Raw genomic sequence first — 57,671 nt, forward strand, 5'->3', positions numbered from 1 at the left:
TTGCCGCCAATCTTCGGGTTGATTGAGCCATCGCGGTTGCGCACCCAGCCGCCCTTCCACTTGTCCTGGTTTTCCCACTCTTTCGGATAACCGATCCCGGGTTTGGTCTCGACGTTGTTGAACCAGGCGTACTCCATACCTTCACGGCTGGTCCAGACGTTTTTGCAGGTCACCGAGCAGGTATGACAGCCGATACACTTGTCCAGATTCAGTACCATGCCGACTTGCGAACGAATTTTCATGTCAGCTCTCCTCACTCAATATCAGTCGGCAGGGGACGCGGCAGGTCATCGCCGTTGGGGCCGTCAAGCCAGTCCACCTTGTTCATCTTGCGCACCACAACGAATTCATCGCGGTTGCAGCCGACCGTGCCGTAATAGTTGAAGCCGTAAGCCAACTGGGCATAACCACCGATCATGTGGGTAGGCTTGAGCACCACCCGGGTAACCGAGTTGTGGTGCCCGCCACGGGTCTTGGTCGCTTCTGAGCCAGGCACGTTCACAATGCGCTCCTGGGCGTGATACATCATGATCATGCCCTCCTTGACGCGCTGGCTAACAACCGCACGCGCGGTCAGTGCGCCGTTGGCGTTGAAGCACTCAACCCAGTCGTTGTCCTCGATACCGACTTTCCGCGCGTCGATTTCAGAGAGCCAGACAATCGGTCCGCCGCGGCTGAGGGTGAGCATGATCAGGTTGTCGGTGTAGGTACTGTGGATGCCCCATTTCTGGTGCGGGGTAATCCAGTTCAGGCAAATCTCCGGGTTGCCATTGGACATTTTGTCTTTCACGTAGCCGGTGGAACGGGTGTTGACCGGCGGCCGATAGCTCTGCATACCTTCACCAAAGGCCAGCATCCAGGGGTGATCCTGGTAGAACTGCTGACGCCCCGTGATAGTGCGCCACGGGATCAGTTCGTGCACATTGGTGTAGCCCGCGTTGTAGCTGACATGCTCGTCTTCCAGGCCAGACCAGGTCGGGCTGGAGATGATCTTGCGCGGCTGCGCCTGAATGTCGCGGAAGCGGATAGCCTCATGCTGCTTGGGCAGCGCCAGATGGGTGTGGTCGCGGCCGGTAAACTCCGACAGCGCCGCCCAGGCCTTGACGGCAACATGGCCATTGGTTTCCGGTGCCAGCGACAGAATTACCTCTGCGGCGTCGATCGCGCTTTCGATCTTCGGCCGGCCCTCGCTGACCCCCTCGTCGCGCACGCGATAGTTCAGCTCGCCAAGGAAATCCACCTCGTGCTGGGTATTCCAGTTGATGCCCTTGCCGCCGTTGCCGAGCTTGTCGAGCAGCGGACCGAGGGAGGTGAACTTCTTGTAGATGTTGGGATAGTCGCGCTCGACCACCACCATATTCGGGCAGTTCTTGCCCGGTTGCGGAGCCTCGCCGGCGGTTTTCCAGTCAGTGCCACCAAACGGCTGAGCCAGCTCGCCGGGGGAGTCGTGCAACAGCGGTACGGTGACCAGATCCTGCTCAACCCCCAGCTGCCCTTCAGCCATAGCGGAGAACGCCTTGGCAATGCCCTTGTAAATCTCCCAGTCCGACCGCGCCTCCCAGGCAGGGTCGATAGCCGCAGACAGGGGATGGATGAAGGGGTGCATGTCCGAGGTATTCATGTCGTCCTTCTCGTACCAGGTCGCAGTCGGCAGCACGATGTCGGAATACACGCAGGTGGAGGACATGCGGAAGTCCAGCGTGGTTACCAGATCAAGCTTACCGATGGCACCGTCATCAACCCAGTCGGCCTCGGTCGGTTTGAAGCCGCCACGTTTGCCCAGATCTTCGTTGAGCACGCCGTTCTTGGTGCCCAGCAGATACTTGAGCATGTACTCGTGCCCCTTGCCGGAACTGCCCAGCAAGTTGGAACGCCAGATGAACATGTTGCGCGGGAAGTTGTCCGGGTTGTCCGGCTGCTCGCAGGCAAAGCGCAGGCTGCCATCTTTTAGCGATTGCAGTACGTAGTCGACCGGCGACATGCCTGCTGCCTCGGCATCGCGCGTGACCTGCAGCGGGTTGCGATTGAGCTGCGGCGCACTCGGCAGCCAGCCGGCACGTTCAGCGCGAATGTTGTAGTCGAGCATGTGCTCGGGGAACTGCGACTTATCGGCCAGCGGTGACAGCACCTCGTGGATGCTCATTTTCTCGTGGCGCCACTGCGAGCTGTGGTTGTAGAAGAAGCTGGTACCGTTCATCTGACGAGGCGGCCGGCTCCAGTCCAGGCCAAAGGCCAACGGCAGCCAGCCGCACTGCGGACGCAGTTTCTCCTGACCCACATAATGCGCCCAGCCGCCACCGGTCTGACCAACGCAGCCGCAGAGCATCAGCATGTTGATCAGGCCACGGTAGTTCATGTCCATGTGGTACCAGTGGTTCATCGCCGCGCCGACAATGATCATGGAACGCCCATGGGTCTTGTCGGCATTGGTGGCAAATTCGCGCGCCACCTGAATGGCCTTCTCACGGGCCACACCGGTGATCTGCTCTTGCCAGGCCGGCGTGCCAGGGGTGCTGGCATCGTCGTAGCTGGACGCCACGTTCTGACCACCCAGGCCGCGATCAATGGCCAGATTGGCGGCCATCAGATCGAACACGCTGGCGACCTTGGCAGCACTGCCGTCGGCCAGAGCAATACTGCGCACCGGCACGCGACGCAGTTGAATGTCATCACCCTCAACGGCGGTGAAGTACTCGTGGGTCTGACCGCCAAAATAGGGGAAGGCCACCTCTGCACTGTCACCGCCATCGATCAGGCTGAGCTTGAGGTCCACCTCGCGCCCGGCGCCGCCTTCTTTGGCCTCAATGTTCCACTTACCCTTCTCGCCCCAGCGATAGCCGATAGCGCCCTGCGGCGATACCAGCTCACCATCAGCATCCACCGCAATGGTTTTCCATTCGGGGTTGTTGTCCTGACCGAGATTGCCGGTCAGATCACTGGCCCGTAGAAAACGATCGGCACGATAGCTGCCCTCTTTCTCGTTGAGCAGCACCAGCATCGGCAGGTCGGTATAACGCTTGGCGTAATCGGTGAAGTAGGCGCTTGGCTGCTCCAGGTGAAATTCCTTGAAGATCACGTGAGCAAAGGCTTGTGCCAAGGCCGCGTCGGTGCCCTGCTTGGGGTTGAGCCACAGGTCGGTGAGCTTGGCCACCTCGGCGTAGTCCGGCGTAACGGCAACGGTCTTGGTGCCCTTGTAGCGCACCTCGGTAAAGAAGTGTGCATCCGGGGTGCGGGTCTGCGGAACGTTGGAGCCCCAGGCGATGATGTAGTTGGAGTTGTACCAGTCGGCCGACTCCGGCACGTCGGTCTGCTCGCCCCAGATTTGCGGCGAGGCCGGCGGCAGATCGCAGTACCAGTCATAAAAGCTCAGGCACACGCCTCCGATCAACGACAGGTAGCGGGCACCGGCCGCGTAGCTGACCATCGACATGGCCGGGATGGGCGAGAACCCAACCACCCGGTCCGGACCAAACTGCTTGACGGTGTAAACGTTGGCCGCAGCGATGATCTCGTTGACTTCCTGCCAGCTGGACCGCACAAAGCCGCCCAGACCACGCTTGCTCTTGTAGCTTTGCGCCTTGGCCGGATCGCTGACGATGCTCGCCCAGGCGTCCACCGGCGCCAGGTGCTGGCGTGCCTCCCGCCACAGCTTGAGCAAGGGTTTGCGTACCTTGGGGTACTTGAGCCGGTTGGCACTGTAGATGTACCAACTGTAGCTGGCACCCCGCGGGCAGCCACGCGGTTCGTGGTTGGGCAAATCGTTGCGGGTACGCGGGTAGTCGGTCTGCTGGGTCTCCCAGGTAATCAGGCCGTTCTTCACGTAGATTTTCCAGGAGCAAGACCCGGTGCAATTCACCCCGTGGGTGGAGCGTACGATCTTGTCGTACTGCCACCGTGCGCGATAGACGTTCTCCCAGTCACGTGACTCCTTGCGGGTCTCGCCATGACCGTCGGCGAACTCACCTTGCTTGCGATTAAAGAAGCGCAGCTGGTCGAGTATATGGCTCATAGTGTTTTCCTCTCAGGCTGGGCGCAGCCGGTGACCACGCCCTCAATTCATGGGTGCAACGCAATCTCAGCAGGGTGTCTCTGCACCTTTGCGCGAGTACCACCACCAGGTCACCAGGATGCAGCTGATGTAGTAGCCAACGAAGACATACAGGGCGACCTCCGGACCGCCAGTGACCGAGATCGAACTACCGAACGACTTGGGAATAAAGAAGGCACCGAAGGCCCCCACCGCCGAGGTGAAGCCCAGAACGGCAGCGGATTCCTTGCCCGCCTCACGCAATGCCTGGTCACGGCCTTCCGCGTCCAGATCTGCACTCCAGCGCTCATGCAGCGTGCGGAAAATCACCGGAATCATGCGGAAGGTGGAGCCGTTGCCGATGCCAGTGGTGACAAACAGCAGCATGAACATGCCGAGGAAGCCGTAAAAATTGCCGCCCTGACCCTCCTGCGGCAAGAAGGCGATGACGCCGAACACCGCAGCCACCATCACCACGAAGTTCCACAGGGTGACGCGGGCGCCACCGAGCTTGTCGGCAATCCAGCCGCCCAGCGGCCGCACCAGGGCACCAACTAGCGGGCCCAGGAAGGCAAACTTGAGCGCCGATACGCCGGGGAAGGACGTATTGATCAGCAGTGGAAAGGCGGCGGCAAAACCGATAAAGGAACCGAAGGTTGCCAGGTACAACCAGCACATCAGCCAGTTGTGCTTGCGCTTGAAAATCACCGCCTGCTCGCGGAACGAGGCGCTGGCAGAGCTCAGGTCATTCATGCCAAACCACGCGGCCAGCGTTGCCAGGGCAATCAGCGGCACCCAGACCAGGCCGGCGTTCTGCAGCCACAACTGGGAGCCATCAGCCAGCTCCTGGGGCTTACCGCCAACCGCGCCAAACAACCCGAACCCGATCACCAGCGGCACCAGAAACTGCATCGCCGAGACCCCAAGGTTACCCAGTCCGGCGTTCAACCCAAGCGCCGTACCCTGCTGCGCCTTGGGGTAGAAGAAGCTGATGTTGGACATGCTGGAAGCGAAGTTGCCACCACCAAAACCGCACAGCAGCGCAATGATCACGAACACGCTGTAGGGCGTTTCCGGGTTCTGCACAGCCACGCCCATCCACAGCGCCGGCGCCAGCAGCGACGCGGTGCTGATGGCGGTCCAGCGGCGGCCGCCAAAGACCGGCACCATAAAGGAGTACACCACGCGCAACATCGCGCCGGACAAGCCCGGCAGTGCCGCCAGCCAGAACAGCTCGTCGGTGGTAAAGCTGAAGCCGATGGCATTGAGGCGCACGATTACCGTGCTCCAGACCATCCACACGGCAAAGGCGAGAAACAGCGCCGGGATCGAAATCCACAGGTTGCGGGTGGCCACCCGCTTACCGACGCTGCCCCAGAACTGCGGGTCCTCAGGGCGCCAGTCGGCAATCACCGGGCCTGGGCGGGGCGGTTGCCCCAGGGTTGGATTATTGGCAGACATGGTGTGTCTCCTCACAAGGTCAGGAAAGGGGTTGGCTGGAACGGGCTGCGCTCTGGCCCAGCAGCGGGGTCTTGCGTACCTCGCTGAAGTACATCCAGATCAGCGATACCCAGACCACGCCGTACATCAACATGAAGCAGGAGCTGCGCACGCCAGTCAGATCCACCAGCGCGCCAAACAGGATCGGCAGAAGGAAGCCACCCAAACCGCCAGCCAGACCGACGATGCCGGACACCGCTCCCATGCGATCAGGGAATTCGTTGGAGATATATTTGAAGACCGAGGCCTTGCCGAAAGCCCAGGCGATGCCCATGACAAACATCAACGCGGTGAACACCCAGACGTTGAGCCCAAGGTGGAAGGAACGCGGTCCGTCGACGGTGGCAATGGTCATCTCGGTCTGCGGGTAGGACAGAAAGAACAGGCAAATCCAGCTGACCCACATCACCCACCAAGTCACACTGTGGGCGCCCCACTTGTCCGACATCCAGCCGCCTACCGCGCGCAGAACCCCGCCCGGCAGGGAGAAACAGGCTGCCAGCAGAGCGGCACTCTGCAGCGAGAAGCCGTATTCCTGCACGTAGTACTTGGTCATCCACAGGGCCAGTGCCACATAACCGCCGAAGACGATCGAGTAGTACTGGCAGTAGCGCCAGACCCGGGGGTCTTTCAGGGTTTGCAGCTGCTCACCAAGAGACACGCTGCTGGGCACCCGGTGCGCCTTGTTGTCGTAGCTGAGAAACCAGAACAGCAACGCGGTGACGAACATGATGGCCGAGTACACTTTGGGCACCATCTGCCAGCTGGCCGCAGCAATAATGCCGGGGGCGATAAACTTGGTCAGCGCAGAGCCGGCATTGCCCGCACCGAAGATCCCCATGGCCAGGCCCTGGCGGTCTTTCTCGAACCATTTGGCAACGTAGGCGATACCCACCGAGAAAGAGCCACCGGCCAGACCAACAAACAGCCCCAGCACCAGAAACTGCCAGTACTGAGTCGCTTCGCCGATCAGGTAAATCGGCAGCACACACACCAGCATCAGCACAAAAAACACGATACGTCCGCCGTAGCGGTCAGTCAGCATGCCCAGCGGCAGGCGCGTCAGCGAGCCGGTCAGCACCGGCGTGGACGCCAGCAGGCCAAACTGGGTTTCGTTCAGCGCCAGCAACTCCTTTATCGGCACCCCCAGTACCGCAAACATCATCCAGATCATGAAGCAGATGGTGAACGCGAAGGTGCTCATGCCGAGCACCAGCACTTGCTGCTTTTTCTGACTTGCCATGACTACCCCCTGCCGCTATCGATCTGCGTCTTAGACTACGGGCAGGTGCCGGCAAATGATTGATCCGCGTCAAGGATCGAGGCATGGCATAGCAGCTAGGCTGACGCCACATACCACTAAAGTGATAGTCCGGAATACAAGCAAAAACCCTTAAAAAACAAATAGATGAAAGCAATACAAGACACCGTATAGCGATATTGCTGCACCGTCGGAACTATTTGGAGGTAGTGCAATGCTGCAGTGGTTCAGAACCTCGCTGCCGGCTCGAGCCGGACTTGCAGTGATCCTGGTCGCGGCGTTGGCTTTTGCCAGCGCCTGCAGCGCTGTGATCATTGCCCTGATCAGCGAGGATGACGCCGCCGCCATGAACGTGGCCGGTTCACTGCGCATGACAACCTATCGTATTAACTGGCAGCTCGAGGCCGGTGCCGACGACGCAACCCTGGCGCAATTGGCGCAAGACATGCAGGCACGGCTGGATAATCGTGCCCTGCTTCACATGGTCGCGGTGGACAGCAGATCGCCGGCGGAGCAGGAGTTCCAGCAGATCCGCAACCACTGGCAGCAACAACTGCTGCCAGCTCTGCAACAGCGCAACCGCGAGGCTTTTGCCGAGGGCACCGAGCCTTTCATGCTGCGCATAGAGCGATTTGTCTCGCAGCTGCAACAGCAGAGCGAGCGACGCCAAGGCTGGCAACAGAGCATCCAGGGCGCAGCCCTGTTGATTACCGCCGTGGTGTTGCTGATCAGCATGTTTGGCCTGCACAGCAGTGTTCTCGAACCGATTCAGGACATTGTGCGCGCGGCCGAACGCTTTCGCGCCGGCGACCTGCAGGCCAGGGTCAGCTACCGCTCACCAGACGAGCTGGGCCAGCTGGCCCAGAGCTTCAATGCTATGGCCGACGCCATCGAGGAATCGCACCGCACCCTGGCCGACCGGGTAGCAGAAAAGACCCTCAGTCTCGAGCAGGCCAATGACGCCCTGGCGCTGCTGTATCGCAGCAGCAGCAGCGTTGCCAGTACGCCGCTCAATGCCGACCGCCTGGATGAACTGGTCGGCGACTTCCAGCAACGACTGCCGGGGCTTCGACTGAACCTGTGCCTGAAGGGCGATATCAAGCAGCCGGTCGAGCACTTGATCGCCATGCAAGGCGACGACAACCGGGAAATTTGCACTCGTAACAACTGCGCCACCTGCGAGCGTCACCAAAGTGCCAGTGGACTCACCTTTGCGATTCGCTCCCAGGGTCGCAGCCTGGGAGAACTCAGCGCCCATTATCTTGATGGACACGCACCGCGTTCCTGGGAGCGCGAGCTGATTCAGGCGCTGGCCGACCTGATCGGTACCGCGCTGTCGCTGGAGTGCCAGCGCGAGAAAGACAATCGTCTGCTGCTGTTTGACGAGCGCACCATCATCGCCCGCGAACTGCATGACTCCCTGGCCCAGGCCCTGTCCTACATGAAGATGCAGGTAAGCCGTCTGCAGACCCTGATCCGCCGAGAGAGCGACCCCGAGCAACTGGTACAGGTCAGCGAAGAGCTGCGCAAGGGGCTGAACAACGCCTACCGCCAACTACGTGAGCTGCTGACGACCTTCCGCTTGAAAATCCACGAGGGCGGACTGGAGCAGGCACTAGGTGAAACCACGCGCGAATTCGCCGACCGAGGACAGATGCAGGTGCAATTCGACAGCGCACCGCTGGCCTTCGCGCTGTCTGCCAGCGAACAGATTCACTTGCTGCAGATTACCCGCGAGGCCCTGTCCAACTGCGTTCGGCATGCGCGCGCCAGCCGCGCGACGGTACAACTGCGTCAGCGCGGCGATCGCATGACCCTGCTGATAGAAGACAACGGCGTAGGTATCACGCCCGGTTTCGACATTCGCCAACACCACGGCATGAACATCATGCAAGAGCGCGCCCGCAGCCTGAATGGCGAGCTGCACGTCAGCTCGTCCGACGGCCAGGGCACCCGCATCCAACTCAGCTTCTGCCCAGAATTTCTGCGCCAGCATCAAGAGGAGATCACACAATGAGTGCTTCCACACCCGCCACCCTGCTGCTGGTAGACGACCATCCAATGATGCGGCATGGCCTGCGCCAGCTGATCGAGCTGGAAAACGACTTGCTGGTGTGTGGCGATGCCGGCAATGGCGAAGACGCCTGCAGCGAGGCAGCGCGCTTGAACCCGGATCTGATCCTGCTGGACAACAACATGCCCGCCATGAATGGCCTGGAAACCCTGAAACGGCTGCGCGCCCAGGGTTATCAGGGGAAGGTACTGCTGTTCACCGTCTCAGACGCCGAAGAGGACGTGCGCGACGCCATGCGCCTAGGCGCCGACGGCTACCTGCTCAAGGACATGGAGCCGGAACAGCTGATTCATCGACTGCGCGAGGCACTGCTCGGAGAGCTGGTGGTCAGCCCGTCACTGGCTCGGGTGTTGGCCCAGGCCTTGCGCTCGCCGCGCTCGGCCAGCAGTGCCGACCTGACCGACCGCGAGCGCCAGGTGCTGAAAATGGTGGTCGGCGGGCTGAGCAACAAAATGATCGGCAACAAGCTCGGTATCACCGAAGGCACAGTCAAGGTTCACGTCAAACACCTGCTACACAAGCTGGGGCTGCGCTCACGGGTCGAAGCCGCCGTCTGGGCGCTCGAGAACGTGTCCTGAAGCCATGCCCGGCGCCCCGCCAAGCGGGACCGCGGGATCGCAGCCCGACTACCGAGGTCTTGCCATGGAAGGCGGCGCCTGAAACCCACCTGCCGCCACTGGCTTTGACACAGTCAGGGCATGGAGAAATATTCATGTCACACACTAACCGCCTGCCGCTGGTCTATGCCTGCTCGGGCTGTTCCAACCTGGCCCAGATGGCCAACAACCTGGCAGTACGCCTGGACCGCGAAGGTAAGGCGGAAATGTCCTGCATCGCCGGCGTCGGCGGCAATGTAAAACCACTGGTGCGCAAGGCCGTCAGTGGCCGGCCGATTTTGGCCATCGATGGTTGTCCGCTGCATTGCGTCACCGGCTGCCTGTCGCAGCACGGCGTCAGCCCCGCCGAACACCTGGTACTGACCGAGCACGGTCTGAAGAAGCGGTACGGCGAAGACGTCACCGCCGACACCCTAGAGCAGATGTATGTCGAGGTGGTTGAACTGATCACCCGTATCTAGGCTCTGTACGAAAAGTGCCTGTTCTACACCTGTTGCAGCAACTGACCCGCGCGCTGCAGACCACGCCACAGCCTGGGTGGCAGCTGCTCAGGGTCCAGGCTGTCGAGCAGGTTCTTCAGCCCCAACCCCATATCGGTATCGCCTTCGATGACCAGGCGACGACGGAAGAACAGCGTATCGGGATCTTCTTCGCGACTGGCCAGCAGCACAAACTCGCGCCAGTTGCCACGCACACACACATCAGCCCGGGCCTCAGACGCCACGCGTAAACGCTGGCCAACGCAGGTGACAAACCAGCTCAGCCGCAGGTCTTCCACTTCCAGCTGCAGCCAGTGCCCCTGCAACAGGCTAAAGTCACCCCGGGCCAACGGCTCGGCCAGTAGCCGTGCGGTGGCCAATTCGATCACCCGCCGCTGCAGCGCGAAGGGCACATGGCGCCCCAGCCGCAACAGCCGGTCGGCCAGCTCTACCGCCATCACCCGCTTCATGACGACACCTCCTGAACGTTGATCATGCCGGGCTGTCCGTACCAATAGCCATTACAGCCCTCACTGCTGGCCGGTGGCTGTGCGCCACCGCAGACCGCCGCGTAGCGCGCGATCACTAGCGCCATGTCCTCGGCCCGAGGACTCAGACGCAGACGGTCAACACCACCGGCCTGCAGTGCCGGGTAGTCGGGCAGCAGGTCACACACCTTCGCCGACATCGTCTGGATACCATTGAGGGTAAACAGCGGCTCGCCCTCCTGGCTCTCCATCAGCAGCCCTTCAGCGAAATTCTGGCAGCAGAACTGGCAATCGTCCTTGGGGCGGTTTTCGGCGCGTGCAGTGAAACAACGCGCCGAGTAGGCCAGTGGCATGTGCCCGTAGGCAAAGAGCTCCACTTCGGGCCGCGGCACCTGCAGATCATCCAGTTGCTGCAAACAGTCCTGCAACAGCCGTCCGGAACACTCTACCGGTGGCACCCAGCGCTGCATGCCGCATTGCTGCAATTCGCGCAGGCTGTGCGCGTTATAGAGATTAAGCGCCGGGCCGGCGACAAAGGGCTGCTGCCGCTCGGCGAGCAGTTGCACCGCCCCCATGTCGTTGGCCTCCACCATCAGCTCACCGTTGTCGCATAAACGCTTGAGCGCAGACAGCTCCGAGGCCGCCTCCACCAGCGCCAGCCCCGACAGCACCACCTCCACCTCGCGTTGCTGGCGCAGCTCGCGAGCCAGCCCCAGCCAGTCGTCCAGCGACAAGGCTCGCCGCTTGGAACACACGGTCTCGCCCAGATAGATGGTCTGCAACGGCTGCTCGATCATGTCGGCATAAAATTGCAGCAGATGTGACCGGCTCCAGTAGAACAGCACCGGCCCAAGCGTCAGCTTCATGGACACCTCACTGCCAGGATCGATGATAGGCACCCAGGGTGGTCTGGCTACCCTCGGAAAGCCGCGCAAGTGCCTGCTGCCAGGTGCCGGCCTGCTCACTGCCGTCGCGCCCGGCATGCAGATTATCCAATGCCTGACGCCAGACCCGGGTTACCTGCTGGACATAGGCAGGACTGCGCTGTCGCCCCTCGATCTTCACCGCGCAGACACCGATGCGCTGCAACTCGGGCAGCAGGTCCAGGGTGTTGAGGCTGGTCGGTTCCTCCAGCGCGTGATAACGCTGCCCGTCGACCACAAAGCGGCCCTTGCACAGCGTCGGGTAACCGGCGGGCTCGTCGCGTCGATAGCGGTCGATCAGCACGCCGCCGAGCCGCGAGCTGAGGCCGTCCTCTTCCTGCTGCCAGCGCACCGCCTTGGCGGGCGAGCAGACACCGCACAGGTTGGGCGATTCGCCGGTCACATAGGAGGATAGATGGCAGCGCCCCTCAGCCATGATGCACAGGCTGCCAAAGGCGAACACCTCCAGCGGTACACTGCTGCTCTGTGCCACTTGCCGCACCTGTGCCAGTGACAGCACCCGCGGCAATACGGCACGCCGGATGTTGTAGCGCTGCTGGTAAAACGCCAACGCCTGCGCGTTGGTCGCCGAGCCCTGTACCGAGAGGTGCAAGTTGAGGTCAGGATGTTGCTGAGTGGCGTAGGCCAGCACGCCGGGGTCTGCTGCAATCAGCGCATCCACGCCCAGATCGGCGGCACGATCAACCGCACGCTGCCAGCGCTCCCAGCCCTGCGGTTGGGCATAGGTGTTGACCGCGATATACAACTGGCGCCCGCGCTGGCGAATCAGTTGCAGAGCCTCGTCCAGCTGTCGGTCATCCAGGTTCAGGCCGTTGAAATGACGTGCATTGGTGTCATCCCGAAAGCCAACATAGATAGCGTCGGCCCCTTCGTTCACCGCCGCCTTGAGGGCAGGCAGTGAGCCCGCCGGACAGACCAGTTTCATTCTGTGCCCCTCGGTTGCAATCTGCCGGCAGACTACGGTCTGCCAAAGCCCGCCACCTTGATGCGCATCAATCAGCTAAGTAGCTCGCTGAACGGCAGAAACTCCACCGTCTCGCCCTCACGCAGCGTGCGATTGACCTCGACGATGATCAACCCTTCGGCCAGGCAGGCCCCGGTGAGCATGGCGGAGCCCTGACGCGTCACAGGGACGGCGCACAGCCCCCCTTCGGCGTAGCGCAAATTGGCGCGCAGGTATTGCCGCCGCCGATTGGCCTTACGCCACTCGAAGCCGGCGGTCACCGGCACGGTTTGCGGCAGTATCTGCGCTCGTCCCTGGGCACGCAGGATAAAGGGACGAGCGACCACCATGGCGGTCAACAGCGCCGCCATCGGGTTGCCGGGCAGTCCTAGCCAGGGAGTGCCGGCCACATAGCCGAAGGCAAAGGGCTTGCCCGGCTGAATCGCCAGTCGCCACAGATGCAACTGCCCCAGATCGCGGACCGCCTGCTTCAGGTGATCCTCCTCGCCAACCGAAACGCCACCGGAGGTCATGATCAGGTCCCATTCGGCGGCCACCACACTCAGGGCGTCACGGCTGGCCAACAGCTCGTCGGCCAGCACGCCGCCGTCATCTACCTCGCAGCCCCATCCCCGCAACAGCGCACTGAGACTGAAGTAGTTGGCATTGTATATTTGCCCCGGCGCAAGCTCCTCACCCGGATCGCGCAGCTCGTTGCCACTGCTCAACAGCGCCACGCGCAGGGGCCGATAAACCGGCACATTGGCAATACCAAGGCTGGCCAGCAGGCCGACGTCTTGCGGACGCAAACGCTGTCCGGCAGCCAGCAGCGGGTCACCGGCCGAGAACTCCTCACCACGCCGACGCACGTGGTTGCCCAGCGGAGCGCCCTCAAGCCAGACGCGATCCCCTTCAACCCGAGCCTGCTCCTGGGCAACAACGGTGTCGGCGCCGTGCGGCAATGGCGCACCGGTGAAGATACGACTGGCATGCCCGGCCCTGAGTCGTTGCCCTCGGGTATCGCCGGCGGCAACTCGCCCCGCCAGCGGCAACCAGCCTCCCTCCGCGGGCAGGTCGGCGGCACGCAAGGCATAACCGTCCATCGCGCTGTTGTCCCAGGCGGGCATTGGTCGAGGCGCGTGTGCCACCTCGGCCAGCACTCGACCGGCACAGTCATGGATCGATACCTGCTCGACCGCCGGCAGCGGCGGCGCCTGAGCCAACAGCGCGGCAATGGCCTGATCCACCGGCTGCAGCTGTCCGGTAGCGCAGTCGCAGGCGCTCATGACCGACTGCCACATTGCGGCACCGGTGTTACCACCGGCGTCAGGTGCGCCACAAAGTTGCAGGGGCGCGTACGGCTATCCAGTTGCTCACGCAAAATGCCCTGCCAGCCGGTACGGCAAGCGCCCGGGGACCCCGGCAGGCAGCACACCAGTGTGCCGTTGCTGATCCCGGCCAGGGCACGCGACTGCACTGTGGAGGTGCCGATCTCCTCTAGCGACAAGTGGCGGAACAGTTCACCAAAACCATCCACCTGTTTGTCCAGTAGCGGGGCAACTGCCTGCGGCGTGTTATCCCGCGCGGTAAACCCGGTGCCACCGGTCATCAACACGACCTGTACCTGAGCATCGGCGATCCACTGACACACCATGGCGCGGATTTGCCAGATATCATCGACCACCAGCGCCCGCGCCTGCAGGTGATGCCCTGCCGCCTGCAAGCCGGCAACCAAAGCGTCTCCTGACGCGTCATCAGCCAGGCTACGGGTATCGCTGATCGTTAGTACGGCCAGGTTGAGGGGAATGAATTCAGAGCGGGACAGATGTGCCATAGGGCTCTCCTGCAACGGGTAATTACCCTACAGCCTGCGCCCCTGCCCGGTCGTTGCCCATTCCCCCGTAGAGGTACACCGCAGGGGGTGCGACAGGCTGTCACCCACCGGTTACCGGTGGAAAGAACGCCACCTCGTCACCATCGCTGATCGCCGTTTGCAACGAACACAGCTCGCGGTTACGCGCGCACATCAGGTTGCGCGCCGCCAGCGCCGTCCACTCGCCACCGCGTTGCAACAGGTGGCGGCGCACGGCATCGAGATTGGTCATCTCAGGATTCCAGTCCAACTGTTCATGCTCGCGCCCAAAGCGCTCGCGCAGGCTGGCAAAGTAATGAACCTCAAGCATCGCTTTTTCTCCCGATAAATCACGTGATCCCAGGCTCTGTACAGAAAGTCACCGAGCACAGGCACTTTTCGTACAGAGCCTAGGGCCAGCAGGACGGCAGAGACTTGATCTGTGTCAGGGCCGTCCCGCGCTGCGCGACTAGACTGGTCGAAAGCTCGCGTACAGGCGCTCAAGCATGACCTATCTGCTGCTCAAGTTTGCCCACCTCAGCGCCGCTGCGTTTTTTATCGGCGGAGTTTTCTTCGAGGTTATGATCCTCAGCCGCGCGGCGCAGAGCCTTGATGATGCGCCACGCCAACAACTGTCCAAGGCACTGGGCCAGCGTGCCCGGCAAGTGATGCACTGGGTGGTACTGGTGCTGTACGGCGCCGGCCTGGCCCTGGCCTGGCGCTACCGCACTATTTTGGCCGACCCGCTGGCCAGCCACTTTGCCACCCTCCTGACACTGAAAATCGCCGTGGCGGTGATCATTCTGCTGCACTTTGTCGGCGTGGTAGTGCTGCTACGCACTGGCCGCATGCGACCACAGACCTCCAGGCGGATTCATCTGAGCGTGCTGTGTCACATGTTGCTGCTGTTGTTTCTGGCCAAGGCCATGGTGCTGCTGTAACGCCTTGATAGCGGTCAATTAGTAGCCGGCCTGATGAAAAGCAATCGCCATCATCGAGCTTGCTTATCAAGCGGCAGAGGCAGGCGTAGGGTCGGCAGTCAATCCACCTGAAGGAGCTGTCCATGGACTTTCAAGCCAGCAAACACAGCCAGACCCTGGGCCAACGGCTGCAGGACTTTATCGACGCCCACGTGCTGCCGCGGCACGCACAGTGGCTACAGGAAACCCGCCAGGCGCCACCACCGGTGTCTTTTATGGCCGACCTCAAGGCGCTGGCCCGCGAAGAGGGCCTGTGGAATCTGTTTCTGCCGGCCGAGTCCGGTCTCAGCAACCTGGACTACGCGCCGCTGGCCGAAATCATGGGCCGCCTGCCCTGGGCCTCCGAGGTGTTCAACTGCAACGCCCCGGATACCGGCAACATGGAGCTGCTGCATTTGTTCGGCAGCCCGGCACAACAGCAACAATGGCTGCACCCACTGCTGGCGGGCGAGATCCGCTCGGCCTTTGCCATGACCGAGCCGGATGTTGCCTCTTCCGACGCCCGCAACATCCAGACCCTGATTCGCCGCGAAGACGACCATTATGTGGTCAACGGTCGCAAATGGTTTATCACCAATGGCAACCACCCGGACTGCAAGCTGATGATTGTCATGGGCAAGACCGCTCCTGACGCCGACGCCCACCGCCAGCAAAGCATGCTGCTGGTGCCGATGGACAGCGAGGGGGTCAGCGTGGTGCGCAATATCAGCGTACTCAACCATCACTCCCCGGAAGGTCACGCCGAAATTGTCCTGCGCAACGTGCGCGTACCCTGCAGCAACCTGCTGGGAGAAGAAGGTGACGGTTTTGCCATGGCACAGGCGCGCCTTGGCCCGGGCCGCGTTCACCATTGCATGCGCGCCATCGGCATGGCCGAGCTAGCGCTGGAGTTGATGCGCGAACGCGCCCAGGAACGCCAGACCTTCGGCCGCTATCTGAGCCAGCACGCCAATGTTGGCGATGCTATCGCCGAGTCACGCATCGACATTGAGCAGGCTCGCCTGCTGGTACTGAAAACCGCCTGGCTACTCGACCATGTTGGCGCGCGCGGCGCACAACGGGAAATCGCCATGATCAAGGTGGTGGTGCCCCGCATGCTGTGCCGCGTAGCCGATCGCGCCATCCAGGTCTTCGGTGCCATGGGGCTCAGCCCGGATACCCCGCTGGCCGATCTCTACACCGCCGGCCGCACCCTGCGCCTGGCCGACGGCCCTGACGAGGTACACCTGCGCAGCGTGGCACGGGCGGAGCTGCGCACCGGCAGCGAACAACGGGGCAGCAGCGCGGCCTGGCTGACGCCGCCGGCTTGATCAAAATCAAATTTGATCTATTCCATAGACAATTATTATTGATTTGCCCTTAATCAAGGACAGCGGCAAACTGACGCAGCTCACCTCCCGAGCCCCCTGTAGTCAGAGCCGCGATGATCACCACCGACCACCTTCCTCTCTGCCCCGCCCGCACGCCTCACCGCGTGCGGCGTTGCGTGGTCGCGTCGGCAGCTCCGCGTAGCGCGCCATGATCCTGCTGCTGGTGCTGATCACGCTGCTGTGGGGCGGCATCTGCTGCTGCCTGTGGCGCTTTATAGAGGCGACGCCCAGCGACGCCGAGCGCAAGCCGCGCTAACCCTCTACGCACTACCCCGTTTTCACCTTCTACAAGCGATACCATGACCGACACTACCGACGTGACTGCCCAGCACGCCCCCCGCCGCCTGACCATTTTCCCGGGCCGGCAACTGCACACCCGTCCCCGCGAGTGGCTACGTGCCGCCTGCGGGGCCGCGCTCGGACTGTTCTTCAGCGTCTGGCTCTGCCAACTGGTCTTTGGTCCGGCAGTCGCTGTGTTGCTGATCGGCCCGCTGGGGGCCTCCGCTATTTTGCTCTTCGCCGTTCCGTCCGGGGCGCTGGCCCAACCCTGGTCAATCTTTGGCAGCTATTTGATCTCTGCCCTCGTGGCAACCCTGGTCGCCCAGCTGGGAGGGCATAGCATCGAGATGGCTGCCGTGGCTGTCGCGCTATCGTTACTGGTCATGTTCGCGCTGCGTTGCCTGCACCCACCGGGGGGCGCAGTGGCGCTGTGCGTGGTGCTGGCCGGCCCGGCCCTCCAGGCGCTGGGCGAGAAGGCCGTCCTGCCGGTCATGCTCAATGCCGTAACGCTCCTGGCAACCGCCCTGCTGTACAACAATCTGACCGGCGTGCGATATCCGAAGCGACCGCAACCGCAGGTCGACCTGCACCACACCAGCGACCGCACGCCAGAGATGCGCGTGGGGTTTACCGATGCTGATCTGGATGCCGCGCTGAATGACTTTGGCGGCTTTGTCGACCTGACCCGCGAAGACCTGACGCAACTGATCGACAAGGTTGAGGCTTCAGCCTTGCGCCGCAGCATGGGTGCCATCCACGTGCGCGACATCATGTCCCGCGACCTGCGCTGCGCTACACCCGAGACGCGGGTGCGCGAAGCGCTGGATCTGTTGCACACGCACCGTTTGCGCGTACTGCCAGTGCTGGATGCCGAGCAGGCGCTGGTGGGGATCGTCAGCCTGACCGACCTGGCCAACTTTGTCGGGCGCAGCGGCAGCTTCCGGCTGCTGCGCCGCGGCGGCGGCGAAAAATCGCCCCTGAGCGAGGTCATGACCTCGCCAGTGATTGCCGTAGTACCCGACCTGCACATCACCCAGCTGGTGCCGATGCTCTCCAGTCAGGGGCTGCATTGTTTGCCGGTTGTTGAGCAGGGCAGGCTGGTCGGCATGGTGACCCAAACCGACCTGATCGCCGCGCTGCAACGCAGCATGTTGATGACTATCCGGGCAGGCGCTGATTGAAGGCCTAATCCCAGCGCTGCGACCAGTCATGGCTGTCCGCCGCGGCCTGGCGCAGAAGCGTGGTCGCCCGCTGCAGCACCTCACTGTCGCGCGCACGAGAATAGACTAGCCAGGCCGGAAAGCTGAACTCGGGCGCGCTTGGCACCCGCTGCAGCTGGCCGCTGTCCAGATAGCTCTGCACCACCCGGGTACGAAAATAACCGCTGCCGCCACAGCTGAGCAGGTACTGCAGCGCCATAGGTCCAAGATTGAAGGTCAGCTCGGCCTTGGCCTTGTCCGGCAGGGCACGATCATGCTGCTGGCGAAAGGCTTCACCCCAGTCGATGTAGATATAGGGCTCAGGCTGGCTCGGCAGGCAGACCTGGATCAGCTTTTCTTCCAGTAGCTCTTCGACCTGCAGCCCGGGCCAATAGCTTGGCTGGAACACCAGCGCTGCATCCAGCGTACCCTGCTCCAGGCGCCGTTGGAGCGCTGCCCCTTCGCCAACCTCGGTGTGCACCGCCTGACGGCCCAGCTCGGTGCGCAGCAAGCGTACCCAGTGCAGCATCAATGGATTGTAGAGACCGGTTTCGCAGCCCAGATGCAGCACATTGTTGATACCGCTGGCCAACGGCAGGTCGCGCTGCGCCGCCTCCCAGGTCTGCACCAGCTGGTTGGCGTAGCTGACAAACAGCTCGCCATCGGCAGTCAGTCGTGCGCCGCCGCGGTTACGCACAAACAAGCGGCAGTTGAGCTGCGACTCCAGGCTCTGGATGCGCGCAGTCACGGCCGCCTGGGTCACATGCAGCTGCTCGGAGGCAGCGATCAGACTGCCGCTGCGGACAACTTCAAGAAAGGTTCTGGCGAGGCTGATATCCATCGGTCGGACTCATCGCAAGTGAGCCGGCATTGTGCGACATCCACTCGCTGCGGCCAAGACAAGCGCTGATCTCGATCAATACGCCAGGGCGGCCAAGCCACTAAGCTGCGACCTTTTTTCGCAGGTCCCGATCATGCTCAACGCTCCCGAACTGCTGGCCCCGGCCGGCACCCTCAAGGCCATGCGCTACGCCTTCGCCTATGGCGCCGACGCGGTGTACGCCGGCCAGCCACGCTACAGCCTGCGCGTGCGCGAGAACGACTTCCATAACCCCGAGGTCATGGCCCAAGGCATCAAGGAAGCGCACGCACTCGGCAAAAAGTTCTATCTGGCCAGCAATATCGCGGCGCACAACAGCAAGGTGGCGACCTACCTGCGCGACCTTGAACCCGTGGTCGCCATGGGGCCGGATGCGCTGATCATGTCGGACCCGGGCCTGATCATGCTGGTGCGCGAGCGCTGGCCGCAGCTGCCGGTGCACCTCTCGGTGCAGGCCAACGCGGTGAATTGGGCGACTGTGAAGTTCTGGCAGCAGCAGGGGCTGGAACGCATCATTCTGTCGCGCGAGCTGGCGCTGGAAGAGGTCGAAGAAATCCGTCAGCGCTGCCCGGATATCGGCCTCGAAGTATTTGTGCACGGCGCTCTGTGCATCGCCTACTCCGGCCGCTGCCTGCTGTCCGGCTACTTCAATCACCGCGACGCCAACCAGGGAGCCTGCACCAACGCCTGCCGCTGGCAGTACGACGTCCAGCCTGCGGTCGAAACCGCCGAGGGCAATATCGAGCCGCTGGCGCAGCCGGTGCAGATCATCACCCAGCACGACAAGCCCGACGAGCCGATGGCCATCGAGGAAGATGAGCACGGCACCTATATCATGAACTCCAAAGACCTGCGCGCGGTGCAGCACGTCGAACGCTTTGTGCAGATGGGGGTCGATTCCCTGAAGATCGAAGGCCGCACCAAGTCGCACTTCTACGTCGCCCGCACGGCGCAGGTCTACCGCCAGGCCATCGACGACGCGGTGGCCGGTCGCCCGTTCAACCTCGGGCTGATGGATGACCTGGAAAGCCTTGCCAACCGTGGCTACACCGAAGGTTTCTACCGTCGTCATCCACCAGGCGTGTACCAGAACTACGAGCAGGGCGCCTCGCGCATGAGCCGCCACCAGTTCGTTGGTGAGCTGACAGGGGAAGACAGCGGCTGGCTCGAGATCGACGTCAAAAACCGCTTTGCCATTGGCGACCAGCTGGAACTGATGACCCCGCAGGGCAACCACAGGTTTGTGCTCGAAGCCCTGCAAGACCGCAACGGCAACGCCATCGAGGTCGCGCCCGGCAACGGTCACAGCGTGCGCATTCCACGTCCGCCGCTGGCCGACCTGAGTTTCGCGTTGCTGATGCGCTGGCTACCGGCCTAACAGGCCGTTGAACAGCGCAAGCAAGACAACGTGTCACTGACCGCAAGTGCAGGTGCCAACCAAGCAATGATCCAGGACAATTAAAGCGGGCAAGATAGCGTCTAGACTGCGTTTTTCATCCTGTCAGGAGCGACTGCCATGCACTGCGATATTGCCATCATCGGCGCCGGCCCCAGCGGTCTGTGTCTAGCCCGGGCATTGGCCGACAGCGGCCTTGCGGTGACGCTGATCGAGCGTCAGACCGAAGAGGCTATAGCCAACCCCGCCTTCGACGGCCGCGAAATCGCCCTGACCCATACCTCGCGCGCTCTGCTGCAGCAACTGGACATCTGGGACCGACTGCCCAGCGACGACGTTGCGCTGCTGCGCGATGCACAGGTGTTCAACGGGCCGTCCGCCGTTGCCCTGCACATTCAGGCGCGCCACGCCGGCAGCGATCATTTGGGGCATCTGGTTGCCAACCGAGCGATCCGCCAGGCTGCGTGGGACAGCCTGCAGGCCAAGGGCACCACGACACTGCGCGCGGGCACCCGTCTGCGTCACCTGCGCCAGCACAGTGGCGGCGTTGAGCTGACCCTGGATGACAGCAGCACGCTGGAGTGCAGCCTGCTGGTGGCCGCAGACAGCCGCTTTTCCGAAACCCGGCGCCTGCTCGGCATCGGCGCGCAGATGAAGGACTTTGGCAAGAGCATGCTGGTGTGCCGCATGCAGCACGACGCCGATCACCAGCAGGTGGCCTGGGAATGGTTTGGCTACGGCCAGACCCTGGCCCTGCTGCCGCTCAATGGCCGGCAATCCTCGGTGGTGGTAACCCTGCCGCCACGGGATATCGAACGCCTGCAGCAGATGAGCCCTGACGAGTTTGCCATCGAGATGAAACAGCGTTTTGACGGGCGCCTGGGCGGCATGGAGTTGGTCAGCGAGCGGCATGTCTATCCGCTGGTGGGCGCCTACGCCAGCCACCTCACGGCGCATCGCAGCGCCCTGATCGGCGACGCCGCCGTGGGCATGCACCCGGTCACCGCCCACGGCTTCAACTTTGGCCTGGGCAGCGTGCAGCGCTTGAGCAGCCTGCTGCTTGACGCCCAGCGGCGCAACCGCGATATCGGCTCCATCGCCCTGCTCAGCCGCTATGAGCGCCAGCAGCGCCTGGCGACCTGGCCGCTCTACCAGGCCACCAACCTGCTGGTTGACTGTTACACCAATGACCGCCTGCCCATGCGCCTGCTGCGCGGGGCGGCGTTGCGCGCAGCCCAGCAGTTGCGCCCACTCAAGCGCGGCATTGCGCGACACCTGACCGCCGGCGCCTGAGCCGGCGGCATCCGTCACTCAGCTGCATGCCATCCGCCAGAGCAGCACCGCTGCAGGCGACAGCAGCCCCTTCAGCATTCACTGGCCCGCCGACGAAACAGCGGTCGCGGCTCAATCGCCGAGCGGCCGTAGAGCACGCTCATGCCCCCCAGCCCCTTGATGGCATCCTCGGCAGATTTATCCTCACGGATGGCAAAGGCATCAAAGCCGCACTGACGCATGTGGCTGAGCTGATCGCGGAGCACATCGCCGACCGCACGCAGCTCGCCAGTCCAGCCGATGCGCGTGCGTAAAAGGTACGCCTGACTGTAGCCCCGGCCATCACGAAAACTGGGGAACAGCACGGCAATCAGCGGCAACACCGCGAGGTAGGGCTGCAGCTGTTCGGCCTCATCATCGGGTTGCAGGCAGACCGCATCGGCACTGGGCGCTTGCCCGCTTAATACCGCCTCGGGCTGGCGCTGCAGCCACGCCTCCAGACTGAGGATGCGCGGGCCAGCGGCGGCCGGCTCCTCGGTCAGCGCCAGCGTCCAGGGATCGGTGCCCACCCGTTCCGGGCCATGCTCGGTCAGCCGGATCAGGTTGTTCATGCGCGGGTCTCCTGCGGCGGATACACCCGCGCTTTGAACGGGGCGAGGCCGATACGCTCGACGGTGTCGACAAAGCGCTCCTCCCCCTGTCGCTGCGCGCGGTAGACCTCGGCCAGCTGGGCGATCACCTCCGGTACGTCTTCGGCGCTGAAGGCCGGGCCAATCACCTTACCCAGCGCGCTGTGCTTGCCCTGCGCCCCGCCGATGGTGAGCTGGTACCACTCGCTGCCGTTTTTATCGACGCCAAGGATGCCGATATTGCCAATGTGATGGTGGCCGCAGGCGTTCATGCAGCCGGAGATGTTCAGGCTGATCTCGCCCAGATCCTGCAGCAGCTCGGGGTCGGCAAAGCGCTGCTGAATGGCCTGCGCCACTGGTATCGACTTGGCATTGGCCAGCGCGCAATAGTCGCCGCCGGGGCAGGCGATCACGTCGGTCAGCAAACCGATATTGGGTGTCGCCAGACCAAAGGCGCAGGCCTGCTGCCAGAGCGCGTACAGGTCAGTCTTGGCGACATCAGGCAGGACCAGATTCTGCTCGTGGGCGATCCGAATCTCGCCGAAGCCGAACCGCTCGGCCATCTGCGCAATCTGCTCCATCTGCGCGGCGGTCACATCGCCTGGTGGCATGGCAGCGCCGGGCTTGGTCGACAGCGTGACCGACACGTAGCCCGGCTGCTTGTGTGCGTGGGTGTTGCGCTGCACCCAGCGGGCAAACCCGGCGTCGCGCGCCAGCGCACTGCCGAATGCCAGATCGACCGCCGGTTGCGGCGGATACGCCGGCGGCTGAAAGCTGGCAGCGACGCGCTCGTACTCGGCGCGGGTCAGCTCGGCGGGGCCGTCCTTGATGTGCTCCCATTCGGCCTCAACCTCACGGGCAAAGGCCTCGATACCCAGCGCCTTGACCAGAATCTTGATGCGCGCCTTGTACTTGTTGTCCCGCCGCCCGTGGCGGTTATAAACCCGCAACACCGCCTCCACGTAGGACAGCAAATGCTGCCAGGGCAGCGCCTTACGGATCGGCTGCGACAGAATTGGCGTGCGGCCCAGGCCGCCACCCACCATCACGTCGAACAGCATCTCACCTGCGCCATCGCGGTACAGGTATAGCCCGATGTCGTGCATCATCACCGCCGCGCGGTCTTCACTGGCCGAGCACAGGGCGATCTTGAACTTGCGCGGCAGGTAGAGAAACTCGGGATTGACCGTCGACCACTGGCGCAGAATCTCGGCCAACGGCCGCGGATCGAGCAGCTCATCGGCCGCCACGCCGGCAAAAGCGTCGGTGCTGATATTGCGCACACAGTTGCCGGAGGTCTGAATCGCATGCATGTCGACTGCCGCCAGCCGGGCCAGAATGTCGCCCACCTGCTCCAGCTCGATCCAGTTGAACTGAATGTTCTGACGCGTGGTGAAGTGGCCGTAGCCGCGGTCAAAATCCCGCGCGACACTGGCCAGCGCGCGCAGCTGATCTGCCGACAAGGTGCCGTAGGGAATCGCCACCCGCAGCATGTAGGCATGGCGCTGCAGGTAGAGGCCGTTCTGTAGACGCAGCGGCAGAAACTCTTCCTCGCTCAGTTCACCGCTCAGACGCCGACTGATCTGATCACGAAACTGGGCGACCCGCTCGGCGACCAGCGCCCGGTCGTACTCATCGTAGTGGTACATGCTCACCTCCAAGGCACAGCAGCCGCACACAGCGGATCTACCGCACCGACTCAACAAGGCGGCCACTATGCGCACGCCACCTGAGCCGTACCAGCCTCAGATTCGGCAAAAAAAACCGTATCAGAAGGCCATTTCAGGCTGCGCGCAATCCGTATTCAGGCCAGTCAGGCCAGTGCTCTGAGCGACCTTTTAGCGCCATCTGATATGGTTTTTTGCGTCCGATCTGAATCTGTTACCAGACCAGCCAGCCCCGCATCATCGCCACAGCCTGAAAATCCAAGAGCCGTGATGCCATGACCAGCCATATTCCCCTGAAAGACCTGACACCCGCCCAGCAGGGCGGCCCGATTCACACCCGCAGCTTCAAGGGGCTGTACCGCAACCTGCGACTGCTCGGCGCGGGCGCGCTGATGCTGCTGTTCTTCGGTACCGCCTGGATCGACTGGAACGGGCAGCAGGCCGTGCTGTGGGATCTGGACAGCAAGCAGTTCCATATTTTTGGTGCGACCTTCTGGCCGCAGGATTTCACCCTGCTGTCGGCGATCTTGATGATTGCCGCCTTCGGCCTTTTCTTCATCACCGTGGTCGCCGGCCGGGTGTGGTGCGGTTACAGCTGCCCGCAGAGCGTCTGGACCTGGATCTTCATGTGGGTCGAGAAGGTCACCGAGGGTGAACGTCACCAGCGCATTCGCCTCGACGCCGCGCCCTGGTCGCTCAAGAAAATGCTGCGCCGGGGCGCCAAGCACGGCCTGTGGCTCGCCATCAGCCTGGCGACAGCGATTGGTTTCATCGGCTATTTCACGCCGGTACGCGAGCTGGTCAGCGACCTGCTGAGTTGGCAGGTTGGCACGACTACCGCGTTCTGGCTGCTGTGCTTTACCGCCGCCACCTACTTCAACGCCGGCTGGCTCCGCGAGCAGGTGTGCCTGCACATGTGCCCGTACTCGCGCTTTCAGAGCGCGATGTTTGATGCCGACACCCAACTGGTAACCTACGACGCAGCGCGCGGCGAAGCCCGCGGCCCGCGCAAGAAAACCAGCGATCCGGCCGCCAGCGGCCTGGGCGACTGCATCGACTGCACCCTTTGTGTGCAGGTCTGCCCGACCGGCATCGACATCCGCAATGGCCTGCAAATCGACTGCATCAGCTGCGGCGCCTGCATCGACGCCTGCAACGGCATCATGGATCAGATGGGTTACCAGCGCGGGCTGATTCGCTACACCTCCGAACGCGCGCTGGCGGGTGGCAAGACCCACTGGCTGCGGCCGCGTCTGGTCGGCTACGCCATCGCCCTGTTGCTGATGATAGGCGGCCTGGTCTGGGGCCTGCAGACCCGCCCGCTGATTGATCTGGACATCAGCCGTGACCGCAGCGTGTTCCGCGCCAACAGCAATGGCGACATCGAAAACATCTACACCCTCAAGGTGCTGAACAAGACCCAGCAGCCACGCGAGTACAGCTTCAGCCTGGCGGACGCCGAGCGTTTCAACGCTCAGGGTCTGGGCAACCTGCGCGTCGCCGCAGGTGAAACCAGTACAGTTGCCGTGCGGGTCAGCCGCCGCGATGGGGCAAGCGCCGCTGGCAGCGAGCCATTGGAGTTTGTCGTACAGGATGTGAACCATCCGATCAGCCGAATCAGCGACGAGAGCACTTTCGTCGCCCCTGTGGTGCATTGATATCGCATGCGCGCGCGTGATGGCCTACAGTGGCGCACACCACCATCAGCGTCGCGGGACCGGATGAAACGCTACGAAAAGCTGGCCGACGACATTGCCGAACTGATCCGCACCGGGGTGATTGCCCCGGGCGAGAAGATCCCCTCGGTGCGGCACGCCAGCCGCACCTACGGGGTCAGTCCGTCGACCGTCTTCCAGGCCTACTATCTGCTGGAAGATCGCGGCCTGATTCAAGCCAGGCCACGTTCGGGCTACTTCGTCCACGCGCTGGCGCGGCGTCAGCTGAGCGAGCCAAATATCAGCCCCTACGCCTCCAGCAGCGTCGATGTGGACGTCAGCGAGCTGGTGTTCTCGGTGCTTGGCTCGCTCAAGGACCCGGAGATGGTCGCCTTCGGCTCGGCCTTCCCGAGCCCTGACCTGTTTCCGCTGGCGCGGCTGTCACGCTCGCTGGCCAGCAGCGTCCGCGACATGAAGCCCCACTCGGTGATTGCCGACATGACCGCCGGCAACCCCGACCTGCGCCGCCAGATCGCCCTGCGCTATATGGTCAGCGGCATGCTGCTGCCGATGGACGAGCTGGTGATTACCAACGGCGCGATGGAAGCGCTCAACCTCTGCCTGCAGTCGGTCACCCAACCCGGCGATCTGGTCGCCATCGAAAGCCCCGCGTTCTACGCCACCTTGCAGGTGCTGGAGCGCCTGCAACTCAAGGCGGTCGAGATTCCGGTGCACCCGCGCGAGGGGATAGACCTCGACAGTCTGGCCGACAGCCTGCAGCGCTTTCCGATCAAGGCCTGCTGGTTTATGAGCAACCTGCAAAATCCGCTGGGCGCCAGCATGAGTGACGCCAAGAAGAAGCAATTGTATGCCCTGCTCAAGCAGCATCAGGTGCCGATGATCGAGGATGACGTCTACGCCGAGCTGTACTTCAGCGCCAAACCACCCAAACCGGTCAAGAGCTTCGATACCGACGGGCTGGTGATGCACTGCGGTTCGTTCTCCAAGTGTCTGGCGCTGGGTTACCGGGTCGGTTGGGTAGCCGCCGGGCGCCTTGCCGAGCAGGTCAGCCGCCTCAAACTGATGACCACCATCTCGCCATCGGTACCGGCTCAGGCCGCGCTGGCCGACTACCTGCAGCACGGCGGCTACGACCGCCACCTGCGCAAGTTGCGCCATGCGCTGGAGAGTCAACAGCGCGCCATGCTGGCCTCGGCCGCGCGGCACTTCCCGCGTGAGACGCGAGTCAGTCGGCCCAATGGCGGCTACTTCCTGTGGTTTGAATTTCCCGAGCGGGTCGACTCCCTGCTGCTGTTCCAGCTGGCGCTCGCGCAGGGCATCAGCCTGGCGCCGGGGCCGATCTTCTCGGCCAACCGCCAGTACCGCAACTGCGCGCGGCTGAACTACGGCACGCCCTGGGATGAACATTGCGAACAGGCCATGGCAACGCTGGGGCGGCTGCTCGCCGCGTTCTGAGCGGAGCGCTATCTGATCTGTTTTTTGCAGCCATCTCTGAGTCTGTTTTGTATTACCCCCAAACCCTAGAGTGCAGGCGTTATGGCGACGTGCGTCGCCTCACTGCCATGAAGGGGTTGAAGATGCAGAACGCTGCTGCGCAAATGTACAACTACAAGGTGGTGCGCCAGTTCACCATCATGACCGTGGTCTGGGGCGTGATCGGCATGTCCGTCGGCCTGCTGGTCGCCTCGCAACTGGTCTGGCCAGCGCTCAACCTGGACCTGCCCTGGACCAGCTTCGGCCGCCTGCGACCGCTGCACACCAGCCTGGTGATATTCGGCTTTGCCGGCAGTGCGCAGTTTGCTGCCAGCTACTACGTGGTGCAGCGCACCTGCCAGACGCCGTTGATCGCGCCGCGCCTGACCGCGTTCACCTTCTGGGGCTGGCAAGCGGTCATCGTGACCATGCTGGTAACCCTGCCCCAGGGGCTGACCACCACCAAGGAATACGCCGAGATCGAGTTTACCGGTGCGGTTTTCATGGCGATTGTCTGGGTGGCCTACGCCATCGTGTTCTTCGGCACAGTGATGCGCCGCAAAAGCCGCCACATCTACGTCGGCAACTGGTTCTTTGGCGCCTTCATTCTGGTCATTGCGCTGCTGCACATCGTCAACCACGCGGCCATTCCCATCAGCTGGTTCAAGTCCTACCCGATCTACGCTGGCGCCGCCGATGCCATGGTGCAATGGTGGTATGGGCACAACGCAGTCGGCTTTTTTCTGACTACCGGCTTTCTCGGCATGATGTATTACTTCGTGCCCAAGCAGGTCAATCGCCCGGTCTACTCCTACCGGCTGTCGATCGTGCACTTCTGGGCGCTGATCAGCCTGTATATCTGGGCCGGCCCGCACCACCTGCACTACACCGCGCTGCCGGACTGGGCGCAGTCACTCGGCATGGTGATGTCGCTGATCCTGCTGGCCCCGAGCTGGGGCGGCATGATCAACGGCATGATGACCCTGTCGGGCTCATGGCATCAGCTGCGCAGCGATCCAATTCTGCGCTTTCTGGTGGTAGCGCTGGCCTTCTACGGCATGTCGACCTTTGAAGGTCCGATGATGGCGATCAAAACCGTCAACGCCCTGTCGCACTATACTGACTGGACCATCGGCCACGTCCACGCGGGCGCACTGGGCTGGGTAGCGCTGATCACCTTTGGCTCGCTGTACCATCTGATCCCGAAAGTCTTCGCCACGGAAAAGATGTACAGCACCAGCCTGATCAACCTGCACTTCTGGCTGGCGACCATCGGCACCGTGCTCTACATCGTGTCGATGTGGGTCAACGGCATTACCCAGGGTCTGATGTGGCGGGCCGTGAACGTGGACGGCACACCGACTTACAGCTTTGTCGAGGCGCTGGAGGCCAGCCATCCGGGCTATGTGGTCCGCGTGATCGGCGGCGCCTTCTTCCTGACCGGCATGCTGTGCATGGCCTGGAACACCTGGCGTACGGTGCGGCAGGCAAAGGCGGAACAGACTGCAGCCATCCACCAGGCTGTCGCCAGTTGATACAACGGAGGGATTAACGATGCTGATTGCAGAACTCTCGGGCTTGCTGGCCCTGCTGGGCTTGCACATCGCCGTACAAATCTGCCTGGCCAACCACCCCGGCGATGAGCTGGAACAGGCCGCCCAGCTGCCGTTTGCCGAGGAGCCTGACCGCTTCGACGCCTGACATCCGGCGTGCGGCAAACAGCCACATGGCGCCGACAGCTGCGCGGGGTGCTAAAATTCCGCGCATGATTCTGCCCCACCGCCACTTACACAGCCTGGCCTTGGTGCTCTACCTGTGCACCTTGCTGGGTCTGCTTACCTGCGGTTTGCATCAGGGGCAGATGAGCGGTCAGTATCTCAGCGGCACCGGCATACCCGCCTGCTACCTGAGCAGCTTCCAGAGCAATATCGATCTGGATGACGGCAGTCAGCAGCAGATGAGCAACCTGCAGCCCAGTTGCCCGCTGTGCTCCTCTCTCGGCCACGCCGCACCGCTGACGTCACAGGGCTGGATACTGGACTACCTGCCCTTTTCTACCGTCAGCGCTCACCCCAGCGGCCAATGGGCCCGTCCGCCGCCGCGCATGGTCTGGCCCGCTATCAACCCCCGCGCTTCACCCTCCCCGCTCGACGCTGCGCCACGCGCCGTCTGAGTCCCTGCGGCCACGGCCGAGCGTTGCGTCACCCCCACCTCACCTTTCCCTGATTCAGGCCTGGCGCGCCTGCGCCGCTACGGCCACTGTGTGGATGACAACAATGCAACACGCCAAGCGTTTTACCCGGACCAACGCCAGCCTGCGCTGGCAAGCCGCCTTCGCCCTGCTGCTGACCAGCCTGGGCGCCAATGCCCAGACAGCCTCTGAAGCCCACGACCATCACCAGCCTGCCAGTCAGCCGACGCTGCAGCTGGCACCAGTGGTCGTCACTGCGGTGCAGCAAAGCTCACCATTGACCATCATTGCCGACCCGAAGGACCCGCGCCAACCGATACCGGCCAGCGACGCCACCGATTATCTGAAGACCATTCCCGGCTTCTCAGCCATCCGCAGCGGCGGCAGTAACGGCGACCCGGTACTGCGTGGCATGTTCGGCTCACGCATCAACCTGCTGGCCAATGGCGGGCAGATGATCGGCGCCTGCCCCAACCGCATGGACGCGCCCAGCTCCTACATCTCGCCAGAAACCTACGACCGCCTGACCGTCATCAAAGGCCCGCAAAGCGTGCGCTGGGGGCCGGGCGCGTCCGCCGGCACCGTGCTGTTCGAGCGTCAGCCGGAGCAGTTTGATGAGCCCGGCAGCCGCGTGCATGCCAGCGTGCTGGGCGGCAGCAACGGCCGCTTCGACAAGACCCTGGACGCCGCCATCGGCAACCAGAGCGGCTACCTGCGCTTTACCGGCAACGACGCCAAGTCCGACGACTATGACGACGGCAACGGCGATACCGTGCCCTCGCGTTGGAGCAAATGGAACGGCGACATTGCCCTGGGCTGGACACCGGATGCCGACACCCTGCTGGAGTTCAGCGCCGGCAAGGGCGACGGCGAGGCGCGCTACGCCGGCCGTGGCATGGACGGCAGCCAGTTTGCCCGCGAGAGCCTTGGCTTGCGCTTCGAGAAGCTCAACCTCGGCCAGATCAGCAAGCTGGAGGCACAGGTCTACTACAACTACGCCGACCACATCATGGACAACTTCCGCCTGCGCAGCCCCGACCCGACCGGCATGATGCCCATGCCGATGGCCTCGCAGGTGGATCGCCGCACGCTCGGCGGACGGCTGGCGCTGAGCTTCGACTGGGATGCGGTCGAACTGGTATCCGGTATTGACGCCCAGCGCAGCGAGCACCGCGCCCGCAGATCCAGTTACAGCATGATGACCGGCTACACCGACGCGGATAAGTTCGCCTGGACCAAGGATGCGGTCATGCACAACTACGGCGTGTTTTCCGAGCTGACCTGGCACCAAAGCGACCTGACCCGCTGGATCGGCGGAGCCCGTCTTGATCGCGCCAGCGCCAAGGACTACCGCCAGAGCATTCGCAGCATGATGGGAATGAACACGCCCAACCCGACCGCCGGCCAGAGCCGCAGCGACACCCTGCCCAGCGGCTTTATCCGCTATGAGCAGGAGCTGAGCAATACCCCCGCCACCCTCTACGCCGGCCTCGGCCACGCCGAACGCTTCCCCGATTACTGGGAGCTGTTCTCCGCCAGCCTGGCGCCGACCGGCGAGCTGAACGCCTTTGACGGCATGGAGCCGGAAAAGACCACCCAGCTGGATGTGGGCATCCAGTATCAAGACGCACGCCTGCAGGCCTGGGCCTCGGCCTACGCCGGCCAGGTGGATGACTTCATTCTGTTCCGCTACTCGACCATGATGGGCATGCGCCGCAGCCAGGCCTACAACGTCGACGCCCGCATCGCCGGTGGCGAGCTGGGTGTGGCGTTTGACCTGACCAGCAACTGGAAGACCGATGCGACCCTCGCCTACGCCTGGGGCGAGAACCGCAGCGACGGCGAGCCGCTGCCACAGATGCCGCCGCTGGAAGCCCGCCTGGGCCTCAGCTACGCCCACAACAACTGGAGCGCCGGCGCCCTGTGGCGCGTCGTCGCCGAGCAGAACCGGGTGGATGAAGGGGCCGGCAACGTGGTCGGCCAGGACATCGACAAAAGCACCGGTTTTGGGGTGTTCTCACTCAACGGCGCCTACCGCCTGAGTGAACAGGTGAAACTCAGCGTCGGCGTCGATAACCTGTTCGACAAGGCCTACGCCGAACACCTCAACCTGGCGGGTAACTCGGCGTTCGGCTACCCCGCCAATGCCATCGCTATCAACGAGCCGGGGCGCTCGCTGTGGGCCAAGGTAGACTTTGACTTCTAGGGTCTGACAAGAGGCTCACGCCAGCGGCTTAGTGCGCCCTACGGTAGGCTGTAGGGCGGACAGAGCACAGCGTTGTCCGCCGCCGGCCGGCTCACACCCGCCGCCAGACACTCGCCAGCCAGGGCTGCTGGTCACGCGGCAGGCCGGTTGGGCGGTAGTAGTGCTCCAGCTCGACAAAGCCCGCCGCCTGCAGCAGCGCACGCCAGGTTTCCAGTCGGTAGTAGGCGCCGTAACGTTCGCCGCTCCAGCCTTCCTGATCCTCCCCGCGCGGGTTGGAGCTGAACAGCACACCGCCGGGTTTCAGCGTCTGATGCAATTGCGCCAGCGCCCTTGGCAACAGCTGGCTGGGGATATGGAACAGGCAGGCGTTGGCAAAGATGCCGTCAAAGCGCGCCGCCGGCAGGTCCAGCGCCAGAAAATCCTGGTGCCACACCTCGCAGCCGCTAGCCTCACGCGCCATCTGCACAAAGGCTTCGGTACCATCCAGCCCCACAGCGTTATGCCCGAGTGCGCGAAAGCTGCGCAGGTCGCGCCCCGGCCCGCAGCCCAGATCGAGAATCTGCCAGGGCGCCGGCGCCTGAATATGCCGCAGCAGAGCGTCGATATTCTGGCTGACATCGTGATCCTGTGTGCCCTCGCGAAAGCCCTCGGCGTTGGCCTGATAGTGCCCCAGCGTGCGCCGCGCCAGCTGCGCCGCCTCGTCGCCCACAGCGCCCGTTTGACCGTGAGCCCCACCCAGCAGCTGCAGGGTGCGCGCATCCGGCTCGCCGTCGCAGAACACCTCAAGTACCTCGGTAAACAGCGGGTTGTCAGGCGCAGCCTGAGCAAACAGCGTCATGCTGGAGCGCAGCTTGAGGTCATCCGGCGAGCCGAGAATCTGCCGGGCAGAACGCTGCCGCCAGGCCAGCAGCGCCCGGGCGCAGGCCTCAAGCCTTGCGCCCAGCAGCGGGTGCGCCAGATAGGCGCAGGCCTCAGCCAGATCAGCAATGGCGTAGAACTGCGCGGTACGGCTGCGCCCCAGCCCGGCCAACTGCGGAAACACAAACCACATCCAGTGCGACGTCTTGCGCCCCGAGCGCAGCTCAGCCAGCGCTGCGGCGTAGCTCTCGGCCTGGGCATCGAGGAAGCGTTGCAGGTTGTGCGGGTCGCTCATGCGGTTCTCTCACGGTTGGGTAGCGGGCGTTTGGCTACGTTGTACGCGCCGCCCTGCGGCGCGACAAGGACACAGAGCGAGTGCGGCGGCCTCCGCCAGGCACAGACCACCAGCCCCCAGGCATCAGTTGAAGTCGTAGGGCGCAATACCGTCACAGGTTAGGGCGCGTCTGCACCGCACCCGGCATCCAACTCGCAGCGGCCCGCCAGCGCGGCATCCTCCGGTTGCAACGTGCTGTGGGTAATACCAAACCGCTCGCGCAGTACTTGCTGAATCTGCGGCAGAACCTGGGACCACTGCGCCAGCGAGTCGATATCGACATGGGCCGCCAACGCATGATTGCTGGAAGACAGACTCCAGATGTGCAGATCATGAACCGCCTGTACGCCATCGACCTCGGTCAGCGCGCTGCGCACCTGCGCCGGCTCGATGCCAGGCGGCACGCCCTCCATCAGCACCTGGGTAACGGCCCTCAGCAGCCGCACGGCGGATACCAGAATCAGCGCACACACCAGCAGCGACAGCAGCGGGTCCATGATGGCCGGGCCACCCAGGTAGATGATCAGGCCTGCCGCGATGGCGGCTACCGACCCCAGCAGGTCGCCCATCACGTGCAGCAAGGCTCCGCGCACGTTCATGTTCTGCTCGCCGCGCATCAGCAACCAGGCCACGAAGACATTGACCAGCAAGCCCAGCCCGCCGACCAGCAGCACTGCCCCGCCATCAACCTCGGGAGCATCAAACAGGCGCTCTACCGCCTCCCAGGCGATAAAGGCAACCACTACAAACATGAAGATGACATTGAACAGCGCGCCCAGCACCTCGGCCCGCTGCAACCCGAAGGAGTGTTGCCGAGAGGCGGGCCTGCTGGCCAGCCAGGCGGCAAAGGCACCAACCGCCAGCGACAGTGAATCCGTCAGCATGTGCCCGGCATCGGAGAGCAACGCCAGGGAGTTGGCCAGCACGCCGGCAACCACCTCGACCATGGCAAAGGCACCGGTAAGGATCAGGGCAAATAACAGCACCTTGCCGCTACCATGGCTGTGACTGTGGCTGTGCTCAGAGTGGTCGTGCTGATGTGCAGACATGGCAGGTGCTCCGCTCGCTCAATCGGGTATGAAGATGACTGGTCTACGCCAGTAAACCCCATTGAAAACCCTAAAGTGGCTACAAGGTCAAGCGCCCGACTACCGGACCCGCGGCACTGGCTTGTTTATCCTTCGCTCAGGGACGGCGGAAGGACAACAGGAAATCGAGCTGCTCATTGGGCTCGGCGGTTTGCTTCACCAGCTCGCCGTGCTCAAACCGCAGACGATAACCGCTGACGCCGTTAGCGCTGTCGATGATGGCCCTGAGCATGTCGTCGATATACTCCGGGCTCTCATCGCCGGTCAGCGGCGGTAGGCGGTCAACGTGCAGCTCACCGCTGTGACCGAGCGGCAGATTGATATCCGCGTAATGCCAATAATCATCGGACAGGCGCGTGGGTACGATGCCGTTGATCGGCGGCGGGATGCAGTCTTCAGCGGCGCGTTTTCGGCGCGGCTGATTGGCCGGCCAGAGGCTATTGATGCTCGTCCGGATGTCATCAGGCTCGCTCCCGAACGGGTCGAGCGTATTGGCATTATCAATAAAACGCGGCGTTGCGGTGTCGTCAGCGCCAGCCGGTGCATGATTGGTGTAGACGCTGTGCAGTATCAACTGCCCGTCGACCACCGCGTAGGTAACCACATAGCCAGAGGGCGTCCAGGTGTCCGCGTGGTAGGGGCAAATGCCGTGCTCACTGGGCGAAAAGGCGCCGCCGGAGATCACCTGGTAGGCGATGCCGTCGAGTAGCAGTGTGCTGGTCTGGTAGGCGCTCATGACGTGATTCAATGCTCCGTTAGCGTGGCGGCCGTTTGGTGGACGTCCACCCGGGCGCAGGTTGCACGATTTTATTAGCGTGGCTTATGCTTCGTGCAAGTGGATTGGGGGTGCCCGGTCGGCGCTATAGCCTCGGTGAGTTGCACCGGGGCTTTTCGCTTTCTATGGGTGGAAAATCATCAATCCCGTTCCTTCGTAACCTGCTCCCGCGCATTCACGTTCACTGTCGCGGCGACACTTTCTGCTCAAGACCGCAAATGCGTTAGGCGTCGCGGGCTTGAGAGCACCTAACCCGGAAGGCGGCGGATCAGGCTTTTGCCTTGCGTCCGCGCTTGGCCTTAGGCGCGGCGGCGCGCTGGGCCTTGATGCGCTCCAGCAGCACGCTGGCGGGCTCGTCATTCGGGTCCTGCGGCACCAGTTCACCGCGAAACGCCTTGGCCAGAATGCTTTGAGTCAGCTTGTCGACCCGCTCCTGCGCCGCAGCAACGCGAGCCTCCAACTGATCGGCAAAGGCGAATAGCTGCTCGACGCGGCGGACGATTTCGGTTTGTTCTTCCAGCTGAGGGAAGCTGACGGGGAAGGCCTTTAAATCCTTACCTGATATTCCTTTTTGACCCGAGGTTGATTTAACAAGCTCCATTACTCTTTGACGAATGGAGTCCTGAGCAAAAAACAGCTCTATATAGCTAGGCAAAACCATGCTGGTGTTGCAGCGAACTCTGATCAACTTGTCCGGGTAAACAATCTCTGGGTTCGGCTGCTTCTTTATCATGCCGCATACACCGACCAGCTCTAAGCTGCCGTTGTAACGAGTGAAAAGGAGGTCATCTTCTCGCAGCCGATAACGAGCGGCCTCGGCCCCGCTGCACACTAGGAAGCGATGGTCTGAGTAATCGACTGACATAGGGCGAACAGCGCTAATACGCAAAATTGGCAACCCAGTCTGGTCTTCATTTGGCTTCGCAGACAGGCCATTACGCATCTCGTGTATGAGCGTTTCAAAAGGAGCTTCGACAAACTCCTGTGCGCCATTGGCTAACTTTCGCCACTCCTCCGTCAACCGCCCCGAAACCGCCGCAGCAAGAACGGATTGGCGGAAACGTTTGAGCAGGGCGGGGATGCCGTCGATGCGGGCTTTCAGGGTATCGGCCTGAGCCAGCAGTTCGTCGAGTTTGGCGGCGATGCGGGTTTGTTCCTTCTCAGGTGCCATACGGAATGGCAGTGTCTTGGCTGTAGTCCCTGAAAGTTCTTTAAACGTTGTTCCTGTACCAAGGCTGTCGGCTAGTTGGCGAATACTTTTTAAATAGTAGAAGGCGTAGCTGGGGTCGATTTCTTCGGGGAAAACAAAGCTCTTGAAACCCTGGTTGGTAGAAATTTCATTAGCGGCCAATGCGACATAGCCAATAGGGGCGCGACTGCTGAAGAGCAGGCTGCCTTTTGGCATCAATTTGGCTGAGCAGGATTCGTAACCTTTCTGTGAAAGATCTCGTGAACCGTGGGAGATTTCCTTGGCGTTGTAACCGCTCAGATCTGCAGGTGTGAGCCAAGCAATCCCAGCGCCAGGAGCTTCAAAGTTGCTGGAATCATTTGCTTTTGGGGTGCCTCCAGCGACTACATCAGCGATTTCACCGATTTCTACATCGGTCCACCCGCTCGGTAACTCACTCATCCCCGGCCTCCTGATCCACCGAAAGCCCCATCACCTCGGCCATCAACTGCTTTTGAGCCGCGGCGTCATCGCCAGCGCCCAATGTCTGCATTAGCTGATCCAGCTCGCGCAACGCCTCGGTCAGCTCGCTCATGGCTTCCCCGGCAAGCACCTCGGGCGTCGGTAGTTCGCTGGCGTCGAGGCTGTCGGCATCCTTGAGCCAACTGATATCCAGCGAGTCACCGCGCTCGGCAATCTGCTGGCGGGTAAAGCAGCGAAAGCGGCTGAGTTCGCCGATGCCGTCAACGTTTTCGGCGCGCGGGCTGTTGCCGTTCGGGTCGCTGCCGTAGGCCTGTTCAAAGGCTTTGAGGTGGGCGTCGCCGAAGGGGGTGCGTTTACCGAAGCTGGGCATATTGCTGCGCAGATCAAAGACCCAGGTGCGCTGGGTGCAGTGTTCCGCTTGCTGCGGGTCGGTGGCGCTGCCTTTCTGGAAAAACAGCACGTTGGTCTTCACGCCCTGGGCGTAAAAGATGCCGGTGGGCAGGCGCAGGATGGTGTGCAGGTTGCACTTGTGCATCAGGTCGCGGCGCACCTCGGTGCCAACGCCGGCTTCAAACAGCACGTTGTCTGGCAGCACCACGGCGGCGCGGCCGCCGGGCCTGAGGTTGCGGTAAATGTGCTGCAAAAAGGCCAGTTGCTTGTTGCTGGTCTTGAAGGTCAGGTCGTCGCGGGTATTGGAGGCTTCGCCGCCCTTGCTGGTGCCGAAGGGCGGGTTGGCCAGGATGATGTCGGCGCGGGGCAGGCTTTTGCCGGCTTCGCCCAGGGCGTTGCCCAGATGCACCACGCCTTCGTCATCACCTTCCATGCCATGCAGCAGGCAGTTCATCAGCGATAGCCGACGGGTGTTGGGCACCAGTTCAATGCCGACAAAGGCCTTGTTCTTCTGAAAGGCGGCGTCTTTGGCGCTGAGGTCCAGATAGTTGTCGGTCTGCTCGCGCATGTACTGGTCTGCCGCCACCAGAAAGCCGGCGGTGCCGGCGGCCGGATCCTGGATCACTTCACCGGGTTGCGGCTTGATGCAGCGCACCATGCTGTTGATCAGCGCGCGCGGGGTGAAGTACTGGCCGGCGCCGGACTTGGTTTCGCTGGCGTTCTTTTCCAGCAGGCCTTCGTAGAGGTCACCCAGGCCGTCTTTCTGGGCACTGAACCAGTCGATCTGGTCGAGGGTGCGGATCATCTGTTCCAGGTGGCGTGGTTCGCGCAGACGGGTCTGGGCGTCGGCGTAAATGGCGCTGATCAGCGGGTCTTGGTGCACCAGATTGCCGTCGGCGTCTTTGCCGGTGGAGAGGCTGAGCAGAATACGCTTGTAGTCGTTCAGCAGGTTGATGCCGGATTTGCCGTTCAGATCGGTCCAGCGGCAACCGGCGGGCAGCGGGTGCTTCTCCAGCAGCCCGGCTTCGGTGTTTTCGTGCACCATCTTGATAAACAGCAGCAGCACCAGTTCGGTGACGTAGTCGCTGTAGTTGATGCCGTCGTCGCGCAGTACGTCGCAGAGGTTCCAGAGTTTCTGCACGATGTCGTTGTTGGTCATGGTGGTCTCAGTCGGGGGTGTGGGGTTGCGGGTAGGGCGCAAACGTGTTGCTGTCGTAGGTCATCAGTGTCACCAGCTTGGGGTGCACGAAGAGCTTTTCCTTGCCGGCGGTTATTTCGCTTAACACGCCAACGTCGCAGAGCTGCTTGAGGTAAACAGACGCGGTCTGGCGCTTGGCGATCTGGCGCTCGACTAAGTCACTAATGCGGCAATAGGGCTGTTCGAAGATCAGTTGCAGCAGCTCATGGCTATAGATTTTTGGCAGGGCGCTGCGCACATGGTCGCTGGTGTGCTCCATCAACTGGCGGATGGACGCAATCTTGGCACAGGTCCAGATTGAGGTTACCTCCACGCCCTTGAGCATAAAGACAATCCAGGCCTGCCAGTCAGCATCGCGGGTTACCTGGGTGAGCACGCGGTAATAGTCCTGCTTGTGCTGCACGATATAGCGGCTCAGATAGAGGATGGGCAGCGTAAGCAGCTGCTTTTCTATCAGGTAGAGCACGTTGACGATGCGCCCGGTGCGGCCGTTGCCGTCCAGAAAAGGGTGGATAGCCTCGAACTGGTAATGACTCACGGCCATTTTGATCAGCGGGTCGGTATCATCGGCGGCGTGCAGAAACTGCTCCCAGTTGGCGAGCAGGTCACGTATGACGGCCTCGCCCACCGGTGGGGTATAAACCACCTCGCCGGTGGTCTGGTTGGCGATAACGGTGCCCGGTATCTTGCGCACGGTCATGTCCTGCGCCTTGAGGGTGCTGCAGATGTCGGTTGCGGTAGTCACGCACAGCGGGCGCTGTTGCAACTGCCGGAAGCCCTGATACAGCGCGGTGCGGTAGCGCAGCGCTTCCTTGGTGGCAGCATCGGCAGCGCTGTCTTCCTGAGCAAACTGGAACAGCCGATCCATAGTGGTGACGATGTTTTCAATTTCTGAGCTGTCTTTGGCTTCCAGCAAGGGCAACAAATTGATCAGCAGGGTTTGGTTGGGCAGCAGCTCACCCGCCTGTTTCAGCTCTGCCAGCGCCGCGCGTGCACCGATGCAGGCTTTCAGCACCGGAATGCTTTCCAATGCCTGCGGATCGGGTGGCAGCAGCGGCAGGCTGTTGTAGGGTTGCTCGGGGTGCCAGGTCATGTTCAGTCAGCCGGGTTATGTCGACAGGTTGAGCAGTGTATGTCGATGCTATCGACACAACAAGCAAACATGTCGATATTTTTAAATAATTTCGACATGAATTCCCGCGCGCTATTTCAAGTTACGGCCATTAATGAAATAGCGCTCGCTGTTATTTCAATATGAGGCCATGCCGGCCGAATCAGGCGACTGTTTGCGGCCACATCCCTTCGTTTAGCTCTGCCAGCACGCTATCAAGCTGACTGTTGAGCACCTTGTCGAGCTGCCTAGCGCCGCCGTGTTCGGCAAAGCGGTTGTTGACGAAGTCGCGGTCGATGATGACCTCATGCACCAGCTGTTTTGACAGCCGCTCCAGCCATTTGCGTTGCGCCGGCAGCCAGTTGTGGCTCTGATAGATGCGTTGCATGGCCTGGGCGACGCGCTGCTCGAAGGGCCGCAAGGGCTCACCAATGGCGGCGCGGCGAATATGACCGATGATGCTGGCGGCGATGTCCTGGTTGGTCTGGTTGCGCACGGCGCTTTGCAGATTGGCTTCGGTGTAACCGGCGCCATCGAGCAACAGGCGCACTTCCTTGAGTTGCTCGCGGGTGAGGTCGCCGGGGCGGTTGACTACCACCGACAGCGCCGCGCTCTGGTTGAGCTGCTCGCGGATAAAGGCGTTGAAGCTGTCGAGATAGTCTTCAGGCCTGCTGTGTGCGCCGTAGCTCTGGCTGCGCTCGCGGATTTCATCGTGGTGCTCGGAGAGAATCGGCTGGCGCTCGCTGCCCAGCAGTTCATTCACCTGCGCCAGTTGATTGAGCAGGCCGCTGTGCTGGTTGATGAAGACGGCGGCCTGCTGTGGGCCAAGGCTGTGCAGGTGGCGGTGCAGGCTTTTTGGCTCCACGCCCCAGAGGTCGTGCAGTTCAGCCAGTTTGTGTTTCAGCGGGGCGTTGGTTTCGGCCTTTTTGCCGGCCTTGCGCAGCACCCGCATGACCTTCTGGCTGAGCTGACTGAGCACCACGTCGGCCTGGCTCTGGTTTGGCTCATCGCCGGGGGCGTTGAGCGCGCGCTGGAGCTGCTCGGGGTCGGTCAGCTCTGTGACCAGCTGTTCCAGGGTGATGCTCGGGTCTTTGACCAGCGGCTGCATGGTGTTGACGTCGCTGAGGGCGGCGTAAATGTCTACCGGATCGAAGATGCGGAATACGGTTTTGCCGATCTCGTCGCAGCGGCGGGTGGCGCGGCCGATCATCTGCTCGTAGAGGATGCGCGACTTGACCCGCCGCATGAACACCAGATTGCAGATGGGCGGCACGTCGATGCCGGTGGTCAGCAGGTCAACGGTAATGGCGATGTTGGGGTAACGCTCGTTCTTGTACTGGCGGATCAGTTGCTCGACCTTGTCGCTCTGGCCGGTGATCTTGGCGACGGCGGCCTGGTTGTATTGGTCGGCGTAGAGGTCTTTGAAGGCAGCATCCAGCGCGTGCTTGACCATATCGGCGTGCCGGTCGGTGGCGCAGAAAATCAGGGTTTTCTCTTCGCCGAAGGGGTCCAGCTCCTGCACCAGTTGTTCACAGATCACGCGGTTGAAGTTGTCGTTGATAACCCGGCGGTTAAAGGCATCGACCTCGAAGTTGAGCTCGTCTTCCAGCTCGGCGCTTTCCACGGCGCCGGTGTGGGTGTTGATGGCGCTGACCTGTTCGCCCTTGGCGAAGTTGATGCCGTTTTCGCTCAGCAATGTCTGGTAGCGGATGGGCGGCTCGTGGTCGATCAGCCAGTCATCGGCGACGGCTTCACGATAGGAGTAGGTGTACACCGGTTTGCCGAAAATATCGCTGGTGTGTTTGGCCGGGGTGGCGGTCAGGGCGATCTTCACGGCGTCAAAATAATCCAGTACACGGCGGTAGCTGGAGAGGTATTGGCTGACATCACGAGTGGCCATCTCCCCGTCGGTCATCTCCTGATCGAGGGTGTAGCCGCGGTGGGCTTCGTCAATGATGATGCAGTCGAACTGGTCAATCGGCGGCGGGTTATCGCCCATGAAGATGCGCTTGACCATGGCCTGCACGGTCGCGATCTGAATGCGGGTTTCGGCTTCGGCGGCCATATCGCCCAGCTCGGCGACGTTATAAATCTGCGACAGGGTGCTGCTTTGTTCCAGCGGCGCATCGTGAAAGGCGTCGATGGCCTGTTGGCCGAGTGAGGTGCGGTCCACCAGAAACAGAATGCGCTTGAAGCGCTCGGCTTTCAAAAAACGGTACATCAGGCCGATGATGGTGCGGGTTTTGCCGGTGCCGGTGGCCATGGCCAGCAGCGCGGTGCGGATGTCTCTGGCCAGGGCGCTCTCTACGGCGACAATGGCCTTTTGCTGATAATCACGCAGTTTTAGATAGCCAAAGGGCTCGGCCTGCAGCTTTTGCTGGGCCTCTTCCTTGCTGCGCGTGAGCAGGCCCTGCAGACCGCTTGGGGTGTGAAACGCCTGCAGGGCGCGGCGGGTGTTGGCCGGGTGGCGCACGTCACGAAACCAGATGCCAGACTGTTCCAGCAACTGCGGCACAAACGGGCGGCCATTGCAGGAATAGACAAAGGGCACCTGGTAGTGACCGTCGCTCTCGTCTGGCCAGGCGATGGTGCGGCCGGCCTCCTGCCAGGCGCCGATCAGCGGTGGCGACACCTCAAGGCCTTTGCTGTAGCGCTCTGCCTGGGGAATCTTGCCGGAGACGTTGGTGTTTTCCTTCTTGGCCTCAACCACGGCGATGGGCGTCAGACCGGCAAACAGCAGGTAATCGGCGCGGCCCTTTTCGCCCTGGTAGCGCGTTGGCCACTCAGCGATGGCGATGTTCTTGCCCTTCTCCGGGCGGGTGCCGTTTTTCCAGGTCAGCGCTTCGCTGTCGGCCTGCCAGCCGGCGTCTTGCAGTTGCTGATCAATCAGGATGCGGGTGAGTGCTTCGTCCAGCACGATGTGCTGGGTCGCGGCCTGGGTATGGCGGCTCAGGGTTTGACGTTGAGCGGACTGGGCCTGCTCGTCTTGGCCGGCGAGCTGCGCCTGCAATGCCTTGAGCTTGCTTTCGTAGTCTTGCTGCTGTTGTTGCAGCGCCTGCTCGTGCGCGGCAGCCTGCTGGGCCAGCGCACGGGACTCCTCGTCCATGGCGTACGCCAGGGCCTGGTATTCATCCTTCTCTTTGGCGATCAGCTCGGTCAGTTGCTGGCTGGAGCCGAGATCGAGGTTGGCTTGCTGCAGCTCGCTCTGCAATTGACTAATGTCCGCCTGCAGTTTGCGCAACTGCTCGCTGGGGTCTGCCGGCGGTACGAAGGGGCCGGGTTTAAAGCGGGTACCGGCCTGGCCGAAGGATTGGTGAAACCAGATGGCGAGTTTGCGCGCCACCACCAGGCCGCTGATGGCTTCACGGTGCTGTGTTTTGAACTGGTGAGTAGCCTTGTTGCCTTCAATGCGCAGGGTGTGGAACAGCTCACGGACAACGGGTTCGAGCTTCAATTCGCGGTTGATACGATAGAGCAGGTCGGCCTGGGTGGTCTGTTCGTCAAAGGCGATGCCGGCCAGGGCGGCCAGATGCTGGGCGAGCGCTTCGCCCAGTTGGCGGAGTTTGATCAGGGTGGTGTTGGGGTCGCTGGCGAAGGCGCGCTCGGCGGCGCCAGCCAGCTCGACCAGCAGCTGGTCGTGCTCGGCCAGAAAGCCAAAATTGGTGGATTGCTCAGCCGCCCGCATTGTGTTCACGCTCCCTGTTCTCGACGCGCGCTCTACTTTGCATCATCCGGCCCGGTTTGTCGCCCTCCGCTCGGTTCGCGCGCCGCGTTCAAAACTCCGGATCAATCGTCAACAACAAGCGCCGCAGCCCAGCCGCCACCGCCGGGCTGCGGTGCACGATACCGCGCTCTTCGTTACCGACCCAGCCGCTGCCTTTAAGCAGACACACATCGCCTTCAGCCAGCTGCCGAATGGCGCCGGCATCACGCACCACTTCCGGTTTACCCGGCTCGGGTTTGCCCAGACCTGCACGGTTCACGGCCTGATCGGGTAGCCATTCGCTGCCGGGGCCGCTGTAGCTGGTTACCAGGCGCACCGGCAGGTTGTCGCAATGAAAACGCGGACACATGGCGCCATCGAGCAGGCGCATGCGAATGCCCACCGCTTCAACGTCGAACAAGCAGGCCACCGCCTCGGCCAGCAGGCGCACGTCGGCAATCAGCTGACCGGCTTGCTGCGGCGCGGGCATGCTGCGCGTCAGCGCCTGTTCCAGCGCCGCATCCGGTACGCCGCGCCAGGCCAGCTCCCAAGGCTGCGCCACGCACTGGGCCGCAATACTGGCCAGCAGTTGCGGCGCCAGCTGGCGCTGCATGATGGCGATGGTGATCGCCTCGTCGAACACCTCGGCCAAGACACCCAGATCACTCCCGCAGACCCAGTGCGATTCAGCTCTTCCCGCTTGCAATTCAGCAGCACCTGTCTGCATCAAGCTCCCCATCAGACACCTGCCGCCCAGGCCACGGCATCGTGCGGATGCAGGCTTTCCATATGGCACACCTGCGCCCTTGGCTCGCGCCACTGTCCCTGTCGCAGGGCGGCCTGAATGCGCCTGGCGGCGTCTTCGACGAACATCAGGTTCTGCCCGTTGAGCTCGGCAAAGGCCTGCTCATCGGCGCGTTTGACGGCGGTTTGCAGGGGCGTGCCCAGTGCAGCCTCTACCTGATCAACCAGCGCCAGCAGAGGCAGTTCGGCGTCTGCCTCATCCAGCGCCACCGTCACCTGCGCCTCGCTGCGCTGGCTGTGTGGAGTGGCCAGCGAGGCATGGCGCAACAACCAGTCGCTAACCGCCGCATGCGTCGGTGCTTCGGTCGCGGCAAACGCCTGGGCAAAGCCCTCGGCAACACGCCGGCGGGCCAGTGCAGCCGAGCACGGGCAGGTAGAGGCGTAGCCAATCTGTATCTGCATATCCAGGCGGAACTCGCCGTGCTGCAGGCTGGCATCGAGCTGCACGGGGTAGCTCTTCCAGCCGGCCAGATCCGGGCTGAGCAGGGCTGGACGCCGGCACAGCAGATCAAAACGCAATCCGATCCGCGCGCCGCGGCTGTGACAGTCTGCCTGGCTGTCGACCATCTCCTGCAATGCCATGCGGATGCGTACCGGGGTCAGCACGACCGGCGGCGCCAACCGCTCCAGCAGCCGATACAGGCGTGACATGTGAATACCCTTGATGGCCGGGTCGGACAGATCAACCTGTACATCAGCACGGGCATGCACCTGCGCCTGATCCCGGGCCGGGCGCAGCGGCAAATCGATACCCTGCATGCCCACCCACTGCAATGCACCGGGCGTGGCGGCAGCGTCGGTCAGCGAGACGTCCGGCAAGCTCAGGCTGCTCATTACTCCCAGCCCTCGAACGGATTGGGCCAGCTCTCCCATACGGCGGGGCCCTGCGCCATTTCCTCATCGTTCAGCAAGCAGGCGTCCAGCGCGGCGCACAGTGCTGACGGGTCCATCTGCATGCCAATCAGCACCAGCTCCTGGCGGGCATCGCCCACTTGCTCATCCCATTTACTGCGAATCAAGGCAACTGACTCCGGGTCATCCGGCCACTGCTCGGGCGGCACCGCTGCCCACCAGTAGCCCGCCGGGCCGTGCCGCGCGACGGCACCGGCCTGCGACCATTGACCGGCCATGGCCGGCGCGCTGGCCAGCCAGAAGAACCCCTTGGAACGCACTACGCCTGGCCACTCACTATTGACCAGGGTGAAGAAGCGCTGCGGGTGGAAGGGGCGACGGGCGCGGTAAACAAAACTGCCAATGCCGTACTCTTCGGTTTCCGGCGTGTGGCTGCCGCGCAGCTCCTGCAACCAGCCCGGAGCCTGGGAGGCCGCGGCAAAATCGAACAGACCGGTATCGAGCACTCGCTCCAGCGGCACCTGACCAAACTCGGCCATCTCGATGCGCGCGCGGGGGTTGAGGCTGGCCAGAATGGCAATCAAGCGGTCGCGCTCTTCGGCGCTGATCAGGTCGGTCTTGTTGACCACGATGACGTCGCAAAACTCCACCTGCTCGATCAGCAGATCGACCACGTTGCGCTCATCTTCTTCGCCCAGCGACTCGCCCCGCTCCTGCACGCTGTCCTGCGAGCTGTAATCACGCAGAAAGTTAAAGCCATCCACCACGGTGACCATGGTGTCGAGCTGAGCCACCTCGTTGAGGCTCTTGCCGTCTTCGGCCTCAAAGGTGAAGGTCTCGGCCACCGGCAGTGGCTCGGAGATGCCAGTGGACTCGATTACCAGTTGATCAAAGCGTCCTTCGGCCGCCAGCCGGGAGACTTCTTCCAGCAGGTCTTCGCGCAGGGTGCAGCAGATGCAACCATTGCTCATTTCCACCAGTTTTTCATCAGTACGCGACAGCTGCGCGCTGCCATCGCGCACCAGCGCGGCGTCAATATTCACTTCGCTCATATCGTTGACGATAACCGCCAGGCGACGGCCTTCGCGGTTATTCAGCAGGTGGTTGAGCAGCGTGGTCTTGCCGGCACCGAGAAAGCCGGACAGCACGGTAACGGGAAGTTTGCGGGCTGCGGGCGCAGACCGGGCGAGATCATTCATCGGGTATTCCTCTGAGCAGGCATGAGCAGCCTCACCAGCGCACTCTGCTGGGCGTTTCGATGGAGGCCGCACTAAATGTTACGTTATAACAATAACGCAAGCAGAGCAATAAGGCCCTGACGTACAGACCAGACCGGGAGGGCAAACAAGAACAGCGCACTGAAACGCAAACAGCCTCCATTGCGGAGGCTGTCTAGGGGGTAGCGGAGCGCCTTAGATCAGGCGTCGCTGATATCGCTGGCGTCGTGACGCTCGGCGACCTGCTGGGCTTCATCGCCCCACACGCGATTGACGCGGCGCCCCCGCTGTACAGCAGGTCGCGCGGCAATCTCGGCGGCCCAGCGGCGCACATGCGCGTACTCGTGCACAGAAAGAAATTCAGCGGCCTCATACAGAGCACCTTCTACCAGCAGCCCGTACCAAGGGTAGATGGCGATGTCAGCGATGCTGTACTCATCACCGGCCATATAGCGGTTATCGGCCAGATGGCGGTTGAGCACGTCCAGCTGACGCTTCACTTCCATGGCAAAGCGGTTGATCGGGTACTCGAACTTGGCCGGTGCGTAGGCATAAAAGTGGCCAAAGCCACCACCCAGGTAGGGCGCCGAGCCCATCTGCCAGAACAGCCAGTTCATCGCCTCGGTGCGCTTGCCGTGGTCCGTCGGCAGCAGCGCGCCGAACTTCTCCGCCAGATACAGCAGGATCGAGCCAGACTCGAACACCCGCGTCGGCGGGTTGGTGCTATGGTCCATCAGCGCCGGAATCTTGGAGTTGGGGTTCACCTCCACAAAGCCGCTGCTGAACTGATCACCCTCATTGATGCGCACCAGCCAGGCATCGTACTCGGCACCGCTGTGGCCCAGCGCCAGCAGCTCTTCGAGCATGATGGTGGCCTTGACGCCGTTGGGCGTGGCCAGCGAATACAGCTGGAACGGGTGCTTGCCGACCGGCCGGTCCTTGTCGTGGGTCGGGCCGGCAATCGGGCGATTGATACTGGCAAACTTGCCGCCGCTTTCGCTATCCCAGGTCCAGACCTTGGGGGGGGTGTAGCTGTTGTCAGTCATGCAATGTCTTCCTGTGTTCTGAAACCAGTCAGCAAAGGGTAGACGAAGCAGCATGTCGAGCTACCGGCGACAGGTCAATGCCGAATTCTGCAGCACCCTTGCGCATCCATGCGATACGCAAGGGCGACAACGGACCTAGACCGACTCTGTCGCCGGCAGTTCGGGACGACGGCCGTAACGCTCGGCCAGCACCGCGCAGACCATCAGCTGAATCTGGTGGAACAGCATCAGCGGCAGAATCAGCGTACCCAGCGCCCCCCCGGCAAACAGCACCTGCGCCATCGGCACACCGGTGGCCAGACTTTTCTTGGAGCCGGCGAAGATGATGGTGATGCGGTCTTCGACGTTAAAGCCCAGACGGCGACCCAGCCAGGCAGTCAGTCCCAGCACCAGCGCCAGCAGCAGGCAGCACGCCACCACCAGCCCCAGCAGCTCGGTCAGCGGTACGGTTTGCCAGATCCCCTCAACCACCGCATGACTAAACGCACCAAACACCACCAGCAGAATCGAGCCCTGATCCACGCTCTTCAGCCAGCCCTTGTTACGCGCGACCCAGTCACCAATCCAGCGACGGGCAATCTGGCCAGCGATGAACGGCAGCAGCAACTGCACCACAATCTTGCCGATCGCATCCAGGGTATTTGAATCACCGGCCTGAGCGCCCATCAGCAGCAGCACCAGCAACGGCGTGACAAAAATACCAACAAGGCTGGAGGTCGCCGCGCTGCAGACCGCAGCGGCCACGTTGCCGCGGGCAATCGAGGTAAAGGCAATGGCCGACTGCACGGTGGCGGGCAGTGCGCAGAGGAACAGAATGCCCAGATAGAGTTCATCCCCTACCAGCGGCACCAGCGCCGGCTTGAGCAGCACGCCCAGCAGCGGAAACAGGATGAAGGTGCAGGCAAACACCAGCAGGTGCAGACGCCAGTGGGTCATGCCGGCAATGATGGCCTCACGCGACAGCTTGGCGCCGTGCATAAAGAACAGCAGACCGATCGCCAGGTTGGTCAACCAGTCGAACGCCTCGGCAGCCTGCCCCTGAACCGGGAACAGGCTGGCGGCAATCACCACCGCTATCAGGCAGAGAGTCATGTTGTCGGGAAGAAAGCGTGGTCGTGCCATGGTTGGTATCTCGTTTTCGTTATAGATGTTGCGATGCGCAGGACAGCAGTCTACTGTCTGCCCACCCGACCGACTAACGCGATTGGACAGCACAATGTCGACAAACAGACATAAGCACCTGAACCTGCGCGCCGTACCCGACCTGCCCGGCCTGCCACGCCCGCTGTATGCGCGCACCGAGTCACTAGCCCGCAGCACCACGACCCACTGGCACAGCCACCCGTGGGCGCAGTTGTCCTACGCCATTTCCGGCGTGCTGTCGGTGCATACCCGCAACGGCCGGTTTCTCGCACCGCCGCAGCGGGCGATTCTGGTGCCGCCAGACCTGCCCCATGCGGTGATCAGCTCGCCCGATACCGAGATGCGCAGCCTGTACATCCAGCGCGACGCCATGCCTTGGCAGGCCGGCCGTTGCGCGGTGCTGGAGATCAATCCGCTGACCCGTGAGCTGATCAACCAGTTCGGTCGCATTCCGGTCGAGTACGACGAAAGCAGCGCCGACGGGCGGCTGGTCGCCGTGCTGCTCGACCAGCTAACCGCCGCGCGCGACACCGGTCTCTACCTGCCATGGCCTGATGATTCGCGTTTGCAGCAGGTGTGTCAGGCGCTGTTCGATACCCCCGAACTGGCGCTGACCTTGAGCGACTGGAGCGCACAGTTGGGCTGTTCCGAGAAGACCCTGACCCGCCTGTTCCAGCGCGACACGGGGCTGAGCTTTCGCGCCTGGCGGCAACGCCTGCGGCTGCTCAGTGCCCTGCCGATGCTCGAGCGCGGGGAGCGAGTGACCGACATCGCACTGGCCTGCGGCTACGACTCCACCTCGGCCTTTATCGCCGCGTTTCGCACGCAAATCGGCGTCACGCCCAGCCAGTTCAGTAGCCTCCATACCTGACTCGACAGTCAGCCGGCAGCGCCTAAGCTCATAGAAGAACAGATAGCAAAATCCCGCAGAGGCCCCTCCATGAAAAAAGCGACACCCGTGCTACTCGCCAGCCTGACGCTGGCAGCCATGCTCAGCACCCCCGCGTTCGCCACCTCACCTACTCCCCATGTGCCGGCGGCCGAACCCGGCTACGAACAGCAGGCGGCCAGCGCCACCCAGCTGCTGCGCAAAGCGGTTGCCGCCTACCGCGAAGAGGGCAACGCCGCCTTTGCCCGCTTCAGCCGTCAGGGCGAATTCGTCGATGGCGATCAATACGTCTACGTGGTCGACGAGAACGGCTACATGCTGGCCAGCGGCGGCCCGTCTGCCGCGCTGATCGGCCGCGACATCAGCCCGCTGCTGGACCCGGAACTGCGCGATACCTTTGCCTCCGCGCTACAGCAGCCGGCGTCAAATGACATCTCCAGCGCGGAATATCGCTGGATGAACTGGAGCGACGGCAAGGTCGAGCGCAAGCATGTGTTCTATCAGAAGGTCGACGGCAAGACCTTTGCTGTTGGCTACTATCTGCCGCGCTCCAGCGAAGCCGCCGCCAAGCAACTGCTGGACGACGCCGCCGCCGCGATCGAGTCGGACGCCGAGGCCACCGTCAGGCGCATCAACCGGCTGGACCCCGAGTTCAACCGCGATGACCTGTACGTGTTTGTGGTGGACATGGACAGCATGAACATGGTCGCCCACGGCTACAGCCGCCGGCTGCTCAATATTCACTTCCCGGATCTGAAAAACCGCGAGGGTCTACGCGTCGGCCAAACCATTCTGGATGCGCTGGAGGCGGGGCAAGACAGCGTGACCTACACCTGGCCCAACCCGGTGACCGAGCGGCCGGAAGAGAAGAAAACCCTGATCCGCAAGGTCGACAACTATCTGGTGGCGGTGGGTTATTACCAGGAGCCTGCAACCGAGTAGGCCTGCCAGGCTGGTGACGCCCGTCATCAGCCTGCTTTGAGCTAGCGCAACTGACTGTCCTTACTGGCACTGCGATTGTAGCCGGCATCAACTCGGCCGTTTTTCTCCTGTTCCGCCTGACAGGCAAGACACAGCCGCACACCCGGCAACGCGACGCGCCTTGGCTCGGCAATCGGCTCGCCACACAGTTCACAGTGACTCAGGCTTTCCCCCTTGGGCAGATGCTGCCGGGCCCGCTCGACAGCCGAATCGAGCGTTGCATCGATCTGCTCCTGTACCGCACCGTCCTGCGCCCAACCGCTGGCCATAACACCTCCCGAATCACTCGTCGAAAGCCGCCTGTAACAACAATGGCAGCACCTTGCCTGCCGCGCCAGTGAGCAGCCATTCGTTGCCGCCACCCAGCGCCTGCGGCTGCGGGTTGATATGGACAACCGTCGCCCCGGAGCTCAGCGCGATCTCGGGCACCTGCGCAGCGGGATACACCACACCGGAGGTGCCAACCGACAGCAGCAGGTCGCAGTCCGCCGCCGCTGAAAATGCAGCCTCAAGCGTATCGAACGGCAGACTCTCACCGAACCAGACTACACCTGGCCGCACCTTCGCGCCGCAGTGCTCGCAACGCGGCGGGGCAAGACGCCGTCCTTCTGCTGGCTCGGTCGGCGGCTCAGCCGACATCCTGAACGGTTCAGCGCACAGGCTGCACCGCGGCTGGTGCAGACTGCCGTGCAAATGCAGCACATCGACACTGCCGGCGCGCTCATGCAGGTCGTCCACATTCTGGGTGACCAGCGTCAGCCGCGGCACCCGTTTGGCCAGCTCTGCGATGGCACTATGGCCAGGGTTGGGTGAGGTGCCAAGCACCTGCATACGCCGCGCTTCGTACCAGCCCCAGACCAGCTCCGGGTCATCCTCAAAGGCCTCTGGGGTTGCCAGTTGCATGGGATCAAAGCGCGACCAGAGTCCGCTCAACGCATCACGAAAGGTGGCAATGCCACTCTCCGCCGACACCCCGGCGCCAGTGAACACCACCACATGTCGCGCCTCACGCAAGCGCGTCAGCAGCGTCTGATCAAATTGCATCGCTCTCACCTCCCGGGTTGCTCAGTCGGCAAACACAACGCCCGACAGCGGCACCCCCATGGCCACCTGGTGGAAAGCACAGGTACCCGCGCTCTCGCCGGCTGCCCCTGCTACCACGTGCAAGGGTAACAGGTGCTCGGCGTCCGGATGAGCCAGTTGCGCACCCGGCGCCTGCTGCCATTTAGCCAACGCGGCGTCGCGCTCTGCCTGCGGCAGCATGACAGTCGCCTGCAGCCACTTGTCGAAGGCGCGCACGGCCGGTGCCGGGGTCGCCAGGCTGGCGCGCATCAGCGGAATGTTGTGAAAACTCATGCCGCTGCCGACGATCAAAACGCCCTGCTCGCGCAGCGGCGCCAGCGCACGGCCCAGATCAAGATGTGCCTGCGGGTCCATATCGGCGCGCAGTGACAACTGCAGCACCGGGATATCCGCTTCGGGGCGTACCAGCTTGAGCGGGATGAAGACGCCATGATCAAGCCCGCGCTGATGCTCGAACGCAGTGTCAAACCCCGCCTGGCCCAACAGCTCGGCAACCTCGGTTGCCAGCTCCGGCGCTCCCGGCGCCGGCCAGGTCAGTTGATAGGTATGCGGCGGAAAGCCGTAGTAGTCGAACAGCAGGCCGGGAGCGGCCTGGGTATTGAGGGTAAAGATCGGTTCTTCCCAGTGGGCGGAGATCACCAGCAAAGCACGGGGAGCGACGCTCAGGCTCGGCAGCAGATTGCGCAGCCAAGCCTCCATGCCCTGCCAGGTGTCGGCCGGCTCCCACTCCATGAAGAAGCAGGGACCGGCGCCATGGGGAAGAAAGACCGTCGGCAGTCGATTGGCAGACATGATCAATCCTCCAGCAAATGAGTCATCAGATACGCAAGCCCAGGCGTGCATCCAGCGAGAAGCGGTCGCCGCCGCGCAGGAAGATGCCAAAGGTCGTCAGCGCCCACAGCAGCGGGTATTCGACGCCGCCATCAGTCCAGAAGAAGCCGTTGGCCGTGTGCACGGTCAGCGCCACACCGAGCAGAAAGGTGACCGCCAGCGCCGCCGGACGGGTCAGCAGCCCCAGCACCAGCGCCAGGCCACCGAAGAACTCGACCAGCCCCGCCAGCAGCGCAAACAGAATGCCGGGAGACATGCCCAGCGAGCCTTCGAAGAACTGACCGGTGGCTTCCAGGCCGTAACCACCAAACCAGCCAAACAGCTTTTGCGCGCCGTGCGGCATCAGCATCAGGCCTGCGCTGATACGAATCAGCGGATAACCCAGCGGAGCCAGGCGCTCGAAGATGGCCAGGCCAGGCCAGGGGTTACGGTGTTTTGGTTGCTCATGATGTGTCTCCAAAAAGTTGCAGTGAGTTGATGGAGAGCAGACTATTCTGGTTTCCACATCTCGCAAAGACTGCAAAAAAGGAACCCATGGTTAACGAAACGGAAACCCTTGGTGGCTCACTGGAGGACCTGCACGCCTTCTGCGCGGTCATCGAGTTTGGCACCCTGTCTGCCGCCGCCCGTGAACGCGGCGAGACCAAGGGCAGCATCAGCCGCCGATTGTCTCGGCTGGAGCAACGTCTGGGCGTGGCGTTGCTGGCTCGCACACCCCGCTCGGTCAGCGTTACGGAAGAGGGCACCGCGTTCTACCTCAAGGCCCGTGACGCCCTCGCCCTGCTTGCCGATGCCAGCGCCAGCGCACGGGCGGCTCAGGATGTACCGGCCGGGCACCTGCGCCTGACTGCGCCGCTGGACCTTGGGGTCGGCGTACTGCCGCCGCTGCTGACCCGGTTTCGCGCGCTGTACCCGCAGATCGACATCGAGCTGTTGCTGACCGACACCCCGCTGGACCTCAGCGCGCACCGCATTGATCTGGCGCTGCGCGCCACCCCTGGCAACCTGCCGGACATGAGTTATCGTGCCTCAGCGCTGGCGCACTTTCGCATCCAGTTATACGCCGCCCCGCAGCTGGCGATACCAGAGCAGCCGCAAGAGCTGAGCAACTATCCGGTGCTGGCCTGCCGCGAGCAGGCCGGTGCCACGACCCTTGAGCTGGAAGATGAGCGCGGCCGACAAACCACCCTGACCATCAAGCCAGTCATGCGCACCAACGACTTTGCCAGCGCGCTGCAGCTGCTACGCCACGGCGCCGGCATTGGCCCGCTGCCAGACCTGATCGCCCGTGAATCGCTGGCGCGTGGCGAATTGGTCACGGTGCTGCCGCAGTGGCAAATCGCCCGCGGCACGCTCTACGCCATCAGCCTGGGCGGTGCTCAGGCTCCAGCGCGCGTGCGGCTATTTCGTGAGTTTCTGCGCCAGCAGTTGGGTCCGGATTCACACACTGGTTAAACTGACAGGCAGAAACGTCGTAACGGAGTCACCATGCAGATCGAGCTGATCGAGATTCGCGACCACCTGAGTCGCTTCCCGCCCTTCGATGAGCTGCCCGAAGAGGTGCTCGACGAAATCGCCCGTCAGGTGGAGGTCGGCTACTGCAAGGCCGGCACGCAGATTCTTACCTTCAACCAGGAGATCCACGAACTGCACTACGTGCGCAGCGGCGCGGTGGACATCTTTCGACGCAACGGCGACCTCTACAACCGCCTGAGCGAAGGCGATATCTTCGGCCACTTCGGCCTGCTGGGACGCAACCGCGTGCGCTTTCCGGCCAAGGCCATTGAAGACACACTGGTCTACTACATTCCCGGCACCCTGTTTGATCAGCTCTGCGAGCAGCACGAGCACTTCGCCGACTTTGTCGAGGCCGAAGGCCAGTCACGCCTGAAGGCGGCAGTTGAAAACGGCCGTGCCAGCGAGCTGATGAAGATCAAGGTGCGCAAACTGATCTCACGCCTGCCCGTCACCGTGCCACTGACCACCTCGGTGCAGGAAGCCGCACGCACCATGACCGAGCAGAGTGTGTCATCGCTGGTGGTCATCGATCCGCACAGCCAATGGCCCAACCCGGATCGGGTGCCGGTCGCCGAGCCGCACCACGGCGTGATGGTCGGCATCATTACTGACCGCGACTTCCGCACCCGGGTGCTGGCCGAAGGCTTGAGCGGCGACACGCCGGTATCGGCCATCATGTCGCCCAACCCGATTACCGTGCAGGGTGACGACACCGTGTTCGAAGCCATGCTCAGCATGCTGCGCAACAACATCCATCACCTACCGGTGGTGACCCGGCGGCGGCCCATCGGGCTGATCAATCTCAGCGACATCATCAAGTACGAGTCCCAGAGCAGCCTGTACCTGGTCAGCGCCATCTACAACAAGCAGTCGGTCGAAGAGCTGAAAAGCCTGCTGCCGGACGTGCGCGCGACCTTTGTGCGCATGGCCCGCGACGAAGCCAGCGCGCACATGATCGGCAGCGCCATGTCCGGTATCGGCCGCAGCTTTACCCAACGCCTGCTGGAGCTGGCCGAAGACCAACTCGGCCCGCCACCGGTGCCCTACGCCTTTATGGCACTCGGCTCCATGGCCCGCGACGAACAGCTGGTGGTCACCGACCAGGACAACGCACTGGTGCTGGATGACCGCTTCAATCCGGCCGAGCACGACGACTACTTCTTGCAACTGGCGACCATCGTCAGCGACGGCCTGGCCGCCTGCGGCTACAGCTACTGCAAGGGCGGCATCATGGCGACCAATCCCAAGTGGCGGCAGCCGCTATCGGTCTGGCGCGGCTACTTCAACGACTGGATCGATCGCCCAAAACCCGAGGCGCTGCTCAACAGCTGCATCTTCTTTGATCTGGATGCGGTCTACGGTGAAAGCGCGCTGGTCGAGGAGCTGCAGGAACTGCTGGCCCACCGCGCCAGCAGCAACGAGCCCTTTCTCGCGGCGCTGGCCCGCAACGCCCTCAATCGCACGCCGCCGCTGGGCTTTTTCCGCACCTTTGTGATGGAGAAGGACGGACGTCACAAGAACGTGATCAACCTCAAGCGCCGAGGCACCGCGCCGCTGACCGACCTGATTCGCGTACACGCTCTGGCCTGCGGCTCGCGCGCACAAAACTCTTTCGAGCGCCTGGACGCCATTGCCGCGACCAAGCTGATGCCGCCGGAGGCGCTGGAGCGGCTGCGCTACGCGCTGGAATTCCTGTCACTGGTGCGCATACGCCACCAAGCGGTCGATATCGAAGACGGTATGGACCCGGACAATGACGTGGAGCCGGAGAACATCCCCGCCGCTGAACGGCACAACCTCAAGGAAGCGTTTCAGGTGCTCAGCAACGCCCAGAAGTTTCTGCGCTTCCGCTACCCGCACCTGCCGGTCACCCGCACCCTATGATTCGCTTCAACCCAGCCGCCCCCGACGGCCCCGCCATCGACTGGACCAACGAGCTGGCGCGCCGCGCTGCGCGCAGCCGTCATCCGGCACTGCAAGCGTTCTACCAGGCCGGCTGCGCCACCGGCGACACGCCACTGGAGTCCGTGCCTCTGGTCGCCCTGGACATCGAAACCACCGGGCTGGACGCGCGGCGCGACGCCATTGTCAGCATTGGCCTGGTGCCCTTTGACCTGCAACGCATCCGTTGTCGCGACGCGTTTTATGAGGTGGTCAAGCCCACGACAGCACTGAGCGAGGAGTCGATTACCTTTCATCGCATTACCCACTCGGATATTCGCCAGGCGCCGCCCATGACGGCAGTACTGGACCGTGTGCTGAAGGCCATGACCGGCAAGATCATGGTGGTGCACTACCGGGCCATTGAGCGCGCCTTTCTGGATCGGGCAGTGCAGCAGCATCTGGGCGAATCGTTCACCTTTCCGGTGATCGACACCATGCAGCTCGAAGCGCGCCTGCACCGGGGCAGCGCCCAGCCAGGCTGGCTGGCGCGACTGTTCGGCCGCAAGATCGAATCCATCCGCCTGGCCGACAGCCGCCTGCGCTATGGCCTGCCGCCCTACTCCGCACACCACGCCCTGACCGACGCGCTGGCTACCGCCGAGCTGCTGCAGGCGCAGACCCTGCATCACTACAGCCCGACCACCGCCCTGCGCGAGCTTTGGAGCTAAGCCTGTTCAGCCCGGCAGCGAGCGCATCTTGCCCGGATTGAGCAGCGAGTGCGGGTCATTGGCGGCCTTGCTGGCCAGAATTGCCGGACTCAGGGTGCCGCCATGCTTGCCATCTTCGAGCATGAAGGTGTGACTGTTGTTGATTTTGATACCAAGCGACTGGTGCAGCGCCATGATCTCGTTCAGGCGCTCGTCCGTGCTGTAACGCACCAGCGGCAGGCCGGTGATCAGCGGCTGCTGATTGCCCAGGCGAATAAACTCCAGGTGCGTCAGCACCTCATCGCCTACCAGCGCGTTAAGCTCCGCCAACTGCTCCAGCACCCGGTCTATCGCGTAGTTGGTCTGCAGGTTGGTAAAGCTCTTGTCGTGCTTGAGCGCCTGCAGGGTCGAGTGATTCCAGCAGTGTTCCATCAGCGTCAGGCCGCTGGCCTGCATCTGGGCAAAGGTCTGCATCCACAACTGGCTGCCACCATGTTCGGCCAGTAACTCTGCCAGCGGCTGACGGTTGTGCGGCGCCACCAGGGCCATAACCAGAAAGTGCCCCGCGGGCTGCTCGAACCGGATATCACGGAAGTAGGATGCCGCCTTGCTGTCATACAGCGACAGCTCACGCTTCTCGATGCCAGCCGCATCCAACAAGGTGCGACAGAAGCCATAGGCCGCCTCGATACTGGCAAAATCCAGCAGATATTCATCCCAGTCGCGGGCCGGAGCCAGCGCCAGCTCAAGGTCCAGCAGGATACCGTTGGTGCCATAAGTGTGGTGATAGGTCAGCAGCTCCTCGCCGCGTAGCTCCAGCACCCGTGGTGTGGCCTCAATGGTCAGCACGCGAATCGCCTGCACCGTACCGGAGGTGGAAACAGGTCCGTAGTTGATCGAGCCAATGCCGCCAAAGCCACCAGCAAACAGCCCGCCGATACTGGCCGCGCGGTAGGTCGAAGGCATGCAGCGCAGCTCCCAGCGGCGCTCACGCACCAGGGTTTCCAGCTCGCCGATTTTCATCCCCGCCTGCACTCGCACCAGCCCATCGCAGAGCCACTGCAGCTCGGTGCAAGCCGTCATATCGATGACCACACCGCCTTCCAGCGGCACCGCCTGCCCGTAGTTGCCGGTGCCTCCACCGCGCACGGTCATCACCACGCCCAGTTCAACGCAGGCACTGACCAACGCAACCAACTCCGCCTCGTTGCGTGGTTTGACCACCAGATCAGCCAGCTTGTCAGCCAATTGCGGCACCAGCATCGGGCTGAACCAGTAGAAATCACGGGACAGCCGTTTGATGTGGACCTTGGAGGTGATCCAGTCCAGCTCCGGGAGCCTTGCCTGCAGCGCGCTCAGCGCCTCACTTGAAGTCATTTCTTTCCATCCTATTGCACCGGCGCACGCCGGAAGGACTCCAGCGCGCACCGTCTGTTTAGGGCATGACCGGGTTCTGTTTGACGAACTCGGTGGTGTAGACGTCCTGCAGCGACACCTTGTCGGTATCCACCAACTGGTTCTCTAGCAGCATGTCCCAGGTCGCCTGCATGCGCTCATCAGTGATGACACCGATGCCCTGAGCTGCCGCGTCACCGCCGGCGACCATGCCGCTGCTGCGCAGGCGCTCCAGCGCGAAGGCCAGCTGCTCGCTGCTCATCTCCGGGTTTTCTTTCTGGATCACCGCATTACCGGCCGCAGGGTCGGTGATGTAGCGCTTCCAGCCTTCACGCGAAGCATCCAGAAAGGCCTGCACCTGTTCAGGGTGCTGCTTGATCAGCTCGTCGCTGCAGGCAATCGAATTGCCGTAGGGCGGGTAGCCCTCCTGTCCGAGCGAGAACACGTTGAACTCAACCCCTTCGCGCTGCAGCGCAAACGGCTCGGAACTCATGTAGCCCTGCTGCGCCAGCGAGTTGTCGGCAATAAAGGGCTGCACGTTGAAGGTGTAGGGGCGGCTCATGGCGTCGGTGAAGCCGTACTGACTCTTCGCCCACGGCCACCAGGATGAGTGCGCGCTGGACGAGATCAGCACCTTGCGGCCTTCCAGTTCGGCCAGAGAATTCACATCCTTGTGGGTAATGATCACCGTCGGGTCGTACTGAAAGCTGGCACCAACCATGGTCAGCGGAATGCCCTGCTGCCGCGCCATCACGGTGCCGATGTCGTCCTTGATGATGCACTGCGCCTGCCCCGCCGCCAGCAGCTGCG

50 protein-coding genes and 1 pseudogene (2 of these 51 cut by a window edge) are annotated in these 57,671 nt (G+C 62.7%); 19 read left to right on the forward strand and 32 right to left on the reverse strand.

Annotated elements, in window-relative coordinates; translation table 11 throughout:
• The 4 genes from narH to HV822_RS06255 form a co-directional block, all read right to left on the reverse strand.
• Positions 1–242: the beginning of a nitrate reductase subunit beta gene (gene narH / locus HV822_RS06240; protein ID WP_238872883.1), read on the reverse strand. 1,297 nt of this gene lie to the left of the window's left edge; 242 of the gene's 1,539 nt are visible here — the first part of the coding sequence; it begins with the start codon at positions 240–242; the stop codon falls past the left edge of the window.
• Positions 243–253: 11 nt separating this feature from the next.
• Positions 254–4,009 carry a nitrate reductase subunit alpha gene (locus HV822_RS06245; protein WP_238872884.1) on the reverse strand — a complete coding sequence of 1,252 codons (3,756 nt, stop codon included), beginning with the start codon at positions 4,007–4,009 and terminating at the stop codon, positions 254–256.
• 66 nt (positions 4,010–4,075) lie between these two features.
• Entirely contained in the window at positions 4,076–5,488 is a 1,413-nt protein-coding gene (locus tag HV822_RS06250; protein WP_238872885.1) for a NarK family nitrate/nitrite MFS transporter, read from the reverse strand.
• 19 nt (positions 5,489–5,507) lie between these two features.
• Positions 5,508–6,770 (reverse strand): MFS transporter, encoded by a 1,263-nt coding sequence (locus tag HV822_RS06255; protein ID WP_238872886.1) that lies wholly within the window; start codon positions 6,768–6,770, stop codon positions 5,508–5,510.
• 232 nt (positions 6,771–7,002) lie between these two features.
• Between HV822_RS06255 and HV822_RS06260 the strand changes: the two genes are divergently transcribed.
• The 3 genes from HV822_RS06260 (at position 7,003) to HV822_RS06270 (ending at position 9,940) form a co-directional block, all read left to right on the forward strand.
• Positions 7,003–8,805: a HAMP domain-containing protein gene (locus HV822_RS06260; RefSeq protein ID WP_238872887.1), complete on the forward strand. Its 1,803-nt coding sequence runs from the start codon at positions 7,003–7,005 to the stop codon at positions 8,803–8,805.
• On the forward strand, positions 8,802–9,440 hold the full coding sequence (narL, locus tag HV822_RS06265) for a two-component system response regulator NarL (protein WP_238872888.1): 639 nt from the start codon (positions 8,802–8,804) through the stop codon (positions 9,438–9,440). The genes HV822_RS06260 and narL overlap by 4 nt, the downstream gene beginning before the upstream one ends.
• Before the next feature lie 134 nt (positions 9,441–9,574).
• The gene (locus tag HV822_RS06270; protein ID WP_238872889.1) at positions 9,575–9,940 is read left to right on the forward strand and encodes a putative zinc-binding protein; all 366 of its coding nucleotides are present in this window, start codon (positions 9,575–9,577) and stop codon (positions 9,938–9,940) included.
• Between the two features lie 23 nt (positions 9,941–9,963).
• Here HV822_RS06270 and ubiT read toward each other — a convergent pair whose 3' ends face one another.
• The 6 genes from ubiT to moaD form a co-directional block, all read right to left on the reverse strand.
• Entirely contained in the window at positions 9,964–10,428 is a 465-nt protein-coding gene (ubiT, locus tag HV822_RS06275; protein ID WP_238872890.1) for a ubiquinone anaerobic biosynthesis accessory factor UbiT, read from the reverse strand.
• Entirely contained in the window at positions 10,425–11,312 is an 888-nt protein-coding gene (locus HV822_RS06280; RefSeq protein WP_238872891.1) for a U32 family peptidase, read from the reverse strand. The genes ubiT and HV822_RS06280 overlap by 4 nt, the downstream gene beginning before the upstream one ends.
• A gap of 7 nt (positions 11,313–11,319) precedes the next feature.
• Positions 11,320–12,315 (reverse strand): ubiquinone anaerobic biosynthesis protein UbiU, encoded by a 996-nt coding sequence (gene ubiU / locus HV822_RS06285; protein WP_238872892.1) that lies wholly within the window; start codon positions 12,313–12,315, stop codon positions 11,320–11,322.
• A 71-nt stretch (positions 12,316–12,386) separates the two neighbouring features.
• The gene (locus HV822_RS06290; protein WP_238872893.1) at positions 12,387–13,619 is read right to left on the reverse strand and encodes a molybdopterin molybdotransferase MoeA; all 1,233 of its coding nucleotides are present in this window, start codon (positions 13,617–13,619) and stop codon (positions 12,387–12,389) included.
• Positions 13,616–14,167, reverse strand: coding sequence for a molybdenum cofactor biosynthesis protein B (gene moaB / locus HV822_RS06295; protein WP_096005552.1), 552 nt, complete (start codon positions 14,165–14,167; stop codon positions 13,616–13,618). The genes HV822_RS06290 and moaB overlap by 4 nt, the downstream gene beginning before the upstream one ends.
• Positions 14,168–14,267: 100 nt before the next feature.
• On the reverse strand, positions 14,268–14,516 hold the full coding sequence (gene moaD / locus HV822_RS06300; RefSeq protein ID WP_096005553.1) for a molybdopterin converting factor subunit 1: 249 nt from the start codon (positions 14,514–14,516) through the stop codon (positions 14,268–14,270).
• 175 nt (positions 14,517–14,691) lie between these two features.
• Here moaD and HV822_RS06305 point away from each other — a divergent pair, with 175 nt between their 5' ends.
• The 3 genes from HV822_RS06305 to HV822_RS06315 all read left to right on the forward strand — a co-directional run bounded on the left by HV822_RS06305 (position 14,692) and on the right by HV822_RS06315 (position 17,995).
• A complete protein-coding gene (locus HV822_RS06305; RefSeq protein ID WP_238872894.1) occupies positions 14,692–15,126 on the forward strand; it encodes a hypothetical protein in 435 nt (144 codons plus the stop codon).
• A 122-nt stretch (positions 15,127–15,248) separates the two neighbouring features.
• A complete protein-coding gene (locus HV822_RS06310; RefSeq protein WP_238872895.1) occupies positions 15,249–16,475 on the forward strand; it encodes an acyl-CoA dehydrogenase family protein in 1,227 nt (408 codons plus the stop codon).
• A gap of 359 nt (positions 16,476–16,834) precedes the next feature.
• Positions 16,835–17,995: an HPP family protein gene (locus tag HV822_RS06315; protein WP_238872896.1), complete on the forward strand. Its 1,161-nt coding sequence runs from the start codon at positions 16,835–16,837 to the stop codon at positions 17,993–17,995.
• Between the two features lie 4 nt (positions 17,996–17,999).
• Here the strand turns inward: HV822_RS06315 and HV822_RS06320 are convergent, their stop codons facing one another.
• The gene (locus HV822_RS06320) at positions 18,000–18,854 is read right to left on the reverse strand and encodes a LysR family transcriptional regulator (protein WP_238872897.1); all 855 of its coding nucleotides are present in this window, start codon (positions 18,852–18,854) and stop codon (positions 18,000–18,002) included.
• Between the two features lie 133 nt (positions 18,855–18,987).
• Here HV822_RS06320 and trhP point away from each other — a divergent pair, with 133 nt between their 5' ends.
• Together trhP and ubiM are read left to right on the forward strand one after the other, a co-directional pair.
• Positions 18,988–20,271 carry a prephenate-dependent tRNA uridine(34) hydroxylase TrhP gene (gene trhP / locus HV822_RS06325; RefSeq protein WP_238872898.1) on the forward strand — a complete coding sequence of 428 codons (1,284 nt, stop codon included), beginning with the start codon at positions 18,988–18,990 and terminating at the stop codon, positions 20,269–20,271.
• 138 nt (positions 20,272–20,409) lie between these two features.
• A complete protein-coding gene (gene ubiM, locus HV822_RS06330; protein WP_238872899.1) occupies positions 20,410–21,582 on the forward strand; it encodes a 5-demethoxyubiquinol-8 5-hydroxylase UbiM in 1,173 nt (390 codons plus the stop codon).
• A gap of 71 nt (positions 21,583–21,653) precedes the next feature.
• On the opposite strand, the gene HV822_RS06335 is transcribed toward ubiM, so the two are convergent.
• Positions 21,654–22,172 carry a DUF934 domain-containing protein gene (locus HV822_RS06335; RefSeq protein WP_238872900.1) on the reverse strand — a complete coding sequence of 173 codons (519 nt, stop codon included), beginning with the start codon at positions 22,170–22,172 and terminating at the stop codon, positions 21,654–21,656.
• Positions 22,169–23,839: a nitrite/sulfite reductase gene (locus HV822_RS06340; RefSeq protein WP_238872901.1), complete on the reverse strand. Its 1,671-nt coding sequence runs from the start codon at positions 23,837–23,839 to the stop codon at positions 22,169–22,171. Before HV822_RS06340 ends, HV822_RS06335 begins: the two co-directional genes overlap by 4 nt.
• 293 nt (positions 23,840–24,132) lie before the next feature.
• On the opposite strand from HV822_RS06340, the gene ccoG reads away from it, so the two are divergent.
• The 6 genes from ccoG (at position 24,133) to HV822_RS06370 (ending at position 31,403) form a co-directional block, all read left to right on the forward strand.
• Complete coding sequence (gene ccoG / locus HV822_RS06345) at positions 24,133–25,515, forward strand: cytochrome c oxidase accessory protein CcoG (protein WP_238872902.1); 1,383 nt, start codon at positions 24,133–24,135, stop codon at positions 25,513–25,515.
• 63 nt (positions 25,516–25,578) lie between these two features.
• Entirely contained in the window at positions 25,579–26,988 is a 1,410-nt protein-coding gene (gene mapR, locus HV822_RS06350; RefSeq protein ID WP_238872903.1) for a GntR family transcriptional regulator MpaR, read from the forward strand.
• Between the two features lie 122 nt (positions 26,989–27,110).
• Positions 27,111–28,541, forward strand: coding sequence for a cytochrome-c oxidase, cbb3-type subunit I (gene ccoN, locus HV822_RS06355; RefSeq protein WP_238872904.1), 1,431 nt, complete (start codon positions 27,111–27,113; stop codon positions 28,539–28,541).
• Between the two features lie 19 nt (positions 28,542–28,560).
• A complete protein-coding gene (locus HV822_RS06360; RefSeq protein ID WP_238872905.1) occupies positions 28,561–28,707 on the forward strand; it encodes a hypothetical protein in 147 nt (48 codons plus the stop codon).
• A gap of 64 nt (positions 28,708–28,771) precedes the next feature.
• Complete coding sequence (locus HV822_RS06365; RefSeq protein ID WP_238872906.1) at positions 28,772–29,179, forward strand: DUF2946 family protein; 408 nt, start codon at positions 28,772–28,774, stop codon at positions 29,177–29,179.
• A 94-nt stretch (positions 29,180–29,273) separates the two neighbouring features.
• A complete protein-coding gene (locus HV822_RS06370) occupies positions 29,274–31,403 on the forward strand; it encodes a TonB-dependent copper receptor (protein ID WP_396265070.1) in 2,130 nt (709 codons plus the stop codon).
• Between the two features lie 91 nt (positions 31,404–31,494).
• On the opposite strand, the gene HV822_RS06375 is transcribed toward HV822_RS06370, so the two are convergent.
• The 13 genes and pseudogenes from HV822_RS06375 to HV822_RS06435 form a co-directional block, all read right to left on the reverse strand.
• On the reverse strand, positions 31,495–32,112 hold the full coding sequence (locus HV822_RS06375; RefSeq protein WP_238873556.1) for a class I SAM-dependent methyltransferase: 618 nt from the start codon (positions 32,110–32,112) through the stop codon (positions 31,495–31,497).
• A gap of 87 nt (positions 32,113–32,199) precedes the next feature.
• Positions 32,200–32,556, reverse strand: a pseudogene (locus HV822_RS06380) (DUF1810 domain-containing protein); the annotation flags it as partial.
• A gap of 158 nt (positions 32,557–32,714) precedes the next feature.
• The gene (locus HV822_RS06385) at positions 32,715–33,644 is read right to left on the reverse strand and encodes a cation diffusion facilitator family transporter (protein ID WP_238872908.1); all 930 of its coding nucleotides are present in this window, start codon (positions 33,642–33,644) and stop codon (positions 32,715–32,717) included.
• 136 nt (positions 33,645–33,780) lie between these two features.
• Positions 33,781–34,419, reverse strand: a complete 639-nt coding sequence (locus tag HV822_RS06390; protein WP_238872909.1) for a hypothetical protein — start codon at positions 34,417–34,419, stop codon at positions 33,781–33,783.
• Between the two features lie 307 nt (positions 34,420–34,726).
• The gene (locus HV822_RS06395; protein ID WP_238872910.1) at positions 34,727–36,088 is read right to left on the reverse strand and encodes a restriction endonuclease subunit S; all 1,362 of its coding nucleotides are present in this window, start codon (positions 36,086–36,088) and stop codon (positions 34,727–34,729) included.
• Positions 36,081–37,658: a class I SAM-dependent DNA methyltransferase gene (locus HV822_RS06400; protein WP_238872911.1), complete on the reverse strand. Its 1,578-nt coding sequence runs from the start codon at positions 37,656–37,658 to the stop codon at positions 36,081–36,083. Before HV822_RS06400 ends, HV822_RS06395 begins: the two co-directional genes overlap by 8 nt.
• A 7-nt stretch (positions 37,659–37,665) precedes the next feature.
• On the reverse strand, positions 37,666–38,790 hold the full coding sequence (fic, locus tag HV822_RS06405) for a protein adenylyltransferase Fic (RefSeq protein ID WP_238872912.1): 1,125 nt from the start codon (positions 38,788–38,790) through the stop codon (positions 37,666–37,668).
• Positions 38,791–38,971: 181 nt separating this feature from the next.
• A complete protein-coding gene (gene hsdR, locus HV822_RS06410; RefSeq protein ID WP_238873557.1) occupies positions 38,972–42,493 on the reverse strand; it encodes a type I restriction-modification system endonuclease in 3,522 nt (1,173 codons plus the stop codon).
• Positions 42,494–42,581: 88 nt separating this feature from the next.
• A complete protein-coding gene (locus HV822_RS06415) occupies positions 42,582–43,238 on the reverse strand; it encodes a DUF1826 domain-containing protein (protein ID WP_238872913.1) in 657 nt (218 codons plus the stop codon).
• An 11-nt stretch (positions 43,239–43,249) separates the two neighbouring features.
• Entirely contained in the window at positions 43,250–44,149 is a 900-nt protein-coding gene (folE2, locus tag HV822_RS06420) for a GTP cyclohydrolase FolE2 (RefSeq protein ID WP_238872914.1), read from the reverse strand.
• Entirely contained in the window at positions 44,149–45,366 is a 1,218-nt protein-coding gene (gene zigA, locus HV822_RS06425; protein ID WP_238872915.1) for a zinc metallochaperone GTPase ZigA, read from the reverse strand. Before zigA ends, folE2 begins: the two co-directional genes overlap by 1 nt.
• 218 nt (positions 45,367–45,584) lie before the next feature.
• On the reverse strand, positions 45,585–46,430 hold the full coding sequence (yghU, locus tag HV822_RS06430; protein ID WP_238872916.1) for a glutathione-dependent disulfide-bond oxidoreductase: 846 nt from the start codon (positions 46,428–46,430) through the stop codon (positions 45,585–45,587).
• Positions 46,431–46,565: 135 nt separating this feature from the next.
• Entirely contained in the window at positions 46,566–47,552 is a 987-nt protein-coding gene (locus HV822_RS06435) for a bile acid:sodium symporter family protein (RefSeq protein WP_238872917.1), read from the reverse strand.
• Between the two features lie 94 nt (positions 47,553–47,646).
• Between HV822_RS06435 and HV822_RS06440 the strand changes: the two genes are divergently transcribed.
• Entirely contained in the window at positions 47,647–48,444 is a 798-nt protein-coding gene (locus HV822_RS06440) for an AraC family transcriptional regulator (protein ID WP_238872918.1), read from the forward strand.
• Between the two features lie 69 nt (positions 48,445–48,513).
• Complete coding sequence (locus HV822_RS06445; protein ID WP_238872919.1) at positions 48,514–49,404, forward strand: cache domain-containing protein; 891 nt, start codon at positions 48,514–48,516, stop codon at positions 49,402–49,404.
• A gap of 41 nt (positions 49,405–49,445) precedes the next feature.
• Here HV822_RS06445 and HV822_RS06450 read toward each other — a convergent pair whose 3' ends face one another.
• The 4 genes from HV822_RS06450 to HV822_RS06465 are packed head-to-tail and all read right to left on the reverse strand — an operon-like array spanning position 49,446 to position 51,769.
• On the reverse strand, positions 49,446–49,712 hold the full coding sequence (locus tag HV822_RS06450; RefSeq protein ID WP_238872920.1) for a DksA/TraR family C4-type zinc finger protein: 267 nt from the start codon (positions 49,710–49,712) through the stop codon (positions 49,446–49,448).
• Between the two features lie 13 nt (positions 49,713–49,725).
• Positions 49,726–50,487 carry an SIR2 family NAD-dependent protein deacylase gene (locus HV822_RS06455; RefSeq protein WP_238872921.1) on the reverse strand — a complete coding sequence of 254 codons (762 nt, stop codon included), beginning with the start codon at positions 50,485–50,487 and terminating at the stop codon, positions 49,726–49,728.
• A gap of 21 nt (positions 50,488–50,508) precedes the next feature.
• Positions 50,509–51,318 (reverse strand): DODA-type extradiol aromatic ring-opening family dioxygenase, encoded by an 810-nt coding sequence (locus HV822_RS06460; RefSeq protein WP_238872922.1) that lies wholly within the window; start codon positions 51,316–51,318, stop codon positions 50,509–50,511.
• 25 nt (positions 51,319–51,343) lie between these two features.
• The gene (locus HV822_RS06465) at positions 51,344–51,769 is read right to left on the reverse strand and encodes a DoxX family protein (RefSeq protein WP_238873558.1); all 426 of its coding nucleotides are present in this window, start codon (positions 51,767–51,769) and stop codon (positions 51,344–51,346) included.
• 122 nt (positions 51,770–51,891) lie between these two features.
• Between HV822_RS06465 and HV822_RS06470 the strand changes: the two genes are divergently transcribed.
• Genes HV822_RS06470 through HV822_RS06480 form a run of 3 tightly spaced genes read left to right on the forward strand, consistent with a single transcriptional unit; the run spans position 51,892 to position 55,487 of the window.
• Positions 51,892–52,812 carry a LysR family transcriptional regulator gene (locus HV822_RS06470; RefSeq protein ID WP_238872923.1) on the forward strand — a complete coding sequence of 307 codons (921 nt, stop codon included), beginning with the start codon at positions 51,892–51,894 and terminating at the stop codon, positions 52,810–52,812.
• Positions 52,813–52,845: 33 nt separating this feature from the next.
• Positions 52,846–54,759 (forward strand): DUF294 nucleotidyltransferase-like domain-containing protein, encoded by a 1,914-nt coding sequence (locus tag HV822_RS06475; protein WP_238872924.1) that lies wholly within the window; start codon positions 52,846–52,848, stop codon positions 54,757–54,759.
• Entirely contained in the window at positions 54,756–55,487 is a 732-nt protein-coding gene (locus HV822_RS06480; RefSeq protein WP_396265074.1) for a 3'-5' exonuclease, read from the forward strand. The genes HV822_RS06475 and HV822_RS06480 overlap by 4 nt, the downstream gene beginning before the upstream one ends.
• Before the next feature lie 6 nt (positions 55,488–55,493).
• Here the strand turns inward: HV822_RS06480 and HV822_RS06485 are convergent, their stop codons facing one another.
• Complete coding sequence (locus HV822_RS06485) at positions 55,494–56,843, reverse strand: FAD-binding oxidoreductase (RefSeq protein ID WP_238872925.1); 1,350 nt, start codon at positions 56,841–56,843, stop codon at positions 55,494–55,496.
• Positions 56,844–56,901: 58 nt separating this feature from the next.
• Positions 56,902–57,671 carry the 3' portion of an ABC transporter substrate-binding protein gene (locus HV822_RS06490; RefSeq protein WP_238872926.1) on the reverse strand. 232 nt of this gene lie beyond the right edge of the window, so the window shows 770 of its 1,002 coding nt (coding positions 233–1,002); its start codon lies off the right edge, out of view; its stop codon occupies positions 56,902–56,904.

It is taken from the genome of Halopseudomonas maritima (genome assembly GCF_021545785.1).
In the GTDB taxonomy this organism is placed as follows: domain Bacteria; phylum Pseudomonadota; class Gammaproteobacteria; order Pseudomonadales; family Pseudomonadaceae; genus Halopseudomonas; species Halopseudomonas maritima.

Bases quoted from the DNA above. Each gene is read 5' to 3' on its own strand.
- HV822_RS06245 (WP_238872884.1), bottom strand. From the start codon at position 4,009: ATGAGCCATATACTCGACCAGCTGCGCTTCTTTAATCGCAAGCAAGGT.
- HV822_RS06250 (WP_238872885.1), bottom strand. From the start codon at position 5,488: ATGTCTGCCAATAATCCAACCCTGGGGCAACCGCCCCGCCCAGGCCCG.
- HV822_RS06255 (WP_238872886.1), bottom strand. From the start codon at position 6,770: ATGGCAAGTCAGAAAAAGCAGCAAGTGCTGGTGCTCGGCATGAGCACC.
- HV822_RS06260 (WP_238872887.1), top strand. From the start codon at position 7,003: ATGCTGCAGTGGTTCAGAACCTCGCTGCCGGCTCGAGCCGGACTTGCA.
- narL (WP_238872888.1), top strand. From the start codon at position 8,802: ATGAGTGCTTCCACACCCGCCACCCTGCTGCTGGTAGACGACCATCCA.
- HV822_RS06270 (WP_238872889.1), top strand. From the start codon at position 9,575: ATGTCACACACTAACCGCCTGCCGCTGGTCTATGCCTGCTCGGGCTGT.
- ubiT (WP_238872890.1), bottom strand. From the start codon at position 10,428: ATGAAGCGGGTGATGGCGGTAGAGCTGGCCGACCGGCTGTTGCGGCTG.
- HV822_RS06280 (WP_238872891.1), bottom strand. From the start codon at position 11,312: ATGAAGCTGACGCTTGGGCCGGTGCTGTTCTACTGGAGCCGGTCACAT.
- ubiU (WP_238872892.1), bottom strand. From the start codon at position 12,315: ATGAAACTGGTCTGTCCGGCGGGCTCACTGCCTGCCCTCAAGGCGGCG.
- HV822_RS06290 (WP_238872893.1), bottom strand. From the start codon at position 13,619: ATGAGCGCCTGCGACTGCGCTACCGGACAGCTGCAGCCGGTGGATCAG.
- moaB (WP_096005552.1), bottom strand. From the start codon at position 14,167: ATGGCACATCTGTCCCGCTCTGAATTCATTCCCCTCAACCTGGCCGTA.
- moaD (WP_096005553.1), bottom strand. From the start codon at position 14,516: ATGCTTGAGGTTCATTACTTTGCCAGCCTGCGCGAGCGCTTTGGGCGC.
- HV822_RS06305 (WP_238872894.1), top strand. From the start codon at position 14,692: ATGACCTATCTGCTGCTCAAGTTTGCCCACCTCAGCGCCGCTGCGTTT.
- HV822_RS06310 (WP_238872895.1), top strand. From the start codon at position 15,249: ATGGACTTTCAAGCCAGCAAACACAGCCAGACCCTGGGCCAACGGCTG.
- HV822_RS06315 (WP_238872896.1), top strand. From the start codon at position 16,835: ATGACCGACACTACCGACGTGACTGCCCAGCACGCCCCCCGCCGCCTG.
- HV822_RS06320 (WP_238872897.1), bottom strand. From the start codon at position 18,854: ATGGATATCAGCCTCGCCAGAACCTTTCTTGAAGTTGTCCGCAGCGGC.
- trhP (WP_238872898.1), top strand. From the start codon at position 18,988: ATGCTCAACGCTCCCGAACTGCTGGCCCCGGCCGGCACCCTCAAGGCC.
- ubiM (WP_238872899.1), top strand. From the start codon at position 20,410: ATGCACTGCGATATTGCCATCATCGGCGCCGGCCCCAGCGGTCTGTGT.
- HV822_RS06335 (WP_238872900.1), bottom strand. From the start codon at position 22,172: ATGAACAACCTGATCCGGCTGACCGAGCATGGCCCGGAACGGGTGGGC.
- HV822_RS06340 (WP_238872901.1), bottom strand. From the start codon at position 23,839: ATGTACCACTACGATGAGTACGACCGGGCGCTGGTCGCCGAGCGGGTC.
- ccoG (WP_238872902.1), top strand. From the start codon at position 24,133: ATGACCAGCCATATTCCCCTGAAAGACCTGACACCCGCCCAGCAGGGC.
- mapR (WP_238872903.1), top strand. From the start codon at position 25,579: ATGAAACGCTACGAAAAGCTGGCCGACGACATTGCCGAACTGATCCGC.
- ccoN (WP_238872904.1), top strand. From the start codon at position 27,111: ATGCAGAACGCTGCTGCGCAAATGTACAACTACAAGGTGGTGCGCCAG.
- HV822_RS06360 (WP_238872905.1), top strand. From the start codon at position 28,561: ATGCTGATTGCAGAACTCTCGGGCTTGCTGGCCCTGCTGGGCTTGCAC.
- HV822_RS06365 (WP_238872906.1), top strand. From the start codon at position 28,772: ATGATTCTGCCCCACCGCCACTTACACAGCCTGGCCTTGGTGCTCTAC.
- HV822_RS06370 (WP_396265070.1), top strand. From the start codon at position 29,274: ATGACAACAATGCAACACGCCAAGCGTTTTACCCGGACCAACGCCAGC.
- HV822_RS06385 (WP_238872908.1), bottom strand. From the start codon at position 33,644: ATGTCTGCACATCAGCACGACCACTCTGAGCACAGCCACAGTCACAGC.
- HV822_RS06390 (WP_238872909.1), bottom strand. From the start codon at position 34,419: ATGAGCGCCTACCAGACCAGCACACTGCTACTCGACGGCATCGCCTAC.
- HV822_RS06395 (WP_238872910.1), bottom strand. From the start codon at position 36,088: ATGAGTGAGTTACCGAGCGGGTGGACCGATGTAGAAATCGGTGAAATC.
- HV822_RS06400 (WP_238872911.1), bottom strand. From the start codon at position 37,658: ATGACCAACAACGACATCGTGCAGAAACTCTGGAACCTCTGCGACGTA.
- fic (WP_238872912.1), bottom strand. From the start codon at position 38,790: ATGACCTGGCACCCCGAGCAACCCTACAACAGCCTGCCGCTGCTGCCA.
- hsdR (WP_238873557.1), bottom strand. From the start codon at position 42,493: ATGCGGGCGGCTGAGCAATCCACCAATTTTGGCTTTCTGGCCGAGCAC.
- HV822_RS06415 (WP_238872913.1), bottom strand. From the start codon at position 43,238: ATGCAGACAGGTGCTGCTGAATTGCAAGCGGGAAGAGCTGAATCGCAC.
- folE2 (WP_238872914.1), bottom strand. From the start codon at position 44,149: ATGAGCAGCCTGAGCTTGCCGGACGTCTCGCTGACCGACGCTGCCGCC.
- zigA (WP_238872915.1), bottom strand. From the start codon at position 45,366: ATGAATGATCTCGCCCGGTCTGCGCCCGCAGCCCGCAAACTTCCCGTT.
- yghU (WP_238872916.1), bottom strand. From the start codon at position 46,430: ATGACTGACAACAGCTACACCCCCCCCAAGGTCTGGACCTGGGATAGC.
- HV822_RS06435 (WP_238872917.1), bottom strand. From the start codon at position 47,552: ATGGCACGACCACGCTTTCTTCCCGACAACATGACTCTCTGCCTGATA.
- HV822_RS06440 (WP_238872918.1), top strand. From the start codon at position 47,647: ATGTCGACAAACAGACATAAGCACCTGAACCTGCGCGCCGTACCCGAC.
- HV822_RS06445 (WP_238872919.1), top strand. From the start codon at position 48,514: ATGAAAAAAGCGACACCCGTGCTACTCGCCAGCCTGACGCTGGCAGCC.
- HV822_RS06450 (WP_238872920.1), bottom strand. From the start codon at position 49,712: ATGGCCAGCGGTTGGGCGCAGGACGGTGCGGTACAGGAGCAGATCGAT.
- HV822_RS06455 (WP_238872921.1), bottom strand. From the start codon at position 50,487: ATGCAATTTGATCAGACGCTGCTGACGCGCTTGCGTGAGGCGCGACAT.
- HV822_RS06460 (WP_238872922.1), bottom strand. From the start codon at position 51,318: ATGTCTGCCAATCGACTGCCGACGGTCTTTCTTCCCCATGGCGCCGGT.
- HV822_RS06470 (WP_238872923.1), top strand. From the start codon at position 51,892: ATGGTTAACGAAACGGAAACCCTTGGTGGCTCACTGGAGGACCTGCAC.
- HV822_RS06475 (WP_238872924.1), top strand. From the start codon at position 52,846: ATGCAGATCGAGCTGATCGAGATTCGCGACCACCTGAGTCGCTTCCCG.
- HV822_RS06480 (WP_396265074.1), top strand. From the start codon at position 54,756: ATGATTCGCTTCAACCCAGCCGCCCCCGACGGCCCCGCCATCGACTGG.
- HV822_RS06485 (WP_238872925.1), bottom strand. From the start codon at position 56,843: ATGACTTCAAGTGAGGCGCTGAGCGCGCTGCAGGCAAGGCTCCCGGAG.